The sequence below is a fragment of the Nocardioides glacieisoli genome, from assembly GCF_004137245.1.
Classification (GTDB): domain Bacteria; phylum Actinomycetota; class Actinomycetes; order Propionibacteriales; family Nocardioidaceae; genus Nocardioides; species Nocardioides glacieisoli.
In genome coordinates this window covers 56343-112500 of sequence record NZ_SDWS01000001.1, presented here as the reverse complement: position 1 = coordinate 112500, position 56158 = coordinate 56343, and the positions used below count along the sequence as shown (strand labels likewise).

The following is a 56158-nucleotide window of genomic DNA, read 5'->3' as shown; positions in this document are numbered from 1 at the left end:
GACACGGTCGTGACGGTCGAGAACCCGTCCTTCGTCACCCAGATGCTGGAGACGCAGTTCGACACGATCTACCACGAGCACTTCTGCTACCTCTCCGCGCACGCCGTGGCGGCCGCCACCGCCGGCGTCGGGCTGGAGCTGACCCGCGTCGAGAAGCTGACCACCCATGGAGGGTCGAACCGCTACTGGCTGACCCGCACCGGCACCCGTGAGGCGCACCCGAGCGTCGCAGAGACGATCGCCGAGGAGCTCGAGGCCGGCCTGCTGACGCAGGAGCTCTGGGACGACTTCGCCACGCGGAGCCGCGCGGTGATCCAGGGCCTGCGGACCTGGCTCGACGAGCAGCACGCCGCCGGGCGCACGGTCGCCGGCTACGGCGCCGCGGCCAAGGGCAACACCCTGATGAACGCCGCCGGCGTGCGGCACGACGACCTGGTGCTCGTCGTCGACGGCAGCGAGGCCAAGCAGGGCAAGTTCCTGCCCGGCAGCCACGTCCCCGTGGCCGCTCCCTCCGACCTCGCCGCCGCGGCACCCGACGACGTGCTCGTCCTCCCGTGGAACATCGCACCCGAGATCGGTCGACTCGTGGGCGAGCTCGTCCCGGGCGCGACGTCCTGGATCGCCGTGCCCGAGATGAGGAAGATCGGGTGATCGAGGACCTCGGGCTGCGCGGGGTGGCGCTGCTCCGCGGCGCACGTCACCACGACGAACGAGGCTTCCTCCGCAAGGTGCTCGTCACGGAGGAGGCGAGGACCCACGGCCTCGACACGACCGTCGCCGAGGTGGTCACCACCTCCAACGAGGCGGCCGGGACGATCCGCGGGATGCACTACCAGGTGGCTCCGGCAGCCGAGGTCAAGACGCTGTGGGTCACCGACGGCTCCCTGCTCGACGTCCTCGTCGACCTCCGACCCGACGAGCCCACCTTCGGCCGGTGGATCGCGGTCGAGCTGTCGGCGAAGGACGACGTGGCCCTGCACGTGCCCGCCGGCATCGCCCACGGCTACCAGACGCTCGAGGACGACACCCGGCTCACCTACCTGATCAGCGCCGGCCACTCCCCCGAGCACGCCCGCACCCTGCGCTGGGACGACCCCACCGTCGGGATCGAGTGGCCGTTGCCGCCGACGCGGATCTCGGCCAAGGATCGTGAGGGGCACCCGTGGCCGCCCACACCCTGATCACCGGGGCGTCGGGCCTGATCGGCGCGTGGGTGGAGCGCCACTGGCCCGACGACGCGCCGCCCCTGGTCCCGGTCCGGCGCGCCGACGTCGACCTGCTCGCCCCCGGTGCGGCAGCCGACCTCGTCGCCCGTACGACGCCTGACCAGGTCGTGCACCTGGCCTGGTCGGCCAGCGGGAGCGCTGACTACCGCACCTCCGACGACAACGAACGCTGGGTGGACGCCACCCTGGAGCTCGTCGAGGCGGCCCGGGCCGCCGGCACCGCCGTGTGGCTGACCGGCACGGCCGTCGACGACACGACGGATGCGGCGGACGCCTACACGGGCTCCAAGGCGCTCCTCAAGCAGCAGCTCGCACCCCTCATCGAGCAGTCGGCCATCGGATGGCTGCGGCCCTACTACGTCTTCGACGAGGCACGCCGCCGTCCCGCGCTCGTCGACCTCGCGACGGACGCGCGCGAGCGCGGCGAGACCCTGCACCTGCGCAGCCCCGACCAGCACCACGACTTCGTCCACGCCTCCGACGTCGGCCGCGCGATCGCGATGGCCGTGTCGCACGGCCTGGCCGGCGAGGTGCCGATCGGCTCCGGCCGCCTCCGCTCCGTCGCCGACCTCGTCACCCGCGTCGGCGCCCCGTGGTCGGCCGACCCGGTCGACCACGACCCCCCACCGACCCACTCCGGCGAGACCGCCGACACCACCCGCCTGGCCGCAGTCGGCTGGGCACCCACCCGAACCGAGGAGTTCTTCACCCATGGCTGACACCACCGACCGCTCGTCCCACGGCGACTACGTGCCCGACGGCGGCGAGTTCGCCGACCAGCGCCGGGAGTGGCGCGAGTCCCTCGGCGCCGACGCCGAGCTGCGCCAGCAGGCCGTCGACCTCCAGGTCGCCGCGGAGAAGCACAGCTACACCTACCAGTGGGAGTGGGCGGGCGTTCCCGTCATCCGCATCCCCGACGACGTCATGGTGCTCCAGGAGCTGTTCTGGAGCTACCGCCCGGAGCGCATCGTGGAGACGGGCGTCGCGCGCGGCGGCAGCATGCTCCTCAACACCAGCCTGATGCGCATGTGCGGCCTCGAGCCCGCGGTGCTGGGCATCGACCACAAGGTCTTCCCGCACACCACCAGCGCACTGGCCGAGCACCCGCTGGGCGAGGGCGTGACGCTGCTCGAGGCCGACTCGACGTCCGAGGACGCGGTCGCTGCGATGCGCGACTTCATCGACGGCGCCGAGCGGGTGATCCTCGTCCTCGACAGCAACCACACCCACGCCCACGTGCTGGGCGAGCTCGAGGCGCTGGCCCCGCTGCTGCCCTCGGGCGGCATGGTCCTGGTCGCGGACACCCTCGTCGAGGAGTTCCCCGAGGGCCACTACGAGGGGCGCCCCTGGGACCGCGGCGACAACCCGATGACGGCGGTCAACGCCTTCGTCGAGGCGCACGACGACTTCGACCGCGACGACACGTGGGGCCGGCGCGCCCTGGTCACGGAGTTCCGGGACGGGATCCTGCGGCGTCGCTGAAGTGCCGGCGACCGAAGACCCACATCGACAGCAGGGCGGTGAGCACGCCCACCAGTGGGGCTGAGGTCGCCAGCCACAGCGGCTCCCCGGGCAGCACCAGCACGACACCGAAGGTGAGCGTGGCCGCGACCCACGCCCAGGCGATGTGGTGCCAGCGTCCGGTCGCGCCGAGCGCTGCCTGCTGGACCACGGCGACGAACATGCCGCTGCTCGCTGCCGCGAGGACGGCCAGGTTGGCGACGTCGAGGGAGAAGTTCGGCCCCAGCATCAGGCGCAGCGCCAGCTGACCCAGCGCGGCGAACGCGACGACGTACGCCACTCCGAGCGCGGCGGTCAGCACCTCGGTGCGGGCGAGCACCCGGCGGAACGCCGCCTCGTCGCCGGCCTCCACGGCTTCGGACAGGTGCGCCAGGAGCGGGCTCATGACCGCCGAGACGAACTGGGTCGGGATGCGGCTGAGCGTGAGGGCGCCGGCGAAGGCGCCGAGGACGTGGGGGCTGACCGCCTCGGTCGCCTTCAGCCACGGCACCGAGCCGTTGTTGGCGAGCAGTGGACCGGCGGTCCCGATCAGCAGGAGGAGCAGCGGTCGGAGCGGCACGTCGCCGGCGTGCAGGAGAGGACGCGCGAGCCACGGCCCGATGCGCCAGGTGCCGGCGACCAGGCTCAGCACCACCGACGCGCAGCACCCGAGCGCCAGGGCCGTCACGGAGTCGTTCCCCGTCGCGGCCAGCACCCCGATGACCGCACCGCGTGCGACGCCGTCGACCGAGAGCTGCGTGGCGATCGCGACCATGTTGTGGCGACCGGTGGCGGCGCCGCGCTGCAGCGCCTGCATCGCGGTCAGCGACATGAACACCGCGAGCAGCCCGACGAGGGCGACCTCGCCGCTGAACAGCCGGTCCGAGAGGACCGGTGCGAGCGCGGCGAGGCACGCCGTGATCACGCCGGCCATGACCAGGGCCCTCCCGGTCATCACACCGGTGGACCGCGCCGGGGGCCGTCCGCGGGCGAAGTCGCCGATGAGGAGCCGGGCGAGGTAGACCTCGAAGACGCCGAAGCTCGTCCCCAGCAGGGTCGCGACCGTCCACCACACCACGAAGTCGGCGTACGCCTCGCCGGGCATGTTCCGGGAGGCCACGCCGAGCATCACCAGCGTGCCGACGCCGGTGACTGCCAGGCCGATCGCCACGACGATCGTGCCGGAGAGGAGCGTCGGGCGGGTGGCACCCTCCGGGACCGGTGCCGGAACGGGCGGCTGGTCCGACACTGGGGCGGTCTCCTTCATCGACGGGTCTGCACCTGCGAGGGGCGAGGAGCGCGCGCCAGCGTACCCTTGGCCGACCCTGCACGACGACCTCCAAGGGACCACATGCACCGCACCCACGAGCCGGCCTTCTGGGCCGGGCGCCGTGTCCTCGTCACCGGCCACACCGGCTTCAAGGGAGCCTGGCTGACCTGCTGGCTCCGGGAGCTGGGCGCGGAGGTGTACGCCGTGTCGCTGCCGGCGAGCGTGCACGAGACGCCGCTCTGGGACGCGCTGGCCGTCGAGGGCGTCCAGGACGTGCGCGACGACGTGGCCGGCACCGAGTGGCTCGCGGGGGCCGCGGCGTTCAAGCCCGACGTCGTCCTGCACCTCGCGGCCCAGTCGCTCGTCAGCGAGGGCTACCGCGATCCCGCGAGCACGTTCCGGACCAACGTCATGGGCACCGTCCGGGTGCTGGAGCTCGTCGAGCGGCTGCCCGAGCTGGCGGTGGCACTGGTGGTCACCACCGACAAGGTCTATGACGTGCGCCAGCCGACGCCGTTCCGCGAGGGCGACTTCCTCGGTGGCAAGGACCCCTACTCAGCGAGCAAGGCGTGCGCGGAGCTCGTCACGCAGTCGTGGCCGCACCTCTCCGGCCGCGTGGTCACCGCCCGCGCCGGCAACGTGATCGGTGGCGGCGACTTCGCGCTGAACCGCATCGTCCCCGACATCGTGCGCGCGTGGTCGGCCGGCGAGACCCTGGTGCTGCGTCGGCCGCTGGCAGTCCGTCCGTGGCAGCACGTCATCGAGCCCCTCCTCGGCTACCTGCTCTACGCCGAGGACGTGGCCAACGGGCGCGAGGTCCCGCCCAGCCTCAACTTCGGGCCCGACCCGACGCAGGCCGTCCCCGTCCAGGCCCTCGTCGAGCACGCCGCCGGCCAGTGGACCGCGCTGCGCAGCGGCGCAGCCCCGCGGTGGGAGGTCGAGCCCGACCCCGTCATGGAGGAGACGCACGACCTCACCCTCGACGCCAGCCGGGCCCAGCAGGGCCTCCGGTGGGGCAACGTGTGGGGGTGGCAGGAGGCCATCGACCGGTCCCTGCAGTGGTACGTCCGTGCCGCCGACGGTGAGCGGCCGGCCGACCTCGTGAGGGAGCAGATCGCCGACTACGTCGGGCAGGCGGAAGCCGGCCGGTGAGCACGACGGCGACGACGCACCGTTTCGGACCGGTCCGGCTGGGCGATCGCATCGGCGACCGCGACAACAACTTCGACATCCTGCGACTCCTCGCGGCGTGGGCGGTGCTCGTCTCGCACTCCTTCGCCCTCGTCGGGGAGGTGGAGCCGTTGCACCAGCTCGATGCGAGCCTGGGAGCCGTCGGTGTCCTGATCTTCTTCTCGGTGAGTGGGCTGCTGATCCGGCGCAGCTGGGAGTACGACCCCTCGCCGCGCGACTTCTGGATCAAGCGTGCTCTGCGACTGCTGCCCGCGCTGGCCGTGGTCGGGCTGGTCACCGCCTTCGTGCTCGGACCGCTCGTCACCTCGGACGGCCTGCGGACGTACTTCGGTTCCTGGGAGACCTGGATCTACCCGGTCCGGATCACGCTCCTGTTCCCGTTCGGCGCCGGGCTCCCGGGCGTCTTCGAGGACCTCGAGTACGCCGGTGCCGTCAACGGCCCGCTGTGGAGCCTCCCCGTGGAGGTCTTCGCCTACGCCGGCCTCGCCGTGCTGGGCGTGACCGGCCTGTTGCGCCGACGGGGCCTCATGGTCGCCCTGTCCGTGCTCGGTCTCGCGTGGGCGGCCGTGTGGATCTCGATCACCAACGACAGCCTGGGCGCCATCTACGTGCTCGCGGCGTTCGCGGTGAGCGCGACGGCGTACTCCTTCAAGGACCGCATCGTGCTGACCTGGCCGCTGGCGCTGGTCGCCCTGGTGCTGTGCGTGCTGAGCGGGCTCGGTCCCGACGCGCTCCGGGTGGTCGTGTGGACCGTCTGCGCGGTCTACCTGTGCTGCTGGTTCGCCTACGCCCTGCCGCCGATCGGTCGGCGGCTCACCCGGCTCGGCGACGCGTCCTACGGCGTCTACATCTGGGCCTGGCCCGTGCAGCAGGCCACCATCGAGCTCCTGGGCGGCGACCCCAGCCCGTGGGCCGTCATCGCCATCACCACGCCGATCGTGTGGCTGCTCGCTCAGGCGTCGTGGCACCTCGTCGAGGCGCCCGCGCTGAAGCACAAGCCGCGGCCGACGGCCGGCCTGGTGTCCTGAGGCGGATTATGCTCACCGCGGCACGAGACGAGAGGGTGGGGGCGTGAGCAAGCAGTCGGATGCAGACCTGTTGCGGGAGTCGGACCTCTTCGACGTCGACTTCTACCTCCAGAAGAACCCGGACGTGCGCAAGTCCGGCATCGATCCCGTCCTGCACTACCTGAGGCAGGGCGCGCGCGACGGCAGGAACCCGTCCAAGGCGTTCTCCACCAACGCCTACCTGCGCCGCAACGGCGACGTGGCTGCGTCGGGGATGAACCCCCTCGTCCACTACCTGCGCACCGGGAAGGCCGAGGGCCGGGTGCTCAACCCCGGCGAGGACGACGCGCGCCTGGTGCGCGAGTCCGGCTTCTTCGACGAGGACTACTACCGCCACTTCCGCCCCGACCTCCCCGCGGACCGCGACGTGGTGAAGCACTTCATCCGCTTCGGCGCCCGCGAGGGCCTCGACCCGAGCGAGAAGTTCTCGACCTCGGGCTACCTCCAACAGAACCCCGACGTCGCCAAGACGCACTGGAACCCGCTCGTCCACTACCTGCGCCACGGCCGGGTCGAGGGCCGCATCGCCCCGCGCGGTGCCCTGCGCGAGCCCTACGTGGACGCGTTGTACGCCGAACGCTGGCAGGCCATCGCGCCGATGCCCGTGACGCACCTGGGCGCCGGCGAGCACCGCATCAGCATCGTCACCGACAGCGTCGCGCCGCACAGCCTCTTCGGGGGCGTCGGCACCGCGATCATCCTCGGCGTGCAGCTGGCCAACCGGCTGGGCAACGGCACCCTGCGGCTGGTGACCCGCACCGACATGCCCGACGGCCAGGTGATCTCGCTCCTCGAGGAGGCCACCGGCATCCGCCTCGACGGGATCCTCGAGCTCGAGCAGGTCTCGACCGACGGGAGCCAGCGCCTGCAGTTCACCGACCGCGACCTCGTGATGACGACGTCGTGGTGGACCACCCGCGCGGTGCTCGACAGCGACATCCCCCGCGAGCAGGTGCTCTACCTGCTCCAGGAGGACGAGCGGATGTTCTACGCCTACGGCGACGAGCGGCTGCTCTGCTCCGAGACGCTCGCCGAGCCCGACCTCGCCGTCGTGGTCAACACCTCCCGGTTGCTCGCGCACCTGTCCGGCCCCGGTGGACTCCCCCACCTGGCAGACAGCGCCATCGCGCTCGAGCCGGCCTTCCCCACGCGCGACGCCTCCGCCGTCCCGGCCGGATCGGGCGGCACCAAGCGCAACCTGTTCTTCTACTCGCGCCCGCTCAACGCCCGTAACCTGTTCTGGCGCGGCGCCCAGGTCCTCGCGCGGGCCGTCGAGCAGCGCATCATCGACCCCGACGAGTGGGACATCCACTTCGTCGGCCGTGGCACGCCGGAGCTGACCCTCCCGCGCGACGTGAAGGTCAACGTCATCGAGGGCCTCGGCTGGACCGACTACCAGGACCTCGTGGCCTCGATGGACGCCGCGCTCGTGCTGATGGACACCCCGCACCCGTCGTACCCGCCCTACGACCTCGCCTCGGTCGGGGCGGCCGTGCTCACGAACTCGCACGGCATCAAGACCGACCTGTCCGACATCTCGGACAACATCATCGTGGCTCCCTCGACCGTCGACGGGCTGCTCGAGGGCCTGCGTGAGCTGGTCGAGCTCGCCCGCGACCCGCAGCAGCGCGCCGCCAACGTCGCCGCGGACCACATCAACCGCGACTGGGAGGCCACGCTGGTCCCTGTCGTCGACTGGGTGATGGACCGCTTCCGCGCCACGCTGGGCACCGACCGCGCCGGCGAGGGCACCACCGAGGAGAGCATCGTCCCCGATGTTCACTGACCTCCCCGAGCCTCCCAGCAGCGTCAAGGACCTGTGGGACAGCTCGATGGCCGAGCGCGTCGGCACGATGCTGGACGGCGAGCACCGCGTGGCGTTCGTCTACCGCACGCCCGACACGAGCACCTTCCGCTACCGCGTCGCCAACACCGTCGACGCCCTCAACCACGAGCCAGCGGGACGACTGCGAGCGGGGTGGTTCTGCGACGACGAGCTGCGCGCGCTGACCCGGATCGTGCCCGAGCTCGACGCCATCGTGGTGGCCCGCTACCCGTGGAACGCCGCCCTGCGCGAGCTCGCCCAGAAGGCCACCTCCCACGGCGTCCCGATGATCTTCGACTGCGACGACCTCGTCTTCGACGTGGACTTCGCCGAGCTGGTCATGAGCTCCCTGGGCAAGGACCCGGACGTCAACGCCGAGTGGGACGTCTGGTTCGCCTACATGGGCCGCCTCAACGCCTCCCTGGCCGCGTGCCGGGGCGCCACGACCACCAACTCGCTCCTCGCCAGCCGCCTCTCCGGCTATGTCGAGGACGGCGCGGCGATCGTGCCCAACGTGCTCAACCGCACCCAGCAGGAGTACTCCCGCGAGCTGCTCGACGCCAAGGTGGCCGGCAGGTGGCGCCGCTCCGGCCCCGTCACCGTCGGCTACTTCAGCGGTACGCCCTCCCACGTGCGCGACTTCGCCGTCGCCAGCACCGCACTCGCCCGCCTGCTCGACGAGGACGACGACGTGTCCGTGCGGATCGTCGGGTACCTCGACGACCTCGGAGCCCTCGAGCCGCACCGCGAGCGCGTGGAGTTCCAGAAGTTCATGCACTACGTCGAGCTGCAGCGCTCCATCGCGGAGGTCGAGGTCAACATCGCACCGCTGTCCCACACGGCGTTCAACATCTGCAAGTCCGACCTGAAGTTCTTCGAGGCGGCCGTGGTCGGCACGTGGACCGTCGCCTCGCACACGCCGTCGCTCGACGAGGCCATCGAGGACGGCGTCACCGGCCGGCTCGCCAAGGCCCACGAGTGGGACGCGGCGCTGCACGAGGCCGTGGCGCTCGCGCGCGACACCACGGCGTACGCCGACCGCGCACTCCCGGCCGCCGAGGATGCCCACGCGCGGTGGGCGTGGGACTCCGTGGCCGAGCCGCTCACCCGGGCGCTCGAGCCCTACCTCCGTCGCTAGACGATCGGCTCGAACAGCTCGTCGGGCAGCTCCTGCACGCGGCGCAGGTTGGGCATCGCGACCTCGCTCGGGGTGAAGCGGTCCTCTGCCGCCACGCCCCACCGGGCGACGACGGCCAGGCGCTCCCACTCCTGCACGCGGGCCTCCCGGGTGCGCGACTCGTAGTGGTAGAGCTCGCTGGTGGCGACGTAGAGGGTACGCAGGCCGGCGGCCTGCACCTTGTAGCAGAGGTCGACGTCGTTGAAGTTGCCCGGCAGCGCCTCGGAGAAGCCACCGATGGCGAAGAACGTCTCGCGCCTCATGGCCGCGCACGCCGCGGTCACGCCGGTGACCTCGCGGCTCACGACGAGCTCGCCGAACGGACCGACCTCGTCGCGGGTCCAGAACTTGAAGGGGTGGTGGTAGCCCGCGTTGTAGTAGGCGTGGCCGGCGTGCTGCACGGTCTGGTCGCTGAAGTAGAGCTTGGCGCCGGTGAGACCCACGTCGGGCTCGTCGAGCGGGGCGACGAGCTGCTCGAGCCAGCCCTGCGAGATCGCCTCGACGTCGTCGTTGAGGAAGACGACGCGGTCGCCGGAGGCGTGGCAGACGCCGACGTTGATCTTCTCGCTGAAGTTGAACGGCCGGTCGAAGGGCACCAGCACCAGCCGGTCACCCGCGACCTCCCGGAGCTCGTCGAGGACGGCGGACGGAGTGGGGGTGTCGTGGACGACCACGACCTCGACGGCCTCGTGGTCCGTGCGCTCCAGGAGCGAGCGCACGGCCTCGACGACCAGCACCCGGCGACGGCCGCGCACCAGTGACGACTGACCCATCGTCGGGATGACGACGGACACCGTCACCGCGGGGTCCAGGCGCCGCTGGACGACGTACCTCCCCGGCTCCGCGCCCGGACCTGCGGTGGCGTCGATGCCCAGCCGGTCGAGGTGCTCCTGCACCGCACGGATGCCGGCCGCCTCGGCATAGGGCTTCGCCTCGATGTCGACCGCGGTCGAGCCCTCGACGGCGCGCCAGTGGTAGAGCACCTCGGGGACGTGGACGACGCGCCGGGCGCGCTCGGTGACCCGCAGGACGAGGTCGTGGTCCTGGGAGCCGTCGAAGCCCTCACGGAACCCGCCCACCTCCCGGACCAGGCTGGTGCGGAGCACGGACAGGTGCGAGGTGTACATCTGGCCGCGCAGGCGCTCGGGGGACCAGTCGGGCTTGCGGAAGGCGCCGTAGGTCGCACCGTCCTCGCCGACCTTGTCCTCGTCGGTGTAGACGTAGTCGACGTCGTCGTGGCGGTCGATCGCCCCGGCCACCCGCGACAGCGCCTCGGGGACGAGCAGGTCGTCGTGGTCGAGCAGGGCGATGAACTCACCTGTCGCGGCGGCGACGCCGTCGTTGGAGGCGGCCACGATGTGCCCGTTGGTGTCGCGCTCGATCAGCTGGATCCGCGCGTCCTGCTGGGCGTACTGCGCGATGACCGTCGGGACGGCGGCGTTCGGGGAGAAGTCGTCGACCAGGATGAGCTCCCAGCTGTCGAAGTCCTGGGCGAGGACCGACTCGATGCACTCCTTGAGCACGTCGATCGGCGGGTCGTAGACCGGGGTGACGATCGAGAACCGCGGTGGTGCGATCGGCTGGGGACTCACCGCAGCGCCCCGCGCACCCGCCGGGCCACTCGGCGGGCGATGGACGCCCGCGGCTGCTCGAGCTCGGCGCCGCGGCCCCGGTGGCGCTCCAGCCGGGCGCGTACGTCGGCCAGGCGGGCACGCGCGTCGTCGCGCTGCTTGAGCAGGGTCTTGGTCCGCTTGCGCTGGCGGCGCAGCTCCATCGTCACGCGGGTGAGGTCGAGGTGGAGCCGGCCGTTCTCGGCCTCGAGCCCCACGACGTGGTCCTGGACGGTGAGCAGGTGGTGCCGGGCCTCGGCGACCTCCTCACGGAGCCGGTCCGCCTCGGACCGATCGGTCGCGTCCTGGGTCACGCTGTCTCCTCCACAAGCTCGTCGCAACTGCGCGCGTCAGGTTATCTCACTGCGCGCGGCCTCATCGCTCGCCGTCATCGGCCCCGTCGTCCGGTGCGCCGGTGGCTCGCTGGAGGCGCCGTCGGAGGCGTCTGACCTTCCTCTTCGCGTCGTTGAGGTCCCGGGCCGTGAGGTTGCGCTCGTGGCGCACCGTGTCGAGCTCGACCTGGTGGTCGTGGGCACGCTGGTTGGCCTCGGCGAGGGCCTCGTGGAGGCCGGTGATCGTCTCGTCGTGGCGGGCAATGATCTCGTCACGGTGGTCGACGGTCACGGCGAGCGTCCGGGTCGCCTCGTCCAGGGCCTGCTGGAGGACGCCGATGCGGGCGACCGGCGGCCGCAGCGCCTCACGCAGGCCGGAGCCGGTCCGGCTCCGGTCCCTCCCCTCGGCACGCGGCCACTCGTGCCACGGGGAGACGTGCGAGTCGACGGGGAGGGACGCGAGCCGCGCGCGGTGGCGGCGCATCGCCGGCACGAACGAGAGCTGGTCACGTCGTGAGTAGCGCAGCACGTCCTCCCACCATCCCGTCATGGCTGCGACCGACGAGTCCGTACGTCGTCGCGCGAGCATGCCGGTCCAGTGCGGGTTGGCCTCCAGCGCCTCGGCGTCGACGGACAGGTAGTGGGTGAGCTGCTCGTAGACCCGCGCGAAGTCGTCGAGCCCGGAGTCGAGGACGGCCTCGGCCTCGGCGAGCACCGACGCGCGGTAGGAGTGCAGAGGTGCCGCCACGTCAGCGTCGGCCAGCCACTCGTCGAAGAGCTCGTCGGGTGGCCGGGTCAGGGCCACGGTGTTGTCGACCCACAGGGTCTCGTCGAAGTCCTCGAGCGCGGGGTGGCCGAGGATCTTCAGCGCCCGGGCGCTGCGCGTGGGGTCCCGGGGCAGCCGGGCCTCGACGACCACCACCTGCCACGTCTCGCTGGTCAGGGTCGGGTCGTCGGTGAAGCAGATGAACGGCAGCCCCGAGTCGTGAGCGACCTCCTCCTCGCGCAGCTGCTCGTAGCCGCCGACCAGGGCGCGGTAGACCGCCCTGCGGGGCATCGTGCGATCGGCGCTCATGCGGCGTCCCGTGCGGTGAGGACGGCGTCCTGGGAGTGCAGCCATGCGCTGTCGAGCAGCTCGGCCACGCGTTGGGGACTGGCGGGAGGGACGACGACCAGGTCGCCGGTGCGGCGATCCATCACCCGCATCGTGTAGTCGGTCGCCAGCCGGGCCTTCTCGAACGGGTCCATGTGGAGCACCTCGATGATGATCGCCCACGCGCGCGATCCGGCCGTCAGCGAACGGGCTCCGGCAAGGACGTCGAACTCGGCTCCTTCCACGTCGATCTTGACGCACGCCGAGTAGTCGGGTCCGGGCGTCGGCCCCGCGTCAAGCGTGCGGCACGGTACGACGACGGTGTCCACCACGAACCGGGCCTCGCCCTCCTTCGCCCCCAGTGCGACCTCGCGCAGGTCGATCGACCCTTCCGACACCTTCATCGACCGCCGCAGGAAGAGCAGGACGCGCGAGTTGGACCCGAAAGAGATCGTCCTGGCGTCGGCACCGACGACCGTTTCGCCGTCGTCGGCCCCGATGTGCACGACCACGTCCCAAGGCGCGAGCGCGAGGACGGCGTCCCGCAGCCGCCTGGACGAGGCGGAGGTGCCCCCGGCCCGGACCAGCTCTTGGGCCCGCTCGCCGGCCGAGCCGACGCAGAGGCGGTGACCGCTCGCGCCCACGACGTAGGGGCCGTCGGTGTCTTCGGGCAAGGAGCACTCCTCAGGCGGTGGCGGGTGGACCCACCCTATCGAGCCCGCGTCGAGACGTTGCCGGGCCGCCCCTGCCACACGCTCGAGTTGCCGTGTCGCATGTGATGTTCAGTCAGCGGTGAGCGGCAACCGACCTGGCACTCGTCCGCAGCCGGGCGCAGCTGGGCGGAACCCTGCCGCTTCAGCCAGCCGCGGGCCCGCACCAGCCCGGCCGGCGACACCAGGTTCGGGTCATCGAAGACAGGCGCGAAACTGAGCTGGTCGTGGATCGGCCTGAGCGCTCGGGGTGTTGCCGAGCAACGGGGACACGGCAGGTAAAGTCAGACGGACTTCTTTCCCCATGAGGGGGGCTTACGCATCGAGACGGTGGAAACGACATGCCCGATTCCGTGAAGGCGCCCGGGAACAGTGAGAAGGAAACGACATCGGAGGGTGGTCCGGTCGACGTCGTGTATACCGCGCTCTTCGCCGGGCGCGAGTCACTCATCGAGGCAGAAGTTGCACTGAATTCGCGCACCGACTTCATCTGTTTCACCAACGATCCGAGCTTGACGAGCAGCACGTGGCGAGTGGAGTTGGTCGAGCCGCTGTTTCCGATGGACCCCATCCGCAGTGCGCGGTGGATCAAAACATATGGCGAGGAGTCGATCTGGCGGGATTATGACCGGTCCCTCTGGGTGGACAACACGGTGGTGCTCAAAACCGATCCGAGGACAGTTCTGGATTCGCTTCTCGAAGCACCGCAATCCGATCTTGCGCTGTTCGAGCACAGCCTCCGCGACCGCTTGATCGATGAGTTCAGCGCGGTCGTGGAAGCCGGGGCCGACGACCCCGCGCGGGTCAACGAGCAGCTCATTCACTACGCCGAGACGTTGCCCGAGGTTCTTGACGAACGTGCGCTGTGGACCGGGTTGATGGCTCGGCGCCACAGCAAGCGGATGATGGTCGCGATGTCGACGTGGGCGGCGCACGTGTGTCGCTATTCGCGACGGGACCAGCTGTCGGTCAACACCGCATTACACGGCACAGGGCTGAACGTCCGACGCTTGACGATTGACAACCGCGACTCCGAGTGGCACACAGTTCCGCTGGAGTCAGATGCGCTGAACCGACAGGACAGCACCCGTTTGAGGGCGTTCGAGCAGTCCGTTCGAGCACCACTCGCTCGTCTGCGTGCCATTGAGGGCGAACACAACGACCTACTCGAGGCGCACGCCATCTCGGCGGCGCGACGCGACAGCCTGATCGAAGCCGAGCGGACCCACGCCAGAGAGTTCGAGGCCCTCTACATTCACGAGGAGGGCCGCAAGAGGGAGCTCGAGGCCCTGTACGCGGACGAGGGGCGACGCCTAGCAGAGGCAAGCGCCGCGCTCGCCAGGTCCAAGGCACGTGTCGCAAAGCTCAACGAACGCGTAGAGAGGCTGCGACGTCGGGTCGTCACCCTCAACAAGCGCGTTGAGCAGCTTCGGCGCCGGGTCGTCGTTCTCGATCGGCGCGCGGCACCCCAGCCAGACGTCACGTCCCGTCCCTTGAGAGCTCACGCCCGTAGAGTGATGAGCGCAGGCAAACGCGTCGCAGCCACGGCTCGGGCACGCTCGCATGGCTGAGCAGTTTCCGTTCGTGCGCTACCGCGACGTTGATCCGCGGAACGTAGCCGTCCGCATGGCGTCAGCGAGGCCCCGGGTCTCGGTGGTGATCACCGTGCATGATGGCGGGGAGGCCGTTCGCTCCTGCATTCAGTCAGTGCTTGACAATTCCCCGACCGCGCACCGCATCATCATCATTGATGACGCCGGGCGGGACCCGGTCACTCGCCGCATCGTTGATGGATTCGACGGGGACGGCAAGGTGGAGCTCATCCGGCATGAGATCTGTCTGGGCTACACCCAAACGGCGAATCATGGACTCCGTCTGGCAGACGATGACGACGTTGTACTGCTGAACAGCGACACAGTTGTCCCACCGATGTGGCTCCAGCGATTGTCATGGACTGCGTACAGCCAGTCAGGCGTCGGGACGGTCTCCGCGGTATCGAACGATGCTGCCGCCAACAGCGTGCCTTTCCGTCATCAGCGGAACGACTGGTACCCACGCCGACAGTGGTGTGACAGCGCCAGGTTGATGAGTCGTGGGATGCGCGTATGGAGCCAAGAAGTTCCATCAGCCCACGGATTCTGCATGTACATCCGCCGGGCGCTCATTGAAGAGCTGGGATTCTTCGATACGGACGGGTTTCCCATTGGCTATGGCGAGGAGGTCGACTACTCCCAGAGAGCTATTCGCGCCGGCTGGTCGAATCTGGTCGCGCCACACGTACTGGTCAAGCATCTTCGCTCTCAGTCGTTCGGCCTCGATCGACGTAAACAACTCGTCGAGTCGTCGGAGGTCGTCCTGTGGCAGCGTTACCCTCGGCTCGGAGCAGACGTTGCCATGTGGGAGAGCTCGTTAGGGGCAGCGTTGATAAAGCAGAATGCATCCCGCATCAGAAGTGGGTGGTCCGGTGCGGAACTTGCTGTGCGCAAGATCGTCGTACGGGACCTCGACGACGAGTACACGCACGTCAACCTGACCGATGAAGACGAGTCGTTGGTTCGCGAGGACGAGTGGTGCTTCACGCCCAGCTCCCAAACGGTGGACTCGCGAGCGAGCCGGGATCGCGTGGTGTGCGAGATGGTTCTGCTCGGCTGTGCCGAGTCCGTGGTGCATCATTTCGTGTCAGCACAGAGTGAGCAGGGCCTGTCACAGCTGACTCGTGAGTTGGGCGTGACCTACTCATCCGCTCCGCACGCGGATCACACCAGAGAGTCGCTCGATCGCTGAACCGGTCGTGCATCGCCCTCGGTGTCGCGGGACACGGAAAGCACGTGGCGCACGTGTTGGTCAGACGACCGACAGCGGGAGCAGCTTCTGGCCGGTGGGTCCGATCTGGATCTCGGTCTGCATCTCCGGGCACACGCCGCAGTCGTAGCAGGGCGTCCAGCGACAGTCCTCGATCTCGATGTCGGCGCCGTCGGCGGCCGCGAGGGCGTCCTCCCAGTCACCCCACAGCCAGTCCTTGTCGAGGCCGGAGTCGAGGTGCTCCCAGGGCAGCACCTCGTCGTAGTCGCGCTCGCGGATCGTGTACCAGTCGACGTCGACGCCGGTGCCGTCCAGCCCGCGCTCGGCGGCCGCCATCCAGCGGTCGTAGGAGAAGTGCTCGCTCCACCCGTCGAAGCGGCCGCCGTCGCGCCACACCTCCTCGATCACGCGACCGACCCGGCGGTCGCCGCGGGACAGCAGTCCCTCGACGATCCCGGGCTTGCCGTCGTGGTAGCGGAAGCCGATCGCGCGGGCGAACTTCTTGTCGTCGCGCACGACGTCGCGCAGCTTCTTGAGCCGGTCGTCGGTGGTGTCGTGGTCGAGCTGCGCGGCCCACTGGAACGGCGTGTGCGGCTTCGGCACGAAGCCACCGATCGACACGGTGCAGCGGATGTCGTTGCGACCGGTGACCTCGCGTCCCTTCGCGATCACGCGCTTGGCGAGGTCAGCGACCTGCAGCACGTCCTCGTCGGTCTCGGTGGGCAGGCCGACCATGAAGTAGAGCTTCACCTGGCGCCAGCCGTGGGAGTACGCCGTCGCGACGGTGCGGATCAGGTCCTCCTCGCTCACCATCTTGTTGATCACCTTGCGCATCCGCTCCGATCCGCCCTCGGGGGCGAAGGTCAGGCCCGAGCGGCGGCCGTTGCGGGAGAACTCGTTGGCGAGGGTGATGTTGAAGGCGTCGACGCGCGTGCTGGGCAGCGAGAGGGAGACGTTGGAGCCCTCGTAGCGGTCGGCGAGGCCCTTCGCGACGTCGGCGATCTCGGTGTGGTCGGCGCTGGAGAGCGACAGCAGGCCGACCTCCTCGAAGCCGGTCTTCCGGATGCCGTTCTCGACCATCGCGCCGATCGTCTCGAGCGAGCGCTCGCGCACCGGGCGGGTGATCATGCCGGCCTGGCAGAACCGGCAGCCGCGCGTGCAGCCGCGGAAGATCTCGACGGAGAAGCGCTCGTGGACGGTCTCGGCGAGCGGCACCAGCGGGTTGGCCGGGTAGGGCCACTGGTCGAGGTCCATCAGCGTGTGCTTGCGGACCCGGAAGGGGATGCCCGGACGGTTGGGGACGACGGCCTCGATCGAGCCGTCGGCGGCGTAGGCCACGTCGTAGAACCGCGGGACGTAGATGTTGCCGGTCACCGCGAGGCGACGCAGCAGCTCGTCGCGCCCGCCCGGCTCGCCCTCGGTCTTCCACTCGCGGACGACCTCGGAGATCGCGAGCACGACCTCCTCGCCGTCACCGAGGACGGCGGCATCGACGAAGTCGGCGATGGGCTCGGGGTTGAAGGCGGCGTGGCCGCCGGCGATCACGATCGGGTCGTCGTCGCCGCGGTCGGCCGCGTGGAGCGGGATCCCGGCGAGGTCGAGGGCGTTGAGCATGTTGGTGTAGCCGAGCTCGGTGGAGAAGCTCAGGCCGAAGAGGTCGAAGGCGCCGACGGGGCGGTGGCTGTCGACGGTGAACTGCGGGATCGGGCCGTGCTCGTCGCCCGTGCGCATGACCTGCTCCATGTCGGGCCACACCGAGTAGGTGCGCTCGGCCAGGATCCAGTCGCGCTCGTTGAGCACCTCGTAGAGGATCTGGACGCCCTGGTTGGGCAGGCCGACCTCGTAGGCGTCGGGGTACATGAGTGCCCAGCGCACGGTCGGACCCTCGAGTGCGCAGTCCCAGTCCTTGACGACCGAGTTGAGCTCACCACCGACGTACTGGATGGGCTTCTGCACCGAGGGGAGCCTGGACTCCAGGCGCGGGAAGACCGACGCGACGGACATGGGCAGGACACCTCGTGTGGATAGGGGAAGGGCCGACCGCCAAGGGTACGTCGGGCGCGCGGGCGCCGCCTACTCAACGATCCTCGAGCCGAGGCTCAGCGGCGCGCGGCGGCCGTCGACCTCAGGTGGATGTTCTGGAGCAGGCCGAGCGCGAGCATGCCGGCGAAGAGCGAGCTGCCGCCGTAGGACACGAACGGCAGCGGGACGCCCGTGACGGGCATGATGCCCAGGCACATGCCGATGTTCTGGAATGCCTGGAAGCCGAACCAGCAGGCGATGCCGGCCGCCGCCACCCGCCCGAAGAGGTCGCCGGCGTCGGCGGAGATCGCGAGCGCCCGCCAGATCACCACGGCGAGCAGCAGGATCAGGATGCCCGCGCCGACCAGGCCGAGCTCCTCACCGGCGACGGTGAAGATGAAGTCGGTGTGCTGCTCGGGGACGAACCCCGACCGGGTCTGCGAGCCCTCGAACAGTCCCTGGCCGAGCAGGCCGCCGTTGCCGACCGCGATGCGCGCCTGCTCGACGTTGTAGCCGGCGCCGCGCGGGTCGAGCGTGGGGTCCATGAAGGCGAGGAACCGGTCGACCTGGTAGGGCTTGAGCACGCCCGCGGAGACCGCCGCGATCGCGCCGACGACCGCGCCGAGGGTCAGCCCTGCCAGCCAGGTCCGGCCCGCGCCGGCGACCGCGAGGACCCCGAAGACGGTCGCGGCCAGCACGAGCATCGTGCCGAGGTCGGGCTGCAGCAGGATCAGCACCGCGGGGACGGCGGCGATCAGGAGCATCCCGACCACCTCGAGGCTGCCCACTCCCCTGCCCCAGCGCCGCTCGGTGCGCTCGGCCACGACGAGGGCCATCCCGATCACCACGGCGAGCTTGGCGAACTCCGACGGCTGGATGGACATCCCGCCGACCTGGAGCCACGAGCGCGAGCCGTTGATGGTGCTCCCGGCGACCAGCACCATGACGAGGCCGCCCACGCTGGCGACGTAGGCCAGCGGGGCGAGGATGCGCACCCAGCGGTGGTCGGTGGCCATCACCGAGACCATCAGCACGAGGCCGATCGCGATGTTGACGAGCTGCTTGCGGAGATAGGTGTTGGGGTCGCCGCCGGTGAGGTCGGCGCGCGTGGACGTCGCCGACCAGACGAGCAGCGTCCCCATCGTGATGAGGGCGAGCGAGGCGAACATCAGCAGCCAGTCGAGGCCCGGGGCACGCAGCGCGAGCGGTGCCTGGGGTGCGCGTCCCGGGCGGGAGGAGGTGACGGTCATCGGTTCACTCACCCACCTTCGGCGGCATGATCGAGCCGTCGTCGAGGAACTGCGGCAGCCGCTCGGCCGGGATCGTGCCGGGGGTCGCTGCACGCGTGGGTCGCACGGTCTCGCCCTCGACGCCGTACAACGCCTCCCAGATCGCTCGGATCCCGTCGCCGGTGGAGCCGGAGCCCGTGCCGGCCTGGCTGATCATCATCACCACGACGTAGTCCTCCGTGTAGGACGCGACCCAGCCGGTCGTCTGCTTGCCGTAGACCTCGGCCGAGCCGGTCTTCGCGCGGATCGTGACGTCGTCGAGCGGGAACCCGACGAGCTTCCAGGCCATCGTGCCCACGGTTGCCACGTTCTGCAGCGCGCTGTCGATGTAGTCGAGGTACTTCTTCGGCACGTCGACCTGGGCGACCTTGCGCGGCGCCATCCGGCGCAGCACGGTGCCGTCGGGGCTGACCAGTGCCTTGGCCACGGTGGGCGCCCAGAGCGTGCCGCCGTTGCTGAGGGCGGCGTACGCCCGGGCGAGCTGGAGCGGCGTGACGATCGTGTCGCCCTGGCCGATGGAGAAGTTCACGGCGTCGCCGGCCCGGTAGAGGTTGCCCTCGAGGCAGAACTCGTAGGCGAACTTGTAGACGAAGTCGCTGGTCTCCTTCGTCTGCGGCTTGGCGCTGAGGTCGCAGTAGTAGTCCTTCTGCGACTCGTAGTAGTCGAGCTTCCACTGGCGGTCGGCGATGCGGCCGGGAGCCTCGCCGGGCAGGTCGATGCCGGTGCGCGAGCCGAAACCGAACTCCTTGGCCTCCTCGACCAGCGGGTCCCTGGCACCGACATCGGCGGGGTCGCTGCCGAACTTCTGCCAGAAGTTGAAGCCGATCCGGTAGAAGAACGTGTTGCACGAGACCTCGAGCGCCTTGGCGAAGCCGATGTCGCCGTAGGCGCCGGACTCGTAGTTCTTGAACACCCGGTTGCCGACCTGGAACCCCGACGAGCACGGCAGCGTCGTGTCCATCGAGTAGCCGTTGGTCAGTGCGCCCGCGGTCATGAACGGCTTCCACGTCGAGCCGGGGGCGAACTGGCCCTGGGTGGCGCGCGACAGGAGCGGGGTGCCGGCCTTCTCGGAGTAGAGGTGAGCGAGCTGGTCCTCGCTGATGCCGCCGGTCCAGACGTCGGGGTCGTACGTCGGCTGGCTGGCCATCGCGATGACGCGGCCGGTCTTCGCGTCGAGGACCACTGCGGCGCCCGAGTCGGCGGCGTACTTGCGTCCGGTCACGGGGTCGACCTGAGTGCGCTGGTAGGCGATCCGCGCGGCGAGCTGCTTCTCGACGACCGACTGCACCTTGGCGTCGATCGACGTCACGAGCGTGTCGCCGGGCGTGCTCTCGACCACCGAGTCGTCGCCGAGCACGCGACCCATGGAGTCGACGGCGACGCGGCGGTAACCGGGCAGCCCGCGCAGCCACTCGTCGTACTGCTTCTCGACGCCCGCGCGACCGACGACGGACGCGCCGTTGAGCGAGCGGTCGTCGCGCTCGGCGGCGAGGTCGTACTCGTCCTCGGTGACCGGGCTCAGGTAGCCCAGGACGTGGGCCAGGTTGATGCCGTAGGGGCGCGGGTAGGAGCGGACGCTCTGCTGCTCGGCGAGGACGCCCGGGTAGTCCTCGGGCTGCTCGAGCACCCGCAGGGCGACGTCCTTGGACACGTCGGACGCGACAGGGACCGGCTGGTAGGGCGAGCCGTTCCAGCAGGTGCCGCGCACGCTGCCCGGGTCACCGCAGGTGACCAGGCGCGCCTCGACGTCCTCGGGCGTCGACTCGACCGCCACGGCGACCCGGCGGACGAGCTCGGTGCGCTGGTCCTCCTCGAGCTTGCCGAGGAGGGTGCGGTCGACCGAGATCACCCACGAGGTGCGGTTGGCGACCAGCGGCCGGCCCTGGCTGTCGACGATGAGGCCGCGCTGGGGCTGGACGACGATGTCACGCACGGACTGGTTGGCGGCCTGCGCCTGGTAGCCCTCGCCGCCGATGACCTGGAGGTAGTAGAGCCGGACGAAGAGCGTCGAGAAGAGTGCGAACGCCAGGGCCTGCACGACGACGAGCCGCATGCGGCTCCTGTTGGTCGCGGCCCGGGAGCCCGTGCTCACGTCGTCGCCCACTGCGGGCTCAGTCGCGTGAAGAGCCTCATCAGCGGCGGCAGCACGAAGGGCGTCAGCAGCACGTCCCACACGACGGCGACCAGGACCACCTCGAGGAGGCCCGCGACCGACATGCCGGGGTCGTCGAGGAGGATCCCGGACAGCGCGAAGAACGAGGTCGCGACGAACGACGCCGCGGCGACGGTGCCTACCACGGCCATCGCGCTCGGCTTCTGGTCCTGCCGCACCCGCGCGGCCAGGAAGGCGGCGATCGTGAAGGCCAGTGCCCAGCGGCCGGCGACGTGGTCGGCCGGGGGTGCGAGGTCGAGGGTCAGGCCGGCGACGAACCCGAGCACCAGCGCGAAGGGTGCCTCGACCGTGAGGGCGGCGGCCACGACGACGAGCAGGCAGATGTTGGGCACGATGCCGTGCCACGCGAGGTGCGGGAAGAGCGAGACCTGCACGACGAGGGCGACCACGACGGCGGCGATCGCGGCGAGCCAGCGGAGGTACGTCATCGCAGCGTCCCGTCCGCCTCGACCAGGGCGCGGTCGCTCGTCGAGCCGCTCGGCACCATCACCCCGACCACGTCGAGGGATGAGAAGTCGACGAACGGCTCGACGACGGCACGCTGGGACGCCTCGCGCAGCGAGCTGTAGACCTCGGTGATCCTGCCGATCGGCACGCCCGGCTCGTAGGGGCCGCTGGTGCTCCCCCACGTCACGACGGTGTCGTCGCGCGCCGGGACGGTGGCGTCGTCGACCAGGCGCAGGTCGAGGCCCGCCTCCTGGCGCAGCGAGCCGCTGCCGTTGACGAAGCCGATCTCCATGCTCGAGCCGACGCGACCGCCGACCGTCGAGTCGGGATCGACGATCAGCAGGACGGTCGCGGTGCTGCGCGTGACGCGCAGGACGCGACCGACCAGGCCGTCGTTGTTGACGACGGTCATGTCCGGGCCGACGCCGGCCGCGGAGCCCGCGTCGATGGTGACCGTGAAGCTCTGCGACTGGCGTGAGCCGACGGCCACCACGCGGGCGGGCACGAGGGCCGAGCCCAGGTCGGCCGCGGCGGTGGTGAGGCCGTCGTACTGCTCGAGGCGGTTGCGGTCGAAGCCGGCGAGCTCGACCTGGCTCCTCAGGTCGGCGTTGCTGGCCTCCAGGTCGCGCACCTCGTCGGCGAGGTCGCCCTTGCTGCGGAACCAGGCGGGCACGGAGGTGAAGGGCCGCACGGCGGCAGCGGCGGCCGACTCGGCGGGCCCGAACGCTTCGCCGACGGCACGGCGGGCCGGCTCGAGCGGCGAGCTCGCGCCGCCGGAGACGTCCAGGGTCACGAGGGTGACGCTGGCGAGCACCAGCGCGACCAGCAGCGAGCGCGGCGCGCGGTTGCGCGACTCGAGCTTGTCGAGGCCGGTCCAGCGTCGCTCCCGGCCGTCGTGTCCCCCGAAGGCACCCATCAGAAGCGCCTCACGTCCGAGACCAGCACCTGCTGGAGGGCCTCGAACTCCTCCACGCACTTGCCCGCGCCGTAGGCCACCGAGGACAGCGGGTCCTCCGCGACGTGGACGGGCATGCCGGTCTCGTGGCGCAGCCGCTCGTCGAGGCCGCGCAGCATCGCGCCGCCGCCGGTGAGGACGATGCCGCGGTCCATGATGTCGCCGGCCAGCTCGGGCGGGGTCTGGTCGAGGGTGCTGCGGACGGCGTCGATGATGTTGTGGAGCGGCTCCTCGAGGGCCTGGCGCAGCTCGGAGCTCGACACGACGACCGTGCGCGGCAGGCCGGAGACCATGTCGCGGCCGCGGACCTCGGCGTCGGGCTCGCTCGGGAGGGGGAAGGCCGACCCGAGGGTCATCTTCATCTCCTCGGCGGTGCGCTCCCCCAGCATGAGGGAGTACTCCTTCTTCATCCACGCGATGATCGCCTGGTCGAGGTCGTCACCCGCGGTGCGGACCGACATGCTGGTGACGATGCCGCCGAGGCTGATCACGGCGACCTCGGTGGTGCCGCCGCCGACGTCGACGACCATGTTGCCGGTGGCCTCGTGGACGGGGAGCCCGGCGCCGATCGCGGCAGCCATCGGCTCCTCGACGATGTAGACCTTGCGGGCGCCGGCCTGGTAGCCGGCCTCCTTGACCGCGCGCTGCTCGACCGCGGTGATCCCGCTCGGCACGCAGATCACCATGCGGGGCTTGGCGAAGTAACGGCGGCGGTGCACCTGGTGGATGAAGTAGCGCAGCATCTGCTCCGTCGCCTCGAAGTCGGCGATCACGCCGTCCTTGAGCGGCCGGATGGCGGCGATGTTGTCGGGCGTGCGCCCGATCATCCGCTTCGCCTCGTGGCCCACGGCGAGCACCTCGCCGGTGGTCGTGTTCATCGCCACGACGGACGGCTCGTCGAGCACGATCCCCTTGCCGCGGACGTAGACCAGCGTGTTGGCAGTGCCGAGGTCGACGGCCATGTCTCGGCCGATCAGGTTGTGTGCCATTGCCGCTGCTGCCCCTGCAGGTCGGGTGGTGCTCCGGGAAGAGGGGTCAGCGCTGGCTCCGACCCACGCTCAGGTTAAGGAGCGCGGCTCGGTGTTCCCGGCAGGACACGCGCGAGGCGCGTGGGGCGGAGGTGAAAGATGCCTCGCTCAGCGCGTAGCGCGCGAGCGAGCTCGCGGCTACGCGCTGAGCTCGGGAAACCAGATCCCGATCTCGCGGGCGGCGGACTCCTCGGAGTCCGAGCCGTGCACGAGGTTCTGCTGGACGGCGAGGCCCCAGTCACGACCGAGGTCGCCGCGGATGGTGCCGGGGGCGGCGACGGTGGGGTCGGTGGCGCCCGCGAGGGAGCGGAAGCCCTCGATGCACCGCTCGCCCTCGATGACCACGGCGAGCACCGGACCGGAGAGCATGAACTCGACGAGCGGGCCGTAGAACGGCTTGCCCTCGTGCTCGGCGTAGTGGGCGGCGAGGATCTCGGGGGTCGCGCTGCGCAGCTCGACGGCGGCGAGCGTGTAGCCCTTGCCCTCGATCCGGCGCAGGATCTCGCCCGAGAGGCCGCGGCGTACACCGTCGGGCTTGACGAGGACGAGGGAGCGCTGGGGGTCGGTCATGCCGGAAGCCTAGCCAGCGTCGGACTGGTCGGCGCGCCAGGCCGCCCAGGCCTCGGCGCGCTCGCGCTCGATCTTGCGGCCGAGCAGGTCGGCGCCCGCCCAGAGCGCGGCGAAGATCGCGCCCAGGCCGAACATCACCGGGACGACGAAGCCGAGCGCGATGGCCGCGACCTGCACGACGTACCCGGCGAGGTAGGCCCACTCCGCGCGGAGCATGCCGGCGAGCAGCAGGCAGACCACGGCCAGGCCGAGCCCGACCGACAGCGCCGTGCTGGTGTCGACGTCGGCGATGGTGATCATCACCGGGGCCGTGAGTCCGAGCGCGATCGCCTCGAGGCTGAGCACGGCGGCGCACATGCCGCGGCGCGGAGAGCGCTCGGTGTTGGCAGGAGCGTCGGGCGCGGGCGTCTCGCTCACTGGCGGCCCTTGAGCATCGCGCGCGCCTCACCCACGGTGACGACGGAGCCGGTCACGAGGACGGCACCCGAGCCGATCGACACCTCGATCGCCTCCTGCGCCTCGGCGAGCGTGGCGGCGCGGTCGATGGCCTCCGCGAGGTCGGGCACGACGCTGACCCGGTCCTCACCGAAGACCTCCGCGGCGGCGCGGCCGAGGGCGGCGGCGGACATCGAGCGCGGGGTGGAGTTCTGGGTGCAGACGACGTAGGAGAGCACCGGCTCCAGGGCGTTGAGCAGGCCCTCGTGGTCCTTGTCCTCCATCACGCCGAGCACGCCGACGAGCGGGCTGAACGCGAAGGAGTCCTCCAGCGCCGCTGCGAGCGCCTCGGCGCCGTGCGGGTTGTGGGCCGCGTCGAGCACGATGGTGGGGCTGCGGCGGATGATCTCGAGCCGGCCCGGCGAGGTCACCTCGGCGAACGCGGCGCGGACCAGGTCCTCGTCGAGCAGGCCGGTGCCGAACGACTCGACCGCGGCGAGGGCGACGGCGGCGTTCTGCGCCTGGTGGGCGCCGTAGAGCGGCAGGAACACGTCGTCGTACGCCCCGCGCAGGCCTTGGAGGGACACCATCTGGCCGCCGACCGCGGGCGTGCGGCTGATGACGCCGAACTCCACGCCCTCGCGGGCGACCGTCGCGCCGACCTCGGCGGCCCGCTCGAGCAGGACGGCGGCGACCTCCGGGGTCTGCTCGGCGAGCACCGCGACCGAGCCGGGCTTGATGATCCCGGCCTTCTCGACCGCGATCGTGGCCGCGTCGCTGCCGAGGTACTTCTCGTGGTCGACGGCGATCGGCAGGACCACCGCGACGTCGGCGTCGACCACGTTGGTCGCGTCCCACGCGCCGCCCATCCCGACCTCGACCACGGCCACGTCGACCGGCGCGTCGGCGAAGGCGGCGTAGGCCATCCCGACGATCGTCTCGAAGAAGCTCAGCGGGTGCTCCTGCTCGGCATCGACGAGGTGCGTGTACGCCGCGACGTCGTTGAACGCGCGGACGAAGGCCTCGTCGTCGAGCGGCTCGCCGTCGACGCTGATCCGCTCGCTCATCTTCTCGAGGTGCGGGGAGGTGAAGCGGCCGGTGCGGAGGTCGAGGGCACGCAGGAGCGTCTCGATCATCCGACTGGTGCTGGTCTTGCCGTTGGTGCCGGTCAGGTGCACCGTGCGGAACGAGCGCTGCGGCTCCCCGAGCAGCTCGGTGAACGCCTGGATCCGGTCCAGGCTCGGCTCGAGCTTGGTCTCCGGCCAGCGTGACAGCAGGGCGTCCTCGACCTCGGCGAAGGTCTGGGCTGGGCGGGCTTCAGGCTGGGTATCAGTCATCTCGTACCGAGTCTAGGGGGCACCGTCAGCAGCGGACGATCCGCTTCCACGGCTTCACGACCTCGAGCGAACGACCGTCGAGCGGGTGCTCGCGGAACTGGTCGAGGGCGTCGGCCCAGCGCGGGTCCGCGGTGCCGGTGACGTACATCGCCGAGCCCTGGTCGGCGTAGACCAGCCCGTAGCGCTTCATCGCGACCACGACGGCCTTGGCCGCGCCCGAGTAGCGGGCCGTCGGGAACGACTTCTTCAACCGGAAGCGCATGCCGTACGCCGGCAGGTCCCGCGCCGTGTTGCCGCTCGGGCCGCAGTGGCGGGCCGGCCACGTGTACGCGTGGCGGGCAGTCGGGAGGGTGAAGCGCAGGGCATGGGTGATCCGGCCGGACGCCGCCTCATCGTAGGACAGCAGGCCGGGCAGGATCGGCAGGCCGGCGGCGTCGGCCGAGGTCCAGCGGGCCGGTCGCAGCTGGTTGGACGACAGGTCCCAGCGGGCGGCCGCGGCGGCCCGCCAGGCGACGACCCTGCCGGAGGAGTCACGCACCCGCTCGGCGGCGTACAGCTCGACGAGGTCGCAGGTGCCCCGCCGCACGGTGATCACGTGCCGGTCACCGGAGTCGGGGTCGGGGTCGGCGGTGCTGCCGCCCTCGATCGCGGCGTCGGCCGGGACGAACACCGGCCCGCGGTCGCTCTCGTCGCCGTAGTCCTCGCCGTCCACGCCGAACTGCAGCGGCAGCAGCGGCTGGTCCTCGTTGACGACGTTGACCGGGATGCCGTAGTACTCCTCGCTCGTGCCGAGGTCGAGGTGCAGGTCGTGCCCCGCCGCCTGCGCGGCCACGATCGCGCGGGACTGCTTCCACACCGGGCGACCGTCGATCCGCCGGTTCCACGGGTTGTCGGCCGGGAACAGCGCGCACCCGCCGACCGCGTGCACCGGCGCCGCGTGCCGCTCGACCTGCGGGGCGGCCCCGGCCGGCAGCGCCACGGCGGCGACCACGAGGGACAGGGTGAGGAGCAGGGTCGTGCGCATCCGACGAGGCTAGGGCTTCACGGGGACGGTGACGAGGTGCTCGGCCATCTCGACGACCGGCTCGTAGCCGAGGCCGGCGTAGATCTTGTTCGAGGTGGGGTTCGCCTGGTCGGTGAACAGGCACATCCGGTTCCCGGCCTCGAGCCCGCGTCGCGTCAGCTCGCCCACGACGTACGACGCGATGCCGCCGCCGCGGTGCTCCCGGGGCGTGTAGACGGGGCCGATGCGGGCGACCCCGTAGGACGGCAGCCCCGAGCCGGTGAGGTGCGCGACGGTGCCGTCCGGCAGCTCCCAGAGCCACTCGACACCCTCTCGGATCCGGATCAGGACGCTGTCGAGGGTGTTGTGCTCCCCGGACTCCGGGTCGGGCTCACGGCCGGCCTGCTCGTCGGCCTCGGCGTGGAAGGCGGTGAACCACGCGAGCACCAGCTCCGCGTCGTCCTCGGTCGCGAGGCGCAGGCGTCCCTCGGGCGCCGGCGGGACCTCGACCGAGGTGCACTCCCAGAGCCGGGTCGCCTTCTCCGACACCATCTCGCCGCCGGCGAGCTCGGCGGTCGCCCGGGCGAGCACCTCGGCCCCAGGCAGGGCGCCGTTGGCCCCGCCGAGGTGCTCGCCGCGCTCGTGCAACGCCGTCGCGAGGGCGTACGCCGCATCGTCCGACATCGGCAGCGCGAAGGTCGGGTAGGGCTTGAACGGAGCCGTCCGCATCGCCGCGCTCACCACCGTGCCGGCGTCGTCGCGGACGACCACCCACCACCGCTCGAAGGGTGCGCCGACCTCGGCCCACGAGTCGGTCCCGGACGCGATCTCGCGCGCCGTCCGCGAGGTGACGCTGGCGATCACGCTGCCCAGGACGGGCTCCGCGGCGAGCAGGTCGCCGGCGACGTCGAGGAACGGCTGCGGGGCGGTGAAGAACTCGAGCTCCATGGCAGGACGCTATCCACGGCCGCGACACGGTCGATACTCGTTTTCGCAGGCAGGAGGCCCGTCCATAGACTCAGCACATGACTGAGAACCCCAGCACCCAGGCCCCGGAGACGACGAGCACCGATCCGCGTGCCGTCGTCGTACCGGAGCGTCCGGCGCTGGAGGGGCTCGAGGACAAGTGGTCGCGCACGTGGGCTGACAACGACACCTATGCCTTCGACCGCACGCAGCCGCGGGAGAACGTCTACTCCATCGACACGCCGCCGCCGACCGTCAGCGGGTCGCTGCACGTCGGCCACGTCTACTCCTACAGCCACACCGACCTGATCGCGCGCTACCAGCGGATGCAGGGCAAGGCCGTCTTCTACCCGATCGGCTGGGACGACAACGGCCTGCCGACCGAGCGCCGCGTCCAGAACTACTTCGGCGTGCGCTGCGACCCCACGCTGCCGTACGACGCCGACTTCACGCCCCCGGAGAACCCGGACCCCAAGAAGCAGGTCCCGATCAGCCGGCCCAACTTCATCGAGCTGTGCGAGCAGCTCGTCGTCGAGGACGAGAAGGCCTTCGAGGCGCTCTGGCGCCAGCTCGGCCTCTCGGTCCAGTGGAACCCGACCTACACGACGATCGGCGACCACTCCCGCACCGTCAGCCAGCGCGCGTTCCTGCGCAACTACGCGCGCGGCGAGGCCTACCTCTCCGAGGCGCCGACGCTCTGGGACGTCACGTTCCAGACCGCCGTCGCCCAGGCCGAGCTCGAGGCGCGCGACTACCCGGGTGCCTACCACCGGGTCGCGTTCCACAAGCCTGACGGCTCGCCGCTCCACATCGAGACGACGCGACCGGAGCTGATCCCGAGCGTCGTCGCGCTGATCGCGCACCCCGACGACGAGCGCTACCAGGGCCTGTTCGGGACCACGGTCACCTCTCCGGTCTTCGGCGTCGAGATCCCCGTCCTCGCGCACCCCGCCGCCGAGCCCGACAAGGGCGCGGGCATCGCGATGTGCTGCACGTTCGGTGACCTCACCGACGTCATGTGGTGGCGCGAGCTCAGCCTCCCGGTCCGCACGGTCGTCGGCCGCGACGGGCGACTGCTCCGCGAGACGCCCGAATGGCTCGGCAGCGACGCCGCGTCGACGGCGTACGCCGAGATGGCGGGCAAGACGACCTTCAGCGCCCGCGAGGCGATGGTCGCCCTGCTCCGCGAGTCCGGCGACCTCGACGGCGAGCCCAAGCCCACCCAGCGGATGGCAAACTTCTTCGAGAAGGGCGACAAGCCGCTCGAGATCGTCGCCACGCGTCAGTGGTACATCAAGAACGGCGGCCGCGACGCGCAGCTGCGCAAGGAGATGCTCGTCCGCGGCGAGGAGATCACCTGGATCCCCGCCCACATGAAGCACCGCTACGACAACTGGGTCGGCGGCCTCAACGGCGACTGGCTGATCTCGCGGCAGCGGTTCTTCGGCATCCCGTTCCCCGTCTGGTACCCCCTCGACGCCGACGGCGAGCCCGACCACGACCACCCGCTCATGCCGTCGGAGGACCAGCTCCCGGTCGATCCGTCGACCGAGGCGCCGCACGGGTACACCGAGGACCAGCGTGGCAAGCCCGGCGGCTTCGTCGGTGACCCCGACGTGATGGACACGTGGGCGACGTCGTCGCTGACGCCCCACATCGCGGGCATGTGGGAGGTCGACGACGACCTGTTCTCGCGGGTCTTCCCCTACGACCTCGCGACCCACGCACACGACATCATCCGCACCTGGCTCTTCTCCCGTGTCGTCCGCGCCGACTTCGAGAACGGCGTCGCGCCCTGGTCGCACGCGATGATCTCGGGCTTCATCGTCGACCCCGACCGCAAGAAGATGTCGAAGTCCAAGGGCAACGTCGTCGTCCCGACCGACATCCTCGAGAAGTACGGCGCCGACGCCGTCCGCTGGCGCGCCGCCATCGGCCGCCCCGGCATGGACTCGCCCTTCGACGAGACGCAGATGAAGGTCGGGCGCCGGCTCGCGATGAAGGTGCTCAACGCCTCGAAGTTCGTCCTCGGCAACGTCGGCGCGACCTCGCTCAGCCCGGCCGCCGTCAGCAACCCGGTCGACTGCGCCCTGCTGGGCCGGCTCGAGATCGTGGTCCGACGGGCGACCGAGGCGTTCGACGCGTACGACTACACGACCGCGCTCGAGGTCACCGAGAAGTTCTTCTGGGAGTTCTGCGACGACTACCTCGAGCTGGTCAAGGAGCGTGCGTACGACACCGACGGCGGGGTCGGCACCGACTCGGCCCGCGCCACGCTGGCCATCGCCCTGCACGTCCAGCTGCGCCTGCTCGCGCCGATCCTGCCCTACGCGACCGAGGAGGTCTGGTCGTGGTGGCAGGAGGGCTCGATCCACCGCGCCGCCTGGCCGACCGCCGCCGACCTGGGCTCCGCGGCAGCCTCGCAGCCGCTGGTCCTGGACGCCGTCGCGGCCGCCCTCACCGGGATCCGCGGAGCGAAGTCGCAGGCGAAGGCCAAGATGCGCGCCCCGCTCTCCCGCGTGGAGATCACCGGCCCGACCGCGCTGGTCGAGGCTGCCCGGGAGGCGGAGGACGACCTCCGCGCCGTGGGGAACGTCGTCGGCTCGCTCGACTTCGTCGCCGACGACTCGTTGAACGAGCTCCGCGTCACCGCCGAGCTCGCGCCCGTCGAGGACGCTCCCGCGACCTGACCCGCACCCGACCTTCGCGTCGAGCGGTGATCCAGCCACATGTCCGACGCTCGGAACGTGGCTGGGGCACCGCCGGCCCGGCGTGTCCGCGTGCGACCCGCGTCGAGCGGTGCTCCAGCCACATGCCTTGCGCTCGGCACGTGGCTGGGCCACCGCCGGCCGGCGGGTCGGCGCCCGAGCGGTGCGTGGGGAGGATTTCGGACGCGCTGGATCCGCCTCAGCCACCGCTGGCGCGCGTGTCCCCGTACGACCCGCGCCCGAGCGGTGCGTGAGGAGTGCTCAGGGGGCGCAGAATCCTCCTCACGCACTGCTGGGCGAGGAGATGAAGGGCTCAGCCCTTGCGGCCGGCCTTCCGTGCGTCCTTGGCAGCCTGAGCGGCAGCCTTCTCTGCATCGCGGGCAGCCCTGTCGGCAGCCTTCTCCGTGTCGCGGGCGGCCTTGTCAGCGGCCTTCTGCGCGTCGCGGGCGGCCTTAGCCGCGGCCTTCTCGGCGGCCCGGGCGGACCTGGCGGCCGTCTTCTCCGCGCGACGCTCGGTCCTCGCGGCCTCACGGTCGGCCTTGCGCTGCGCCCTGGCCTCGTGGCGGGCAGCCTTGCGCTCGGCGCGGGCAGCGGCCCGGTCGGCCTGGCGGTCGGCCCTGCCAGCGGCGCGGTCGGTCGTACGGCCGGAGGTGTCGTCGGCGGTGTCGTCGGCGACCAAGGTCTGGTCAGAGGTGGTGGTGGCCGTCTCGAGGGAGGTCGTGGCGGTCTTCGCCTTCTTCGCCACCGTCGTCGCGGGCGACGGAGTCGGCACCGGGAGCGGCTGCGTGCTCAGCACGACCGGGAACCCCGTCTCGACCGGCTCGGCAGCGTCAGGGGCGGGCGCAGGAATGCGCTCGACGTGACCCCCCACGGACGACGCGATCGGCTTGCCCGGCTGGACGAAGTCGAAGCTCCAGCCACGGCCGACCGAGAGGAGCATCAGGACGGCACAGAGCATGGCGACGAGAGCGAAACCGACGAGCGGCCGCTTCGGATCAACCCCCACGGGGTCCCCTTCCCACACATGGACGAGACGCCAGTCTGGGCGGGTCATGACGCGTGATCACGGTCGATGGTCAGGAATAGTCCGAAATGACTAGACCAGTCTGGTCACATCGGACTACCCAGCCCCCGGGAACGCCCGGGGGCTGGACCGGGAAAGGACCGGGAAAGGACCGGGAAAGGACCGGGCGAGCGTCAGGCGGACTTCTTCTTGCGGCCCTCGGACTCGCGCAGGACGAGCGTCGGCGCGACGTCGTCCTCGACGGTCTCGCGGGTCACGATCACCTTCGCCACGTCGCCGCGCGAGGGCACGTCGTACATCACGTAGAGGAGGACCTCCTCGATGATGGCGCGCAGCCCGCGGGCACCGGTGCCCCGCTCAAGCGCCGCGTCGGCGATCGAGTCGATGGCGTCGGGGGTGAACTCGAGCTCCACACCGTCGAGGTCGAAGAGCTTCTGGTACTGCTTGACAAGCGCGTTGCGCGGCTCGGTGAGGATCTGCACGAGCGCCGCGCGGTCGAGCTTGGAGACGCTCGCGATGAGCGGGAGGCGGCCGATGAACTCGGGGATCAGGCCGAACTTGGTGAGGTCCTCGGGCCGGACCTGGACGAGGTAGTCGTCGGCCTCGCGCTCGGCGGCGCCGCGTACGTCGGCCATGAACCCCAGCGACTTCTTGCCGACGCGCTGCTCGATGATCTGCTCGAGCCCGGCGAAGGCACCACCCACGATGAAGAGGATGTTGGTGGTGTCGATCTGGATGAACTCCTGGTGCGGGTGCTTGCGTCCGCCCTGCGGGGGCACCGACGCGGTCGTGCCCTCCAGCATCTTGAGCAGCGCCTGCTGCACGCCCTCGCCCGAGACGTCGCGCGTGATCGAGGGGTTCTCCGACTTGCGGGCCACCTTGTCGATCTCGTCGATGTAGATGATGCCGGTCTCGGCCTTCTTGACGTCGTAGTCGGCGGCCTGGATGAGCTTGAGGAGGATGTTCTCGACGTCCTCGCCGACGTAGCCGGCCTCGGTCAGGGCGGTCGCGTCGGCGATCGCGAAGGGCACGTTGAGCATCCGGGCGAGGGTTTGGGCGAGATAGGTCTTGCCGCAGCCGGTGGGCCCGATGACGAGGATGTTGGACTTGGCGACCTCGACCACGTCCTCCTTGGCCTTGCCGCTGACCGGCTGGAGACCCGACTGGACGCGCTTGTAGTGGTTGTAGACCGCAACGGCGAGGGACTTCTTCGCGTGCTCCTGGCCGATGACGTAGGAGTTGAGGAACTCGAAGATCTCCTTGGGCTTGGGCAGCTCCTCGAGGCTGACCTCCGAACCCTCGGCGAGCTCCTCCTCGATGATCTCGTTGCAGAGCTCGATGCACTCGTCGCAGATGTAGACGTTGGGACCCGCGATGAGCTTCTTGACCTGCTTCTGGCTCTTGCCACAGAAGTTGCACTTCAGCAGGTCGCCGCCGTCACCGATACGTGCCACGAGTCGTGTCCTCCAGTCTCGCCGGGCGGGGGCCGCGGCGTTCAACACCTTGCACTGTCCGGTCTTGCAAGGGGCCCGACGACGGTACCCCGTGCCGGCCCCGGGCGGGGGCCGGACACGAGATGTCGCGGGTCATGATTTCTGCGCCTCAGACGAGCGCGGGAACGCCCTTGCGGGACTCGATCACCGCGTCGATGAGGCCGTACTCCACGGCCTGCTCGGCGGTGAGGATCTTGTCGCGCTCGATGTCGGCGCTCACCTGGTCGAGGTCCTTGCCGCTGGAGTCGGAGATCATCCGCTCGAGCAGCTCGCGCATGCGGAGGATCTCGTTGGCCTGGATCTCGATGTCGGAGGTCTGGCCGAACGTCCCCTCGGTGTAGGGCTGGTGGATCAGGATGCGGCTGTTGGGCAGCGCCATCCGCTTGCCCTTCGCCCCGCTCGCCAGGAGGATCGCCGCGGCGGAGGCAGCCTGCCCCAGGCACACGGTCTGCACGGCGGGCTTGATGAAGCGCATCGTGTCGTAGATCGCGGTCAGCGCGGTGAACGAGCCGCCGGGGCTGTTGATGTAGATGCTGATGTCGCTGTCGGGGTTCATCGTCTCCAGGCACAGCAGCTGGGCGATGACCGCGTTGGCCACGTCGTCGCTGATGGGCGTGCCGAGGTAGATGATGCGGTCCTCGAAGAGCTTGGCGTAGGGGTCGATGCGCCGGAACCCGTAGGAGGTGCGCTCTTCCCACTGGGGGATGTAGTAGTTCATGTTCAGTCCTTCTGCGTGGAACTGGATTGGCGGGCCGGGCGACCCTCGTCGGCGGCCTCGCGGGCGCTGGTGATGACCTTGTCGACGAGGCCGTACTCGACGGCCTGCGGGGCGGTGAACCACCGGTCACGGTCGGCATCGGCGACGACCTGGTCGACGCTCTGGCCGGTGTGCTCGGCGATCAGGTCGAGCAGCACCTTCTTGATGTGGAGCGACTGCTGGGCCTGGATCTTGATGTCCGAGGCCGAGCCGCCCATCCCCGAGGACGGCTGGTGCATCATGATCCGCGCGTGCGGGAGGGCGTAGCGCTTGCCCTTCGTGCCGGCGCAGAGCAGGAACTGGCCCATCGAGGCCGCGAGGCCCATGCCGACCGTTGCGACGTCGTTGGGGATGTAGTTCATCGTGTCGTAGATCGCCATGCCGGCGTCGACCGAGCCGCCGGGGCTGTTGATGTGGAGGAAGATGTCCGCCTCCGGGTCCTCGGCGGAGAGCAGCAGGAGCTGGGCGCAGATCGCGTTGGCGTTCTGGTCGCGCACCTCCGAGCCGAGGAAGACGATGCGCTCACGGAGGAGGCGCTGGTAGATGTGGTCGTCGAGGCCATACATCCCACCGGCGCCGTTCATCTCGGGCGAGAGGGCTGGGCTGGAGTTCTGGTTCACGCTGGCGACATTAGCCGGAAGGTCGGACACTTCCACGCGACAACCCGCCCTGTTCGCCCAGAGCGGATTCGGGTGCGCAGCGGCCGGACCGGGTGCAACGTCAGCCGAGGGCGACCTCGGCCAGGACCTCGCGGAAGACGCGGTAGCGCTCGGCCCCGACGCGCTCGGCCCACTCCTCATCGCACGCGTGCAGCACCAGGGTGGCGCGGCGCACTGCGTCACGACCGCGCGCGGTGATGCGTACGCGGCGGGCGCGCGCGTCGTGCTCGGCGACCGCCACCTCGACCATGCCGAGGCCCTCGAGCTGCCGCACGAACTGTCCGCACCCCTGGGTCGTCATCTCGACGCTGTCGGCCAGCTCGCTGATCGTCAGCCCGTCCGGCGGCAGCCACTCCAGCACCCGCAGCTGGGAGGGACGCAGCTCCGGGGCGTCCTCAGCGAGCCGCTCGCGAAGACGGGCGAAGACCATGCCCATCAGCATCGGGAGGTGCGGCTCGACGGCCGGCAGCCGGCCCTTGACGTCAGTCATGAAAGCAACTTACCTTTTCTTGTCATGAAAGTAACTTTCACGCCTGGTGCCTCCCGAGGCACGCACGACCGGAGGGCGCTGGGCGCCGACGACGTCCCGGACACCGAGCTGGCCGCCCTGGTCGCCGCGCTGTGGCAGGTGCCGGGCGTCGAGCTGCTGGACTCCGAGGCCGAGGTCGTCGACTACCACGTGCCCTCGATCCTCACCGGCGCCCGCACCTGGGTCCGCGGTCACGCCGACGCCGGGGACGGCCCGCGGGCGTACGCACTGTTCGTGAAGCGCGTGCACAGCTGGCGCCACTCCCCCGCGTTCGCCTTCGTGCCGCCGGAGATCGGTGAGTGGGCGGCGACCTCCGTGCCGTGGCGGTCCGAGCCGCTGCTCTATGCCAGCGACCTGGCCGATCGCCTGCCCGAGGGGCTCTCGATGCCTCGCGCGGTTCGCGTCGACGAGCGGGCCGACGACACCGCCACCATCTGGATGGACGTGGTGGAGGCGAGCCCCGAGCCCTGGGACACGGGGACGTACGTCGAGGCCGCCGGCCTGCTGGGGCGGATGAGCGGCAGCGCGAGGGTCGCCGAGCTGGCCGCGATCGACCCGCAGCCATGGCACATCCAGTACTTCGTCGTGGGCCGCATCGGGCACACGGTGCTGCCCGGCCTCTTCGACGACGCCACCTGGGAGCACGAGCTCGTCGCGCCCTGCTTCGGTGACCTGCGCGCCCCGCTGACGGGCGTGGCCAACCACCTCGACGCACTCGCGGAGGAGTTCGCGGCGATGCCGCACCGCGCGTCCCACGGCGACGCGTGCCCCAACAACCTGCTGCGCCACCCGTCGGGCACCGGCTTCACGCTCATCGACTTCGGCTTCTGGCGTCCGCAGCCCGTCGGCTTCGACCTGTCCCAGCTCCTCGTGGGCGACATCCAGATCGGGCGGCGCGACGCCGCTGACCTGCCCGAGCTGGCCGAGGCCTGCCTGACGGCGTACGCCGACGGGTTGGCCGCGGAGGGTGCCGAGGTGCCGGACGCGGTCCTGCGCCGCGGCCACGCCGTCAGCCTCATGCTGTTCAACGGCCTGCCGAGCCTGCCGCTCGAGCAGGTGGCCGAGGCCCAGCAGCTGGACGACGCCGGCGAGCTCACGGACGAGCGGCTCGCCGCGATGCACGACTGGTCGCTCCAGCGCTCCCGGATCGCGCGCTATGCCCTGGACGTCCTGGCACGCACCGACCCCGCGTAGCTCCCCGCACGCAGCGACCGGCGCCCACCAGAGGTGGACGCCGGTCGTGGTGCGAGTGGGCGGAGGCTCAGGCCTCGTCGTCCGCCTTGGCCTCGTCAGTGGCCTCGTCGGCGGCCTCGTCGGTCACCTCGACGGGCTCGCCGATCGTGCCGTCGGGACGGAGGTTCTTCAGCTCGACCACGTTGCCCGAGGCGTCCTTGACGGTCGCGGACTCCACGATCTGCGCCAGCGCCTTGCCGCGCATGATCTCCTGCACGAGCTCGGGGATGTGGTTGTGCTCGAACATGTGGTTCGCGAACTCCTGCGGGTCCTGCCCGGACTGCTGGGCACGACGCACGAGGTGCTCGGAGAGCTCGGCCTGGTCGATGCCGAACTCCTCCTTCTTCGCGATCTTGTCGAGGATGAACTGCGCGGCGACGGCGTCGCGGACCCGGCGCTCGACGTCGGCCTCGAACTCCTCCTGGGTCTGGCCCTCGTCCTCGAGGTACTTCTCCATGGTGATGCCGGCGAAGCCGAGCTGCTGCTCGACGTTCTGGCGACGGGCGTTGAGCTCGTCGGTGACCATCACCTCGGGGAGCGGGATCTCGACCTTCTCGAGGAGGGCCTCGAGGACGGCGTCGCGGGCCGCTGCGGCCTGCTCGAGGCGCTTGCCCCGGCCGAGGCGCTCGCGCACGTCGGCAGTGAGCTCCTCGGAGGTGTCGAACTCAGAGGCGAGCTGCGCGAACTCGTCGTCGTACTCCGGCAGCTGCTGCTCCTGCACGGCCGTCACCTTGACGGTGACCTGCACGGCCTCGCCGACCAGGTCACCACCGACGAGCTCGGAGTCGAAGGTCTTGTCGTCGCCGGCCGACAGGCCGACCAGGGCCTCGTCGAGACCGTCGATCATGCCGCCGCGGCCGACCTTGTAGGACATGCCGGTGACCTCGCCGCCCTCGACGGCCTCGCCGTTCGCGGCCGCGAGGAGGTCGATCGTGACGAAGTCGCCCTCGGCGGCCGCACGCTCGACCGGGACGAGGGTGCCGAAGCGCTCACGCAGCGCCTCGACCTGCTCGTCGACGTCGGAGTCGGAGATCTCGATGTCCTCGACCGTGGCCTCGAGGCCCTCGTAGGACGGCAGCTCGAAGTCGGGCTTGATGTCGACCTCGGCGGTGAACTCGAGCGACTCGTTGTCCTCGAACTTCGTCACCTCGATCTCCGGCTGGGCCAGCGGCTCGAGGTCGTGCTCCTGCAGGGCGGCCATGTACTGCTGCGGGACGACGGCGTTGATCGCCTCGTCGAGCACGGGGCCGCGGCCGACCTGGCGGTCGATGACCGCCGGCGGGACCTTGCCCCGACGGAAGCCGGGGACGTTGATCTGCTTCGCGATCTTCTGGTACGCCGCGTCGAGGCTCGGCTTGAGCTCCTCGAAGGGCACCTCGACGGTCAGCTTGGCCCGGGTCGGGCTCAAGGTCTCGACGGCGCTCTTCACAAATGTCTCCTGGTGCTGGTCATGGGGATGGGCGCGCGCGCATGGGGGAAGGCGCGACCGCGAACCACGAGAGTCTATCGAGCGTGCACGCAGGGGCCGAATCAGTCGGGGCGACAGGACTCGAACCTGCGGTCTCCTGCTCCCAAAGCAGGCGCGCTAGCCACTACGCTACGCCCCGCCAAACCGGCCTCCGGGCCGCCAGGACGGCGGCCCGACGGCCTGCTTGGAGCGGATGACGGGAATCGAACCCGCGTAGCCAGTTTGGAAGACTGGGGCTCTACCATTGAGCTACATCCGCGCGGGAGTCATGGTGCCACAGGTGCGCCTGTGGTCCCCCATCGGTCAGGGTGCCTCAGCGGCGGTGGACCAGCAGCAGCGCACGGTCGTCGCTGCGCGAGCCGAGCGACTCGATCAGGCGCTCCGCCCCACCCTCGAACTGCCCGCGCAACAGCCGCTCGGCCTGTCCGAGCATCTTGTCGATGCCCGAGGCGATGTCACGCGTGCGGGTCTCGACCATGCCGTCGGTGTAGAGCAGCAGCGCGTCACCGTGGCGCATCTCCCCCGAGGTGGCGGCGAAGTCGACCCCGTCCATCAGGCCGAGGATCGGCCCCTCCGTCTCGATCACCTCCCACCGACCCGAGCCCGCGTGGCGCAGGGCGGCCGGTGGGTGACCGGCGCTGCGCAGGTCGTAGCGCCCGGTGTCGAGGTCGAGGGACAGGTGGATCGCCGTCGCGAACCCCTCGTCCCAGTCCTGCTGGAGCAGGAACGTGTTGGCGCCGGCGAGGAAGTCGCGCGGCGGCAGGGCGCTGAGCAGGCCGCCGATGGCACCCGACAGCAGCAGCGCACGGGTGCCGGCCGCCTGACCCTTGCCGGACACGTCGACGACGGCGACGTCGAGGCGGTTGCCGACGCGTGAGGTCACCACGAAGTCACCGGCGAAGGGCGTGCCACCGGCGGAGCGGAGCTCGGCAGCGGCGTACCACTCGTCGGGAAGCGCGGGGATGCCGCCCTGGCGCAGGATCCGGTCGCGGAGGTCGACGAACATCTGCTCGCCCTGGATGCCTGCGACGCCGAGGCGCGAGCGGCGCAGGGACGACAACAGGACGAGCAGCCCGAGGCCGAAGATGATGATCACCGTGAGCACGACCCGGACATTGATGTCCTGGACCACCACCACGATGGCGAGCACGAGCAGCACGAACAGGACGAACCAGGGCAGCTGGCGCGGCCCGAGCATCAGGCTCGACACGACCAGCGGCACCAACAGGGTCGTGAGCGGTGTGTAGCTCGGGAGCAGCCAGATCGTCACTCCGATGGCGACCGTTGCCACGACGAGCGCCACCACCAGCCGTGAGCCGCGCGGAAGGACCTGGTTGAGCGCTCCCTCGAGCCGCTGGCCCGCGCTGCGGGGGGCGCGGTCGCGGGCAGGGCTCATGTCTGCGCTCCTCCCGATGCGCCGGCGTGCTTGGACGCAGACTGTACGGCTCGGGAGCGGAAGGTGGGCTGACATCTCGGACACCAGAAGATGTTGCGTCCGACGAGCTGACCGGTCCGGACCGTCGAGCCGCAGACGTGGCACGGCATCGAGGTGCGCCGGTAGACGTAGACCTCGCCCCCGTGGTCGTCCTGACGGGGTGCCCGGCCCATGGCTTCCGGCAGGTGCTCGGGTCGCACCGTGTCGATGCGGTTGGTGCGCACGCCCTCGGCCATGAGCTCGACCAGGTCGGCCCAGATCGCGCGCCACTGCCCGATCCGGAGCGTGTCGCCGGGGCGCAGCGGGTGGATGCGGTGCCGGAAGAGCACCTCGGCGCGGTAGACGTTGCCGACGCCGGCCAGCACCTTCTGGTCCATCAGGAGGTCGCCGATCGCGCGCGGGCTGCGAGAGATGCGTCGCCACGCCTGGCCCGGGTCGGCGTCGTTACGCAGCGGGTCGGGACCGAGCCGTCCGAGGATCTCAGCGCGCCGGGCGGGACCCACCAGGTCGCACAGGATGGCGCCCCGGAGGTCGGCGTACGCCGTCCCGCGCGGGTCGGCGTCCGCGCCGGTCACCAGCCGGAGGCGCACGGCGCCCACCGGTGCGGGCACGTCGTCGACGTCGGTGTGCACGTCGAAGGTGCCGATCAGGCCGAGGTGCACGTGGACGAAGCGCTCGTGGTCGAGGTCGACGAAGAGGTGCTTGCCCGCCGAGTCGGCGCCGACGACGGTCGCGCCGTCGAGCTGGGTGGCCTCGGCCTCGAACCGACCCTGCGGCGACGAGACGCGGACGACCCGCCCGGCGAAGGCGGCCGTGAGGTCGTCGGCGAGCCGGCGGAGGGTGTGGCCCTCAGGCATCCGGGTCGTCGGGTGTGGCCGGGGTGTCGGGACCGCGCAGGGCGGACTCCGGCAGCGGGGGCAGCTCGCGGGTCTCGTCGTAGACGGACAGCTGGCCGATCCGTCGGACGTGCCGCTCGTCGCCGGAGAACGGCGTGGTGAGGAAGACCTCGATGAAGCGGGTCATGTCCTCGACCGAGTGCATCCGGCCGCCGACCGACACGACGTTGGCGTCGTTGTGCTCGCGGCCGAGGGCAGCCGTCTCCTCCGACCACGCGAGGGCGCAGCGGATACCGGTCACCTTGTTGGCCGCGATCTGCTCACCGTTGCCCGAGCCGCCGATGACGACACCGAGCGAGTCGAGGCCCTCGGCCCGCTCAGCGGCGACCGCCTCGCCCGCGCGCAGGCAGAAGACGGGGTAGTCGTCGGCGGCGTCGTAGACGAACGGGCCATGGTCGACGGGTTCGTAGCCGTGGTCGACCAGCCAGTGGAGGAGGTGGTCCTTCAGCTCGAGTCCGGCGTGGTCGGAGCCCAGGTGAACGCGCATGGCGGAAGTGTTCCAGAATCGTGCGACACCGGTTCAGCCGGTCGCCTCCCAGGTGCGTCCGAACCGGGCCATGCAGTGCCAGAGCCACTTCACGGCCTGTGGGTCGTGGTGTCCGGAGCGCTGGGCGGCGCCGAGCAGTGCGGGCGTGACCTCCCGGCCGAGCTCGCGGGCGAGGGCGATCGGGACGATGCCGCGGTAGGCCTCGTCGATGTCGTCGGCGTTGATCCGGTAGCCGGGGTGGGTCTCGACCGCCACCCCCAGCCCGTCGAGCAGGCCACCGGACGCGGCGAGGTCACTGGGGTCGACGACAACCGCCTCGACGTCATCGGCCAGCGCGACTCCCCCGTGGACGTGGGCCTCGACGTAGTCATTCAACGGGTCGTCGAGCGGCAGGTCGGCTGCGGCCGCGGGCAGCAGTGCCGCGTCGAGCAGCCCGGCGTCTGCGAGCCGGCACAGCTCTGCAAGCCGCTCCGGGCCACCGACGGCCTGAGGGGCGTAGACGCTGTCGGGCCAGCAGAACGTCGCCCGCTCGAGCACCTCGGGGCGCAGCCGGAAGTACGCCGATCCGAATCGCGGTGCCGCGCCGTAGGGGTCGTCGCGGCGGTTCCACGCGCCGTACACCGGCCTCGCGGCGGGGTCACCGTCGTCGTACCTGCCCTCGAAGAGCCTGCTCTCCCACAGCCATCGTTGTCCGCCGGGGTGCGCGGTCAGACCACCGTTGGACGTCCCGGTCAGCCACTGGCTGCGGTAGCGACCGTCGGCGGCGATCGCGTCGAGCACCGTCCCCCCGCTGTGTGCCCAGCCGGGATGGAAGTGCAGCACGACCGTGCGAGCCACGCGGGTCAGCCGCCGAGGTGCTGGTCGATCCACCCCGCCACCGTGCGGACCAGCGGCTCGGACGCGGCGAAGTGGGCATGCCGCCAGAAGCCGTGGGTCTGCCCGAGGCAGCGGATGCCGACGGTCTCCACGCCGGCCTCGGCGAGCAGCCGGGCGAGCTCCTCCCCCTCGTCGCGCAGCGGGTCGGCCTCCGCGCTCGCCACGAAGGTCGGCGGGAGGGTGTCCAGCCGGTCGGAGAGGAGCGGCGCGAGGTCGGGGTCGTCGAAGTCGGCCTCGGTGCGGGCGTACTGCGCCCAGTACCAGTGGGCCTCGGCCGGGTCGAAGCCCGTGTCCCGCGCCTCGTCCCACGAGGGAAAGGCGCAGCGGGGATCGAGGAACGGGTAGATGAGCGCGACCACGGAGAAGAACCCGGGGTTGCGCAGTGCCGCGACGAGGGCGAGGTTCGCGCCGGCGGAGTCGCCGTGGGCGGCGTACGGCCCGGCGAGGTCGGATCCCGCCCCCTCGCGGCGGAGCCAGCCGACGACCGTGTCGAGGTCGTCGGGCGCGGCCGGGAACGTGGCCTCCGGGGGGCGGCGGTACTCGACGCTCAGCACCGCGCGTCGACCGCGGTTGGCCATCCGGCGGCAGATGCCGTCGTGGACGTCGACGTCGTTGAGGACGAAGCCGCCGCCGTGTGCATGCACGACCACGCCCGGGAGCGCGTCCGCCGGCGTGAACAGGCGGCACGCCACACCGTCGGCGTCGACGTCGGCCACCGAGGCGACGTCCTCGCGGGGCAGCTGCAGGTTGGCCACACGTACGACCTCGCGGTGCGCCGCCACGTCGAAACCGGGCGCCGTCAGGTCCGGGCTGGTGTCGGCCTCCACGGCCGCGCGGACCTCGGGGTACATCGCGGCGCGTCTCAGCGCGACATCAGCGCGTCGAGGCCGACCGCGACGGCCGCCGCGACCCGGAAGTCGACCCGCTCGTCGGGCACGGAGACCCGGTAGCGGTCGCCGAACGACATCTTCCGTTCGACCGAGAAGAGCGCGTTGCCCTCTGCGTCGACGAAGTCGAAGTGGATCGGGATGAAGTCGAGCTCGGTCAAGCGACGCAGCAGGCCCACGACCTGGTTGCGCTCCCGGCCGGTGCCCGAGTAGCCCGGCCCCTCGATGTGGAAGGTCGAGCGCAGCAGCGAGGCGCCGAAGTCCTTGCGGAAGAAGCCGATCTGGGCGCCGCCCTCGTCGGTGATGTCGTAGCCGGCGTTGAGGTCGATCTTCTTGCGGGCCTTGAAGCCGAAGACCGGTCGCGACTTCCCCGCGTCGGCGTAGAAGGTCACCTGCTCCTTGAACGCCATCCGCTTCTGCTCGGCCAGTGCCATCAGGCGGGTCGGGTTGCCCGACGCGTCGGACTCCGACACCTCGTAGCGGTTGACCATCATGGTGAGCTTCTGCTTCACCACGAAGTGCGGCAGGTGCATCTCGGCAGCATTCTCGGCAGGCATGCGAAGAGCCTAGTCAGCCGAGACGCGCGCCAGCTCCTCGTCGACCACCGACGGGTCGAGCTTGGTGAAGACGGGCGTCGGCTTCTCGACCGTCGCGCCCACCGTGACCGGCGTCCACTCCCAGCGCGGGGTGCCGGAGTAGTCGCCGGTGATGACGGGGTACGACGTCAGCCCGGCGCCGTTGTCGGGGTCGAGCTCGTCGACCTGCTCGATGCGCGGCATCGGGACGAAGTCACCCTCGCCGCCAAGCACCCGGTGCACCTTGTTGGCGGCATGCGGCAGGAAGGGCGAGAGCAGCGAGTTGCAGTCGCTCACGCACTGGACCGCGACGTGGAGCACGGTCGCGAGGCGGTCGCGCTGCGACTCGTCCTTCATCTTGTAGGGCTCGGTGACGGTGAGGTACTTGTTCACCTCTCCGACGATGCGCATCGCCTCGGCGGTCGCGGCGCGCAGGCGGTGGTGGCCGAGCAGGTTGCCGACGCTCTCGAACCCACCGCGTACGGCGGCGAGGACGGCCTCGTCGACCGGCTCGAGCTCGCCGAGCGGAGGGATCTCGCCGAAGCTCTTCGCGACCATCGTGGCGGTCCGGTTGACCAGGTTGCCCCAGCCCGCGACGAGCTCGGAGTTGTTGCGGGTGACGAAGTCGGCCCACGTGAAGGCGGCGTCGGAGGTCTCCGGGCCGGCGGCGCAGATGAAGTAGCGCAGCGGGTCGGGGCCGTAGCGGGCGAGGAAGTCGCCGACGTAGAGCACGTGGCCGCGCGAGGTGGAGAACTGCTGGTCGCCCATCGTGAGGTACTCGGAGGAGACGACCTCGGTCGGCAGGTTGAGCAGGCCGTACGACCCCGGCTGCCCGCCGCGCGATCCCTGGCCGTTGTAGGCCAGCAGCTCGGCCGGCCAGATCTGGGAGTGGAAGACGATGTTGTCCTTGCCCATGAAGTAGTAGGACAGGGCGTCGGGGTCGTTCCACCAGGCGCGCCACGCATCCGCGTCGCCTGACCGGCGGGCCCACTCGATGGAGGCGGACAGGTAGCCGATGACCGCGTCGAACCAGACGTAGAGCCGCTTGGTCGGCTGGTCCTCCCAGCCCGGCACCGGGATGCCCCAGTCGATGTCGCGCGTCATCGCGCGGGGCCGGATCTCCTTGAGGATGTTCTGGCTGAACTTGATGACGTTGGGTCGCCACGTGCCGCTCGACTCCCGCTCGTCGAGCCACTCCCCCAGCGCGTCGGCGAGGGCGGGCAGGTCGAGGAGGAAGTGCTGGGTGTCGACGAACTGCGGCGTCTCGCCGTTGATCTTCGACCGCGGGTCGATCAGGTCGGTGGCGTCGAGCTGGTTGCCGCAGTTGTCGCACTGGTCGCCGCGGGCGTCCTTGAAGCCGCAGATCGGGCACGTGCCCTCGATGTAGCGGTCGGGCAGCGTGCGGCCCGTCGACGGGCTGATGGCCGCCTGCATGGTCTGCTCGACCATGTAGCCGTTGGCCAGCACGGTGCGGAACATCTCCTGCACGACGCCGTAGTGGTTGCCGGTCGTGGTGCGGGTGAAGAGGTCGTAGGACAGGCCGAGGTCGGCGAGATCGTTGACGATGACCGCGTTGTTCTTGTCGGCGAGGTCCTTCGCGCTCACGCCCTGCTGGTCGGCGGTGACGAGGATCGGCGTGCCGTGCTCGTCGGTGCCCGAGACCATCAGCACGTCGTGGCCGGCCATCCGCATGTAGCGACTGAACACGTCGGAGGGCACGCCGAAACCGGCCACGTGGCCGATGTGGCGCGGGCCGTTGGCGTACGGCCAGGCGACGGCTGACAGGACACGAGTCATGGGGATGAGCCTAGTGACCGGGCGCGACCCGATTTCCGCGGGTCGCGCCGGTCGGGGCGCAGGCGATCAGGAGAAGTCGAGGTCACCCGTGCGCGAGCGCTTGAGCTCGTAGAAGTACGGGAACTTCGCGAGCGCGACCGCGCCGTCCCAGACCTCGCCGGCCTCCTCGCCGCGCGGGATCTTCGACATCACGGGGCCGAAGAAGGCCGAGCCGTTGATGTGGATGGTCGGCGTCCCGACGTCGTCGCCGACGGCGTCCATTCCCTCGTGGTGGCTCTTCGCGACTGCGTCGTCGAGCGACGCGTCGTCCCAGGCCTCGATGAGGTCCGCCGGGAGGCCGACGTCGGCCAGCGAGGCGGCGACCGTCTCGCGGGTCAGCTCCTCCTCGTTGTTGTGCCGACGGGTGCCGATCGCGGTGTACCACAAGCCGAGCGTGGCGTTGTCGTGGTCCTGGGCGATCTTGATCGCCACCCGGACGGGCTTCTCCGTGCCGGCGAGCATCTCGCGGTAACCGTCGGGGATGTCCTTGTCCTTGTTGAGGTACGCCAGCGACATCACGTGCCACTGCACGTCGATCTCACGGACCTGCTCGACCTCCTTGATCCACCGCGAGGTGATCCAGGCGAACGGGCAGAGCGGGTCGAACCAGAAGTCAGCAGTAGCCATACCGTTCCCAAGGCTGTGCGGCCGTGGAGTATTCCGAGGTCGGTGGCAGGATGCGCCCATGCCTGGAACCAACCTCACGCGGGACGAGGCCGCCACCCGCGCCTCCCTCCTGGACGTCACGTCGTACACCGTCGACCTGGACCTGATGAGCGCCACCCAGCCCGACCAGGGCACCTTCGGCTCCGTCACCACGCTCGAGTTCACCTGCCGCGAGCCCGGGTCGAGCACCTTCGCCGACCTGGTCGCGCCGACGGTCCGTGAGATCACCCTCAACGGGCGCGCCCTCGACCCCGCGACGGCGTACGTCGACCACCGCATCGCGCTGGACGACCTCGAGGCGACCAATACGCTCGTCGTCACCGCCGACTGCGCCTACTCCAACACGGGCGAGGGCCTCCACCGCTTCGTCGACCCGGCCGACGACCGGGTCTACCTCTACAGCCAGTTCGAGGTGCCCGACGCCCGACGCGTCTTCACCACCTTCGAGCAGCCGGACCTCAAGGCGGTCTTCACCTTCAACGTCACCGCCCCGTCGCACTGGGTCGTCGTGTCCAACGCGGCGACGCCGGAGCCGGTCGAGGGGTCGGACGGTGCGTCGGTGTGGCACTTCCCGACGACGAAGCGGATGTCGACCTACATCACCGCGATCGTCGCTGGTGAGTACCACGGCGAGTTCGACACCTACGAGGGCAAGTTCGGCACGATCCCGCTCGGGCACTACTGCCGGCAGTCGCTCAAGGAGCACCTGGACACGTCGGTGCTGGTCGAGCTCACCAAGCAGAGCTTCGCGTGGTTCGAGGAGCAGTTCGACTACCCCTACCCCTTCGGGAAGTACGACCAGCTCTACGTCCCGGAGTACAACGCGGGCGCCATGGAGAACGCCGGCTGCGTCACGCTGCGCGACGAGTACCTCCCCCGCAGCCGCCAGCCGCGCTCGTTCTTCGAGTTCCGCGCCTCGGTGATCACCCACGAGATGGCGCACATGTGGTTCGGCGACCTCGTGACGATGAAGTGGTGGGACGACCTCTGGCTCAACGAGTCGTTCGCCGAGTGGGCCTGCTACTGGTGCGAGGCCAACGCGACCGAGTTCACCGACGCGTGGACCGGCTTCGCCAATGCCCGCAAGCAGACCGGCTACCGCGCCGACCAGCTGCCGTCCACGCACCCGATCGCGGCCGACAACGTCGACCTCCACGCGGTCGAGGTCAACTTCGACATGATCACCTACGCCAAGGGCGCCTCGGTGCTCAAGCAGCTCGTCGCCTGGGTGGGCATCGAGCCGTTCCTCGAGGGCCTGCGCGCCTACTTCAAGGAGTGGGAGTTCGGCAACCCGGAGTTCAAGGACCTGCTCGCCACCCTCGAGAAGGCCTCGGGCCGCGAGCTCGACGGCTGGGCGCAGGAGTGGCTCCAGACCGCCGGCGTCAACACGCTCGCCCCCTCGTTCGAGCTGGACGACGACGGCGCCTACCGCTCGTTCTCCGTCACCCAGACCGCCCACGAGGACTGGCCCACGCTCCGCCGGCACCGCCTCGGCATCGGCCTCTACGACGACGTTGACGGGGCCCTCGTCCGCCGCGACTACCTCGAGGTCGACGTCGAGGGTGCCAGCACCGACGTCAGCGAGCTCGTCGGCGTGAAGCAGCCGGCACTGCTGCTCCTCAACGACGAGGACCACGCCTACGCCAAGATCCGCCTCGACGAGCGTTCGATGGCCACGGCGATCTCCTCGCTCTCCACGTTCGAGGACTCGCTCCCGCGCGCGCTCGTGTGGGGTGCCGCGTGGGACATGACCCGCGACGCCGAGATGCGCACCCGCGACTGGACCGACCTGGTGCTCGCCAACATCGGCCGGGAGACCGACGCGTGGGCAGTGACCCGGATCCCGTCGTCGACCGCGCTCGCCGTGAACTTCTACTCCGACCCGGCCCACCGCGCCGACCTCCGCACGAAGTGGGAGTCGGGACTGCGCGAGCTGCTGCTCGCTGCGGAGCCGGGCAGCGACCACCAGCTGACCTTCGCCCGGTCCTACGCCGGTGCCGCCCACCACGACGCCGCGCTCGACGACCTGCTCCACCTGCTCGACGGGTCGTTCACGGTGGAGGGCCTCGCCATCGACGAGGACATGCGCTGGACGCTGATCACCGCGCTCGCGAAGTCGGGTCGCTTCGGCGACGCCGAGATCGACGCCGAGCTCGAGGTCGACAAGACCATCTCCGGCCAGGAGCTGGCCGCCGCAGCCCGCGCGGCGCAGCCGACGCCGGAGGCCAAGGAGGCCGCCTGGGCGGCGATCGTCGACCCGTCGACGCCCAACGAGACCGCCCGTGAGGTCGCGTTCTCGATCTTCCGGTTCGGCCAGGAGGACGTGCTCGAGCCCTACCTCGAGAAGTTCCTCACCGCTGCCGAGACCCTGGTCGACGTGCTTGGCTTCCACAAGGCCTCGACGATCCTCGAGTACGCCTTCCCCAAGCCGCTCGGCTCCGCTGCCACGCTCGCTCGCCTCGACGAGTGGCTCGCCGCGAACAGCGCGCCGAAGCAGGCCCAGCGCTACCTCGGCGAGGCACGTGCCGACATCGCGCGTGCGCTGGAGGCCCAGGCGTACGACGCCCGCTGACGCGAGCGCGCTGCACGCCTCAGGTCAGGCGTGCAGCGTGTTCTGCGGGCGTGCGTGCTCGGCGAGCATCGAGATCCCCCGCTGCAGTCCGCTGAGCAGGCCGCCGGAGGAGAGCTCGGACGACATCGCGATCACGGCCAGCTCGACCTCGGCGTCGCTCAGGTGACGGCGTACGTCGCCACCCGTGACGACCTCGATCGCGCGGCGGGCGGTGTCGACGAAGATCAGCACGCTCCGCGACGGCACCACGAGCCGGTTGTGCAGCCGGGTCGCCCACGCGCGGGTGTCGTCGGCCTCGGCGGGTCCGACGTAGACCGAGAACTCGAAGCGGCACGACTGCTCGGCGAGTCGGATGGTGCGGTCGAGCGCGAGGCGGTCGGCCCCGGTCAGCTCACCAGCTGCCACTTGCGCCACCTGCTCGCGAGTCGTCGCCGTCGGCTGCCGGCAGCTCGGCGACGCCCTGGCGGGGTCCGCCGATCCACTGGCCCTCGGGGACGCCGCGGTCGCCGCGACCGGCGTGGTCGGGGAGCAGCTTCTCACCGCGCGTCATCGCCGGGAGGTAGGTCGCGAGCGCGATGAGCACGAACAGCAGCAGCGGGGCGCCGAGGTAGAGCCCGAGCGCGTGCAACGCGTCGAGGCTGTTGTGCTCGGTCTGGTCACCCCATCCCTCGGGCACGTCGGCGTGGGCCGGAGCCGTGAGCAGGGCCAGCACCGGAGCACTGGTCAGGACGAGGGAGCGGACACCTCGACGGGCCGAGCGTGGAGGGCTGAGGCGCGTGGTCACGACAAACAGGCTATCGCCATACTGGCGGGCATGCCTCACCCCCTCATCACCCCGATCATGAACGTGACCGAGGTCTCCGGGAGCGAGACCGTTCCACTCAGCGCGCCCCTCACCACCTGCACCGACGGCAACCTCTGCAACCTCGTCTACGACTGGACCGGCAACGACACCGCCGCCAACGTGACGGACTGGGTCGTCGGCAAGCCGAGCGCCCTCATCGGGCTGATCATCATCGGCCTCGTCGCCCGGTGGCTGCTGCACCGCGTCATCGACCGGGTCGTCAAGCGGGCCGAGGTCGGCGTGCTGCCCAACCGACTCAGCCGCGCCATCTCGGGCAGCAGGGCCGGGGCCGCGCTCAACCTCCGCGACGACGCGACCTACACCCGCCGCGTGCAGCGAGCGGCCACGATGGGGACGCTGCTCAAGAGCATCGTCAGCGGCGTCGTGTTCACCGTCGTCACCTTGATGTTCATCGCCGAGCTCGGCTACGACATCGCGCCCCTGATCGCCAGCGCCGGCATCATCGGCGTCGCGCTCGGCTTCGGCTCGCAGGCGCTCGTGAAGGACTTCCTGTCCGGCATCTTCATGATCTTCGAGGACCAGTACGGCGTGGGCGACGTGGTCGACCTCGGCGAGGCGTCCGGCACGGTCGAGGCCGTCAGCCTGCGCGTCACCCGGCTGCGCGACGTCAACGGCACCGTCTGGTACGTCCGCAACGGCGAGATCCTCCGCGTCGGCAACATGAGCCAGAACTGGGCGCGCACCGTGCTCGACGTGACCGTCGGCTACACCGAGGACCTGGCCCAGGTGCGCCGGGTGCTGGACGACGTCGCGCACGACCTCTGGGAGGACGAGGACTTCAAGGGCCTGATCATCGAGCCCCCGGAGGTCTGGGGCGTGGAGTCGCTCGGGGTCGACGGCATCGTCGTCCGGGTCACCCTCAAGACCGCACCCATGGAGCAGTGGGGCATCGCCCGCGCGATGCGCGAGCGGGTCAAGGCACGCTTCGAGCACGAGGGCATCGACCTCGCCGTGGCCCAGCGCGTGATGTGGCAGGAGAGCGCGCCGTCGGCCGCCTCCGCCGAGCCCACCGAGGAGGCGTAGCCCCCCGACCGGGACAATGGTGGCGTGACCACGACGTTCTACGACGAGATCGGCGGTGAGGCGACGATCCGCACGATCGTCCACCGCTTCTACGAGGGCGTGGCTACGGACGAGGTGCTGCGTCCGATGTACCCCGAGGCGGACCTCGGGCCGGCCGAGGAGCGCTTCGCGCTGTTCCTCATCCAGTACTGGGGCGGCCCGACGACGTACGGCGACACGCGCGGGCACCCGCGGCTCCGGATGCGCCACGCGCCGTTCGAGGTCACGCCGGCGGCCGCCCAGCACTGGCTGACGCACTTCCGGGCCGGCCTGGACGCGGCGGAGCTGACGCCCGAGCAGGACGCCCGGTTCTGGGACTACGTCACCCACGCCGCCCAGTTCATGGTCAACACGCTGCAGTAGCGGCTCAGCGGGCGGCGAGCTCGCGGAACGCGTCGGGCACCGGCGCCGGTCGCCCGGTCTCGTTGTCGATGCAGACTCCGACGACCGTGGCGCGGGCTAGCACTTCGCCGCCGGCGAGGTCGTCGAGGACGACGGACTCGAAGACCACCGACGTGCTGCCGATCCGCGACACCCAGGTCCGGCAGTCGTAGGGCTCGGGGCGGAACAGGATCGGCCGCTTGTAGTCGACGTCGGTCTGCGCGACGACGAGGTGGTAGCCGTCTGCCATCTCCTGGCCGAGCTCGCGGCCCTGGGCGACCATCAGCTGGATCCTCGCCTCCTGGAAGTACTCGAAGTACTTCACGTTGTTGACGTGGCCGTAGACGTCGACGTCGCTGAAGCGGACGTGGACGGGGTAGCGGCCGCCGGGCGCTTCGACCACGTCGGGTGCCTTCGGCGGGCGAACCGGCTCGTCGGGCTCCAGCAGCCGGGAGAGGGACTCCTTCTCCTCCGGGTGCAGGCGCCGCGGCCGCTCGGTCGCGAAGACGTACGGCGTCAGCACCGTGCGGGCGCGCAGGTGGACCGTGCGCTCGCCGGACTCGTCCTCCGCGAAGATCTCGTAGCCCATGGTGAAGCTGGCCGCGCGGATCTCGGTGACCCAGCACTCGATCGCCACCGGCTCGAAGCCGAAGGTCAGCGACGAGACGTAGGTGACCTCGTGGCGGACCACCACGACGCCCTCGGCGAGGTCTTCCGCCCGGCTGTCGGGGGCGTGCGTGCGGAACATGTCGACCCGCGCCTCCTGGAGGTAGTCGACGTAGGTGACGTTGTTGACGTGGCCGAGGAGGTCGAGGTCGGCCCACCTCAGCGGACAGCGGTAGAGATGGCGCACGCCGTCGATCGTCGCAGATGCAGGACGGGACGGAGCGTCCCGGACGATCAGTGGGCGAAGTGCAGGCGTCCGTAGTAGGCGGGGATGGACTCGTGGCGAGCCATGCGGTCGCTGCGGGTCTCCCGGAGGACGGCGGGCAGGGCGACTGCGGCCAGGACGACGGCGGCGAGGGCGGCCACGCCCACGACGACCATGAGGGTGATGATGACGGCGGGGTCGAGGATCTGCATGTCGGTTCCTTTCCAGGCTCCGTAGGACTTCTACGTATGTAGAAGACTACTCTTCTACATCTGTAGCACAAGTCGGCGCGGTAGTGTCCTGCGTCACCGCCGACCCGACCGTGAGGACAGCCGTGAGCACCGTCCGCGAGGAGCTGTCGCCGCGCCGACGCGAGATCCTGTCGGCCGCCACGACCGTCCTGGCCCAGCTGGGCAACCGCGGCCTGACCCACCGGGCCGTCGACCGTCAGGCGGGGCTGCCCGAGGGAAGCTCGTCGGCGTACTTCCGCACGCGCGAGTCGTTGATCGGAGCGCTCGGCGACTTCGTGGCCGACCGGCTCGCTGCCGACGTCGAGGCGCTCGGCGCCCGACTGGCGACGTGCCCGGGCGACCACGGGAGGGCGGTGGCCGAGGTCTCCCTGCTGTTCTCCCGTTGGCTCGACGAGCCCGATCTGCTCACTGCTCGGCTCGAGCTGAGCGTCGCCGCCACGCGCGACCCCGCTCTCGCCGAACGCTTCCGGCGGTGGCGCGACGACCTGGTCGAGATGGTGCGCGGGGTCGTCGCCGCAGCCGACGCGGCGGCCGAGAAGCCGACCGGCGCGTCCGCCGAGACCCTGATCGCAGCCCTCGACGGTGTCCTGCTCGCCTCGCTCTTGCTCTCTCCCGGCCAGCGACGTGACTTCGTCGACCAGAGCGTCGAGCAGCTGCTGACGGGACTCGGGCCCGGCCCCGCACCCGCCTGATCCGACCGGGGCCGACTAGTCTGCTCGTGACCGAGTGACCCACGAGTAACCGGAGTTCGCCATGCCCGAGGCAGTGATCGTTTCTGCAGCCCGCTCCCCCATCGGCCGTGCCAACAAGGGCTCGCTCAAGGACTTCCGGCCCGACGACCTGACGGCCCTCGTCGTGCAGGCCGCGCTCGACAAGATCCCCGGCCTCGACCCCGCCGCGATCGAGGACCTCCTCCTCGGCTGCGGCCTGCCCGGCGGTGAGTCCGGCAACAACATGGCACGCGTCGTCACCACGCTGCTCGGGCTCGAGGTCCCCGGCGCGACCGTCACCCGCTACTGCTCCTCGTCGGTGCAGACCACACGGATGGCCTTCCACGCCATCAAGGCGGGCGAGGGCGACATCTTCGTCTCGGCCGGCGTCGAGACGGTGTCGCGCTTCGCCAAGGGCACCTCCGACCACATCCCCGGCACCCGCAACCCGCTCTTCGAGGACGCCGGCGCGCGCACGGACGACTACGCCAAGGGCGGCCAGGACTGGCACGACCCCCGCGAGGACGGCCTCCTTCCCGACATCTACATCGCGATGGGCCAGACCGCCGAGAACGTCGCCCGCCTGCGCGGCCTCGACCGCAAGGAGCTCGACGAGTTCGCCGTCCGCTCGCAGAACCTCGCCGAGAAGGCCATCGCCGACGGCTTCTGGGAGCGCGAGATCACCCCCGTCACGACGCCTGACGGCACGGTCGTCAGCAAGGACGACGGCCCGCGCGCCGGGGTGACGTACGACGCGATCGCCGGTCTCGACCCGGTCTTCCGCCCCGACGGCGTGGTCACCGCCGGCAACTGCTGCGCCCTCAACGACGGCGCCGCGGCTGTGGTGATCATGTCCGACACGAAGGCCGCCGAGCTCGGCCTCACCCCGCTCGCCCGGATCGTCTCCACCGGCGTGTCCGGACTCTCCCCCGAGATCATGGGCCTCGGTCCGGTCGAGGCGACGAAGAACGCGCTGCGCTACGCCGGGATGTCGATCGGCGACATCGACCTCGTCGAGATCAACGAGGCGTTCGCGGCCCAGGTCGTGCCGTCCTACCAGGACCTCGGCATCGACCTCGATCGCCTCAACGTCAACGGCGGCGCGATCGCCGTCGGCCACCCGTTCGGCATGACCGGCGCCCGGCTGCAGAACACGATGCTCAACAGCCTCGACTGGCACGACAAGTCGACCGGCCTGATCACCATGTGCGTGGGTGGCGGTCAGGGCATGGCGATGATCCTCGAGCGCGTCTGACGTGCTCTAGGCTGCCCGCCATGACGGACGCCGGGGAAGCCCGTTGGCTCGATGACGACCAGCAGCACTCGTGGCGCGCCCTGATGATGGGGATGACGCTGCTCGAGGAGCGGCTCGACGACGACCTGCGCCGGGAGTTCGGCATGTCGCTCACCGAGTACGAGGTGCTGGTGCGGCTCTCCGAGCGGCCCGGGAGGGCGATGCGGATGGCGCAGCTCGCCGACGCGATGGCGCACTCCCGTAGCCGGGTCACCCACACGGTCGCCCGGATGGAGGCCGCGGGGTTCATCACCCGCGGTACCACCCCGGAGGACGGCCGCGGCGTCGTGGCGACGATGACTCAGCAGGGCCACGAGCTGCTCGTGAAGGCCGCGCCGTGCCACGTCGAGAGCGTGCGCCGCAACATCGTCGACCTCGTCTCCGACGACGACTTCGCCGCCGTCGGCCGGGTCTTCGACAGCGTCGCCGACCACCTCGTCACGCGGCACCCGGAGTCCGAGATCCGCTGACGTCCTGGCTGGAGTCACCGGATATCCGGTGACCGCCACGCTTGTCAGCCCAGATCTCGGCTGACAAGCGTGGAACTCGGGTGCGGAGTCCGCCTAGTCGCGCGTCAGGCGGCGGTGCGTGACCCGGTGCGGGCGAGCCGCCTCGATGCCGAGGCGCTCGATCTTGTTCTCCTCGTAGGCCGCGTAGTTGCCCTCGAACCAGAACCAGTTCGCCGGGTCCTCCGCGTCGCCCTCCCACGCCAGGATGTGGGTCGCGACACGGTCGAGGAACCACCGGTCGTGCGAGGTGACCACGGCGCAGCCGGGGAAGTCGAGCAGGGCGTCCTCGAGGGACGACAGGGTCTCGACGTCGAGGTCGTTGGTGGGCTCGTCGAGGAGCAGCATGTTGCCGCCCATCTTCAGCGTGAGTGCGAGGTTGAGGCGGTTGCGCTCACCACCGGACAGCACGCCGGCCTTCTTCTGCTGGTCGGGACCCTTGAAGCCGAAGGAGGCGACGTAGGCGCGCGAGTTCATCTCGAAGTTGGCGACCTTGATGAAGTCCAGCCCGTCGGAGACGACCTCCCACACGTTCTTGTTGGGGTCGATGCCGCCGCGGCTCTGGTCGACGTAGGAGATCTTCACCGTCTGGCCGACCTTGAGGTCGCCGGTGTCGGGCTTCTCCTCGCCCGTGATCATCCGGAACAGCGTGGTCTTGCCGACGCCGTTGGGACCGATGACGCCGACGATGCCGGCTCGCGGCAGCTTGAAGGACACGTCGTGCATGAGGGTGCGGCCCTCGAAGCCCTTCCCGAGGTTGTCGGCCTCGAGCACGATGTCGCCGAGGCGCGGACCGGCCGGGATGTTGATCTCGGAGGTGTCGATCTTGCGCATCCGGTCGGCCTCGGCCGCCATCTCCTCATAGCGAGCGAGACGCGACTTGCTCTTGGTCTGGCGGGCCTTGGCGTTGGAGCGGACCCACTCGAGCTCGCGCTCGAGGACCTTGGCGCGCTTGGCGTCCTTCTGGCCCTCGATCTTGAGGCGGCTCTGCTTGGTCTCGAGGTAGGTCGTGTAGTTGCCCTCGTAGGGGTGCGCCTTGCCGCGGTCGAGCTCGAGGATCCACTGCGCGACGTTGTCGAGGAAGTAACGGTCGTGGGTCACGGCGAGGACGGCGCCGGGGTAGCTGGCGAGGTGGCCCTCGAGCCACTGGACCGACTCGGCGTCGAGGTGGTTGGTGGGCTCGTCGAGGAGCAGCAGGTCGGGCTGCTGGAGCAGCAGCTTGCACAGCGCGACGCGGCGGCGCTCACCACCGGACAGGTTGTCGACCAGCACGTCGGGCGGCGGGCAGCGCAGGGCGTCCATGGCCTGGTCGAGGCGGCTGTCGAGGTCCCACGCGTTGGCGTTGTCGAGCTCGGTCTGGAGGTTGCCGGTCTCCTCCATGAGCGCGTCCTGGTCGGCGTCGGGCTCGCCCATCTCCATGTAGGCCTCTTCGAGGCGCTTCATCTTGCCCTTGATCTCGCCGACGGCCTCCTCGACGTTCTCCAGGACGGTCTTGCCCTCGCTCAGCGGCGGCTCCTGCTGGAGCATCCCGACCGTCGCGTCCGGGTCGAGGATCGCGTCGCCGTTGTTGGCGTGGTCGAGCTGCGCCATGATCTTGAGGAGCGAGGACTTGCCCGTGCCGTTGGGTCCGACGACGCCGATCTTGGCGCCGTGGAGGAACGAGAGGGTGACGTTGTCGAGGACGACCTTGTCACCGTGGGCCTTGCGCACATTGCGCAGCGTGAAGACGTACTCAGCCATGCGGTCGAGCCTACGGTGAAGCGCGCCCGCCCCGACAATCGCGCCGTGCGTGCGCCGACCGGCCTACGCGGCCTGCGGCTCGGCTGCCTCCTCCGCTGCTGCGACCTGCGCGACCTCCGGCTTGCTGAAGGTCGTCGTGCCGTGGGCGAGGTCGTGGCCCACCGACGTGGCCACCACCTCCCACGAGGTCTGCGGCTTGCCGTCGCGGTCCCACACGTCGGCCACGAGCCGGCCGTGGACGACCACCGGGTCGCCGCTGTGCAGGGAGGCCGCGACATGGCGCGCCAGCCGGTTCCACACCTTGACGGTGTGCCAGGACGTGGTGCCCTTGACCCACTCGCCGTCGCGG

General features: G+C 70.5%; 54 protein-coding genes and 2 tRNA genes (2 of these 56 only partly in view). 18 read left to right on the top strand and 38 right to left on the bottom strand.

Going from position 1 to position 56158, the window contains the following annotated elements:
* The 4 genes in view from EUA06_RS00560 to EUA06_RS00545 are tightly spaced (each overlapping or abutting the next) and all read left to right on the top strand, a layout consistent with a single transcriptional unit that may run on beyond the window.
* A protein-coding gene (locus EUA06_RS00560) for a class I SAM-dependent methyltransferase (protein WP_129473068.1) crosses the window boundary here: on the top strand, nucleotides 1-651 show its 3' portion. Its footprint begins 594 nt before the window's first position; 651 of the gene's 1245 nt are visible here — the last part of the coding sequence; the start codon falls outside the window, past its left edge; the stop codon is at nucleotides 649-651.
* A complete protein-coding gene (locus EUA06_RS00555) occupies nucleotides 648-1181 on the top strand; it encodes a dTDP-4-dehydrorhamnose 3,5-epimerase family protein (protein ID WP_165354205.1) in 534 nt (177 codons plus the stop codon). The genes EUA06_RS00560 and EUA06_RS00555 overlap by 4 nt, the downstream gene beginning before the upstream one ends.
* Nucleotides 1163-1945: an NAD-dependent epimerase/dehydratase family protein gene (locus EUA06_RS00550; protein WP_129473066.1), complete on the top strand. Its 783-nt coding sequence runs from the start codon at nucleotides 1163-1165 to the stop codon at nucleotides 1943-1945. The genes EUA06_RS00555 and EUA06_RS00550 overlap by 19 nt, the downstream gene beginning before the upstream one ends.
* On the top strand, nucleotides 1938-2708 hold the full coding sequence (locus EUA06_RS00545; protein WP_129473065.1) for a CmcI family methyltransferase: 771 nt from the start codon (nucleotides 1938-1940) through the stop codon (nucleotides 2706-2708). The genes EUA06_RS00550 and EUA06_RS00545 overlap by 8 nt, the downstream gene beginning before the upstream one ends.
* Here EUA06_RS00545 and EUA06_RS00540 read toward each other — a convergent pair.
* Nucleotides 2671-3993 carry a lipopolysaccharide biosynthesis protein gene (locus tag EUA06_RS00540; RefSeq protein WP_129473064.1) on the bottom strand — a complete coding sequence of 441 codons (1323 nt, stop codon included), beginning with the start codon at nucleotides 3991-3993 and terminating at the stop codon, nucleotides 2671-2673. The genes EUA06_RS00545 and EUA06_RS00540 overlap by 38 nt on opposite strands.
* An 84-nt stretch (nucleotides 3994-4077) precedes the next feature.
* Between EUA06_RS00540 and rfbG the strand changes: the two genes are divergently transcribed.
* From rfbG to EUA06_RS00520, 4 genes are read left to right on the top strand one after another with little or no spacing between them, the layout of a single operon-like run.
* Nucleotides 4078-5148, top strand: a complete 1071-nt coding sequence (gene rfbG, locus EUA06_RS00535; protein WP_129473063.1) for a CDP-glucose 4,6-dehydratase — start codon at nucleotides 4078-4080, stop codon at nucleotides 5146-5148.
* Nucleotides 5145-6215, top strand: a complete 1071-nt coding sequence (locus EUA06_RS00530) for an acyltransferase family protein (protein WP_129473062.1) — start codon at nucleotides 5145-5147, stop codon at nucleotides 6213-6215. The genes rfbG and EUA06_RS00530 overlap by 4 nt, the downstream gene beginning before the upstream one ends.
* Before the next feature lie 43 nt (nucleotides 6216-6258).
* Entirely contained in the window at nucleotides 6259-8040 is a 1782-nt protein-coding gene (locus tag EUA06_RS00525) for a rhamnosyltransferase WsaF family glycosyltransferase (protein ID WP_129473061.1), read from the top strand.
* Complete coding sequence (locus tag EUA06_RS00520; RefSeq protein ID WP_129473060.1) at nucleotides 8030-9217, top strand: glycosyltransferase; 1188 nt, start codon at nucleotides 8030-8032, stop codon at nucleotides 9215-9217. The genes EUA06_RS00525 and EUA06_RS00520 overlap by 11 nt, the downstream gene beginning before the upstream one ends.
* On the opposite strand, the gene EUA06_RS00515 is transcribed toward EUA06_RS00520, so the two are convergent.
* The 4 genes from EUA06_RS00515 to EUA06_RS00500 form a co-directional block, all read right to left on the bottom strand.
* Nucleotides 9214-10848: a glycosyltransferase family 2 protein gene (locus EUA06_RS00515; RefSeq protein ID WP_207208148.1), complete on the bottom strand. Its 1635-nt coding sequence runs from the start codon at nucleotides 10846-10848 to the stop codon at nucleotides 9214-9216. The two genes, EUA06_RS00520 and EUA06_RS00515, sit on opposite strands and share 4 nt — an antisense overlap.
* A complete protein-coding gene (locus EUA06_RS00510) occupies nucleotides 10845-11180 on the bottom strand; it encodes a hypothetical protein (RefSeq protein ID WP_129473059.1) in 336 nt (111 codons plus the stop codon). The genes EUA06_RS00515 and EUA06_RS00510 overlap by 4 nt, the downstream gene beginning before the upstream one ends.
* A gap of 61 nt (nucleotides 11181-11241) precedes the next feature.
* On the bottom strand, nucleotides 11242-12273 hold the full coding sequence (locus tag EUA06_RS00505; RefSeq protein WP_165354204.1) for a glycosyltransferase domain-containing protein: 1032 nt from the start codon (nucleotides 12271-12273) through the stop codon (nucleotides 11242-11244).
* Nucleotides 12270-12965: an FkbM family methyltransferase gene (locus tag EUA06_RS00500; RefSeq protein WP_129473057.1), complete on the bottom strand. Its 696-nt coding sequence runs from the start codon at nucleotides 12963-12965 to the stop codon at nucleotides 12270-12272. Before EUA06_RS00500 ends, EUA06_RS00505 begins: the two co-directional genes overlap by 4 nt.
* 377 nt (nucleotides 12966-13342) lie before the next feature.
* On the opposite strand from EUA06_RS00500, the gene EUA06_RS00495 reads away from it, so the two are divergent.
* Entirely contained in the window at nucleotides 13343-14572 is a 1230-nt protein-coding gene (locus EUA06_RS00495) for a glycosyltransferase domain-containing protein (protein WP_129473056.1), read from the top strand.
* Complete coding sequence (locus EUA06_RS00490; protein ID WP_129473055.1) at nucleotides 14565-15785, top strand: glycosyltransferase family 2 protein; 1221 nt, start codon at nucleotides 14565-14567, stop codon at nucleotides 15783-15785. Before EUA06_RS00495 ends, EUA06_RS00490 begins: the two co-directional genes overlap by 8 nt.
* A 60-nt stretch (nucleotides 15786-15845) precedes the next feature.
* On the opposite strand, the gene EUA06_RS00485 is transcribed toward EUA06_RS00490, so the two are convergent.
* The 11 genes from EUA06_RS00485 to EUA06_RS00435 all read right to left on the bottom strand — a co-directional run bounded on the left by EUA06_RS00485 (nucleotide 15846) and on the right by EUA06_RS00435 (nucleotide 28010).
* A complete protein-coding gene (locus EUA06_RS00485) occupies nucleotides 15846-17807 on the bottom strand; it encodes a TIGR03960 family B12-binding radical SAM protein (protein WP_129473054.1) in 1962 nt (653 codons plus the stop codon).
* Nucleotides 17808-17902: 95 nt separating this feature from the next.
* Nucleotides 17903-19075 (bottom strand): rod shape-determining protein RodA, encoded by a 1173-nt coding sequence (gene rodA, locus EUA06_RS00480; RefSeq protein ID WP_129473053.1) that lies wholly within the window; start codon nucleotides 19073-19075, stop codon nucleotides 17903-17905.
* Between the two features lie 4 nt (nucleotides 19076-19079).
* Nucleotides 19080-21206 carry a penicillin-binding protein 2 gene (gene mrdA, locus EUA06_RS00475; RefSeq protein WP_242497891.1) on the bottom strand — a complete coding sequence of 709 codons (2127 nt, stop codon included), beginning with the start codon at nucleotides 21204-21206 and terminating at the stop codon, nucleotides 19080-19082.
* The gene (gene mreD, locus EUA06_RS00470; protein ID WP_129473052.1) at nucleotides 21203-21715 is read right to left on the bottom strand and encodes a rod shape-determining protein MreD; all 513 of its coding nucleotides are present in this window, start codon (nucleotides 21713-21715) and stop codon (nucleotides 21203-21205) included. Before mreD ends, mrdA begins: the two co-directional genes overlap by 4 nt.
* Nucleotides 21712-22650: a rod shape-determining protein MreC gene (gene mreC, locus EUA06_RS00465; protein WP_129473051.1), complete on the bottom strand. Its 939-nt coding sequence runs from the start codon at nucleotides 22648-22650 to the stop codon at nucleotides 21712-21714. Before mreC ends, mreD begins: the two co-directional genes overlap by 4 nt.
* Nucleotides 22650-23678 (bottom strand): rod shape-determining protein, encoded by a 1029-nt coding sequence (locus tag EUA06_RS00460; RefSeq protein ID WP_129473050.1) that lies wholly within the window; start codon nucleotides 23676-23678, stop codon nucleotides 22650-22652. Before EUA06_RS00460 ends, mreC begins: the two co-directional genes overlap by 1 nt.
* A 177-nt stretch (nucleotides 23679-23855) precedes the next feature.
* Nucleotides 23856-24287 carry a nucleoside-diphosphate kinase gene (ndk, locus tag EUA06_RS00455; protein WP_129473049.1) on the bottom strand — a complete coding sequence of 144 codons (432 nt, stop codon included), beginning with the start codon at nucleotides 24285-24287 and terminating at the stop codon, nucleotides 23856-23858.
* A 9-nt stretch (nucleotides 24288-24296) separates the two neighbouring features.
* Entirely contained in the window at nucleotides 24297-24704 is a 408-nt protein-coding gene (locus EUA06_RS00450; protein ID WP_242497890.1) for a DUF4233 domain-containing protein, read from the bottom strand.
* Nucleotides 24701-26059 (bottom strand): bifunctional folylpolyglutamate synthase/dihydrofolate synthase, encoded by a 1359-nt coding sequence (locus EUA06_RS00445; RefSeq protein ID WP_129473048.1) that lies wholly within the window; start codon nucleotides 26057-26059, stop codon nucleotides 24701-24703. The genes EUA06_RS00450 and EUA06_RS00445 overlap by 4 nt, the downstream gene beginning before the upstream one ends.
* Nucleotides 26060-26084: 25 nt before the next feature.
* A complete protein-coding gene (locus EUA06_RS00440) occupies nucleotides 26085-27083 on the bottom strand; it encodes a hypothetical protein (protein ID WP_129473047.1) in 999 nt (332 codons plus the stop codon).
* A gap of 9 nt (nucleotides 27084-27092) precedes the next feature.
* Nucleotides 27093-28010: a GNAT family N-acetyltransferase gene (locus EUA06_RS00435; protein ID WP_129473046.1), complete on the bottom strand. Its 918-nt coding sequence runs from the start codon at nucleotides 28008-28010 to the stop codon at nucleotides 27093-27095.
* Nucleotides 28011-28087: 77 nt separating this feature from the next.
* Between EUA06_RS00435 and valS the strand changes: the two genes are divergently transcribed.
* A complete protein-coding gene (valS, locus tag EUA06_RS00430) occupies nucleotides 28088-30718 on the top strand; it encodes a valine--tRNA ligase (protein ID WP_129473045.1) in 2631 nt (876 codons plus the stop codon).
* 331 nt (nucleotides 30719-31049) lie between these two features.
* Here valS and EUA06_RS00425 read toward each other — a convergent pair whose 3' ends face one another.
* From EUA06_RS00425 to EUA06_RS00405, 5 genes are all read right to left on the bottom strand, one after another.
* Nucleotides 31050-31742 carry a hypothetical protein gene (locus EUA06_RS00425; RefSeq protein WP_129473044.1) on the bottom strand — a complete coding sequence of 231 codons (693 nt, stop codon included), beginning with the start codon at nucleotides 31740-31742 and terminating at the stop codon, nucleotides 31050-31052.
* A gap of 191 nt (nucleotides 31743-31933) precedes the next feature.
* Nucleotides 31934-33214 (bottom strand): ATP-dependent Clp protease ATP-binding subunit ClpX, encoded by a 1281-nt coding sequence (gene clpX, locus EUA06_RS00420; protein WP_129473043.1) that lies wholly within the window; start codon nucleotides 33212-33214, stop codon nucleotides 31934-31936.
* A 148-nt stretch (nucleotides 33215-33362) separates the two neighbouring features.
* The gene (locus EUA06_RS00415; RefSeq protein WP_129473042.1) at nucleotides 33363-33971 is read right to left on the bottom strand and encodes an ATP-dependent Clp protease proteolytic subunit; all 609 of its coding nucleotides are present in this window, start codon (nucleotides 33969-33971) and stop codon (nucleotides 33363-33365) included.
* A 2-nt stretch (nucleotides 33972-33973) separates the two neighbouring features.
* Nucleotides 33974-34594, bottom strand: coding sequence for an ATP-dependent Clp protease proteolytic subunit (locus EUA06_RS00410; protein WP_129473707.1), 621 nt, complete (start codon nucleotides 34592-34594; stop codon nucleotides 33974-33976).
* Between the two features lie 136 nt (nucleotides 34595-34730).
* The gene (locus EUA06_RS00405; RefSeq protein ID WP_129473041.1) at nucleotides 34731-35159 is read right to left on the bottom strand and encodes a MarR family winged helix-turn-helix transcriptional regulator; all 429 of its coding nucleotides are present in this window, start codon (nucleotides 35157-35159) and stop codon (nucleotides 34731-34733) included.
* A 24-nt stretch (nucleotides 35160-35183) separates the two neighbouring features.
* Here EUA06_RS00405 and EUA06_RS00400 point away from each other — a divergent pair, with 24 nt between their 5' ends.
* Nucleotides 35184-36392: a phosphotransferase gene (locus EUA06_RS00400; RefSeq protein ID WP_129473040.1), complete on the top strand. Its 1209-nt coding sequence runs from the start codon at nucleotides 35184-35186 to the stop codon at nucleotides 36390-36392.
* A 67-nt stretch (nucleotides 36393-36459) separates the two neighbouring features.
* On the opposite strand, the gene tig is transcribed toward EUA06_RS00400, so the two are convergent.
* The 11 genes from tig to EUA06_RS00345 form a co-directional block, all read right to left on the bottom strand.
* Nucleotides 36460-37860 carry a trigger factor gene (gene tig, locus EUA06_RS00395; RefSeq protein ID WP_129473039.1) on the bottom strand — a complete coding sequence of 467 codons (1401 nt, stop codon included), beginning with the start codon at nucleotides 37858-37860 and terminating at the stop codon, nucleotides 36460-36462.
* A 105-nt stretch (nucleotides 37861-37965) separates the two neighbouring features.
* A tRNA-Pro gene (locus EUA06_RS00390) sits at nucleotides 37966-38038 on the bottom strand.
* 46 nt (nucleotides 38039-38084) lie between these two features.
* Nucleotides 38085-38158 (bottom strand) — tRNA-Gly (locus tag EUA06_RS00385).
* Nucleotides 38159-38212: 54 nt separating this feature from the next.
* Nucleotides 38213-39295 (bottom strand): PP2C family protein-serine/threonine phosphatase, encoded by a 1083-nt coding sequence (locus EUA06_RS00380; RefSeq protein WP_129473038.1) that lies wholly within the window; start codon nucleotides 39293-39295, stop codon nucleotides 38213-38215.
* Entirely contained in the window at nucleotides 39292-40191 is a 900-nt protein-coding gene (locus EUA06_RS00375; RefSeq protein WP_129473037.1) for an Fpg/Nei family DNA glycosylase, read from the bottom strand. Before EUA06_RS00375 ends, EUA06_RS00380 begins: the two co-directional genes overlap by 4 nt.
* Complete coding sequence (locus EUA06_RS00370; protein ID WP_129473036.1) at nucleotides 40184-40717, bottom strand: ribose-5-phosphate isomerase; 534 nt, start codon at nucleotides 40715-40717, stop codon at nucleotides 40184-40186. Before EUA06_RS00370 ends, EUA06_RS00375 begins: the two co-directional genes overlap by 8 nt.
* A 33-nt stretch (nucleotides 40718-40750) precedes the next feature.
* Entirely contained in the window at nucleotides 40751-41554 is an 804-nt protein-coding gene (locus EUA06_RS00365; RefSeq protein WP_207208147.1) for a DUF3626 domain-containing protein, read from the bottom strand.
* Between the two features lie 5 nt (nucleotides 41555-41559).
* Nucleotides 41560-42444: an alpha/beta hydrolase gene (locus tag EUA06_RS00360; RefSeq protein ID WP_129473035.1), complete on the bottom strand. Its 885-nt coding sequence runs from the start codon at nucleotides 42442-42444 to the stop codon at nucleotides 41560-41562.
* A gap of 11 nt (nucleotides 42445-42455) precedes the next feature.
* Nucleotides 42456-43037 (bottom strand): LURP-one-related family protein, encoded by a 582-nt coding sequence (locus EUA06_RS00355; RefSeq protein ID WP_242497889.1) that lies wholly within the window; start codon nucleotides 43035-43037, stop codon nucleotides 42456-42458.
* 9 nt (nucleotides 43038-43046) lie between these two features.
* The gene (gene metG / locus EUA06_RS00350; protein WP_129473034.1) at nucleotides 43047-44852 is read right to left on the bottom strand and encodes a methionine--tRNA ligase; all 1806 of its coding nucleotides are present in this window, start codon (nucleotides 44850-44852) and stop codon (nucleotides 43047-43049) included.
* Between the two features lie 66 nt (nucleotides 44853-44918).
* The gene (locus tag EUA06_RS00345) at nucleotides 44919-45518 is read right to left on the bottom strand and encodes a mycothiol-dependent nitroreductase Rv2466c family protein (RefSeq protein WP_129473033.1); all 600 of its coding nucleotides are present in this window, start codon (nucleotides 45516-45518) and stop codon (nucleotides 44919-44921) included.
* Nucleotides 45519-45576: 58 nt separating this feature from the next.
* Between EUA06_RS00345 and pepN the strand changes: the two genes are divergently transcribed.
* On the top strand, nucleotides 45577-48129 hold the full coding sequence (pepN, locus tag EUA06_RS00340) for an aminopeptidase N (protein ID WP_129473032.1): 2553 nt from the start codon (nucleotides 45577-45579) through the stop codon (nucleotides 48127-48129).
* Nucleotides 48130-48153: 24 nt separating this feature from the next.
* On the opposite strand, the gene EUA06_RS00335 is transcribed toward pepN, so the two are convergent.
* Together EUA06_RS00335 and EUA06_RS22255 are read right to left on the bottom strand one after the other, a co-directional pair.
* Nucleotides 48154-48534 carry a DUF5130 family protein gene (locus EUA06_RS00335; protein ID WP_165354203.1) on the bottom strand — a complete coding sequence of 127 codons (381 nt, stop codon included), beginning with the start codon at nucleotides 48532-48534 and terminating at the stop codon, nucleotides 48154-48156.
* On the bottom strand, nucleotides 48521-48913 hold the full coding sequence (locus EUA06_RS22255) for a hypothetical protein (RefSeq protein ID WP_165354202.1): 393 nt from the start codon (nucleotides 48911-48913) through the stop codon (nucleotides 48521-48523). Before EUA06_RS22255 ends, EUA06_RS00335 begins: the two co-directional genes overlap by 14 nt.
* 30 nt (nucleotides 48914-48943) lie before the next feature.
* Between EUA06_RS22255 and EUA06_RS00330 the strand changes: the two genes are divergently transcribed.
* The gene (locus tag EUA06_RS00330) at nucleotides 48944-50017 is read left to right on the top strand and encodes a mechanosensitive ion channel family protein (protein ID WP_242497888.1); all 1074 of its coding nucleotides are present in this window, start codon (nucleotides 48944-48946) and stop codon (nucleotides 50015-50017) included.
* Nucleotides 50018-50041: 24 nt separating this feature from the next.
* On the top strand, nucleotides 50042-50419 hold the full coding sequence (locus EUA06_RS00325) for a globin (RefSeq protein WP_129473030.1): 378 nt from the start codon (nucleotides 50042-50044) through the stop codon (nucleotides 50417-50419).
* A gap of 4 nt (nucleotides 50420-50423) precedes the next feature.
* Here EUA06_RS00325 and EUA06_RS00320 read toward each other — a convergent pair whose 3' ends face one another.
* On the bottom strand, nucleotides 50424-51290 hold the full coding sequence (locus EUA06_RS00320) for an acyl-CoA thioesterase (protein WP_129473029.1): 867 nt from the start codon (nucleotides 51288-51290) through the stop codon (nucleotides 50424-50426).
* A gap of 47 nt (nucleotides 51291-51337) precedes the next feature.
* On the bottom strand, nucleotides 51338-51520 hold the full coding sequence (locus EUA06_RS00315; protein ID WP_129473028.1) for a hypothetical protein: 183 nt from the start codon (nucleotides 51518-51520) through the stop codon (nucleotides 51338-51340).
* Between the two features lie 122 nt (nucleotides 51521-51642).
* On the opposite strand from EUA06_RS00315, the gene EUA06_RS00310 reads away from it, so the two are divergent.
* From EUA06_RS00310 to EUA06_RS00300, 3 genes are all read left to right on the top strand, one after another.
* The gene (locus EUA06_RS00310; RefSeq protein ID WP_165354201.1) at nucleotides 51643-52251 is read left to right on the top strand and encodes a TetR/AcrR family transcriptional regulator; all 609 of its coding nucleotides are present in this window, start codon (nucleotides 51643-51645) and stop codon (nucleotides 52249-52251) included.
* Between the two features lie 61 nt (nucleotides 52252-52312).
* Nucleotides 52313-53524, top strand: a complete 1212-nt coding sequence (locus EUA06_RS00305) for an acetyl-CoA C-acetyltransferase (protein ID WP_129473026.1) — start codon at nucleotides 52313-52315, stop codon at nucleotides 53522-53524.
* A 20-nt stretch (nucleotides 53525-53544) separates the two neighbouring features.
* The gene (locus tag EUA06_RS00300; RefSeq protein ID WP_129473025.1) at nucleotides 53545-54033 is read left to right on the top strand and encodes a MarR family winged helix-turn-helix transcriptional regulator; all 489 of its coding nucleotides are present in this window, start codon (nucleotides 53545-53547) and stop codon (nucleotides 54031-54033) included.
* A 93-nt stretch (nucleotides 54034-54126) separates the two neighbouring features.
* On the opposite strand, the gene ettA is transcribed toward EUA06_RS00300, so the two are convergent.
* The gene (gene ettA, locus EUA06_RS00295) at nucleotides 54127-55809 is read right to left on the bottom strand and encodes an energy-dependent translational throttle protein EttA (RefSeq protein WP_129473024.1); all 1683 of its coding nucleotides are present in this window, start codon (nucleotides 55807-55809) and stop codon (nucleotides 54127-54129) included.
* Nucleotides 55810-55872: 63 nt separating this feature from the next.
* Nucleotides 55873-56158, bottom strand: partial view of a single-stranded DNA-binding protein gene (locus EUA06_RS00290; RefSeq protein WP_165354200.1) — the 3' portion only. 116 nt of this gene lie beyond the right edge of the window; 286 of the gene's 402 nt are visible here — the last part of the coding sequence; its start codon lies beyond the right edge, outside the window — the gene reads right to left on this strand; the stop codon is at nucleotides 55873-55875.

Excerpts from the sequence above, each read along its gene's own strand:
- ettA (WP_129473024.1), bottom strand. The coding sequence starts at position 55,809 with ATGGCTGAGTACGTCTTCACGCTGCGCAATGTGCGCAAGGCCCACGGT.
- mreC (WP_129473051.1), bottom strand. The coding sequence starts at position 22,650 with ATGGGTGCCTTCGGGGGACACGACGGCCGGGAGCGACGCTGGACCGGC.
- EUA06_RS00445 (WP_129473048.1), bottom strand. The coding sequence starts at position 26,059 with ATGACTGATACCCAGCCTGAAGCCCGCCCAGCCCAGACCTTCGCCGAG.
- EUA06_RS00440 (WP_129473047.1), bottom strand. The coding sequence starts at position 27,083 with ATGCGCACGACCCTGCTCCTCACCCTGTCCCTCGTGGTCGCCGCCGTG.
- EUA06_RS00410 (WP_129473707.1), bottom strand. The coding sequence starts at position 34,594 with ATGAACGGCGCCGGTGGGATGTATGGCCTCGACGACCACATCTACCAG.
- EUA06_RS00305 (WP_129473026.1), top strand. The coding sequence starts at position 52,313 with ATGCCCGAGGCAGTGATCGTTTCTGCAGCCCGCTCCCCCATCGGCCGT.
- EUA06_RS00370 (WP_129473036.1), bottom strand. The coding sequence starts at position 40,717 with ATGCGCGTTCACCTGGGCTCCGACCACGCCGGACTCGAGCTGAAGGAC.
- EUA06_RS00435 (WP_129473046.1), bottom strand. The coding sequence starts at position 28,010 with ATGGAGCTCGAGTTCTTCACCGCCCCGCAGCCGTTCCTCGACGTCGCC.
- EUA06_RS00485 (WP_129473054.1), bottom strand. The coding sequence starts at position 17,807 with ATGTCCGTCGCGTCGGTCTTCCCGCGCCTGGAGTCCAGGCTCCCCTCG.
- EUA06_RS00405 (WP_129473041.1), bottom strand. The coding sequence starts at position 35,159 with ATGACTGACGTCAAGGGCCGGCTGCCGGCCGTCGAGCCGCACCTCCCG.
- EUA06_RS00380 (WP_129473038.1), bottom strand. The coding sequence starts at position 39,295 with ATGAGCCCTGCCCGCGACCGCGCCCCCCGCAGCGCGGGCCAGCGGCTC.
- EUA06_RS00330 (WP_242497888.1), top strand. The coding sequence starts at position 48,944 with ATGCCTCACCCCCTCATCACCCCGATCATGAACGTGACCGAGGTCTCC.
- EUA06_RS00490 (WP_129473055.1), top strand. The coding sequence starts at position 14,565 with ATGGCTGAGCAGTTTCCGTTCGTGCGCTACCGCGACGTTGATCCGCGG.
- EUA06_RS00415 (WP_129473042.1), bottom strand. The coding sequence starts at position 33,971 with ATGAACTACTACATCCCCCAGTGGGAAGAGCGCACCTCCTACGGGTTC.
- ndk (WP_129473049.1), bottom strand. The coding sequence starts at position 24,287 with ATGACCGACCCCCAGCGCTCCCTCGTCCTCGTCAAGCCCGACGGTGTA.
- EUA06_RS00345 (WP_129473033.1), bottom strand. The coding sequence starts at position 45,518 with ATGGCTACTGCTGACTTCTGGTTCGACCCGCTCTGCCCGTTCGCCTGG.
- EUA06_RS00520 (WP_129473060.1), top strand. The coding sequence starts at position 8,030 with ATGTTCACTGACCTCCCCGAGCCTCCCAGCAGCGTCAAGGACCTGTGG.
- rfbG (WP_129473063.1), top strand. The coding sequence starts at position 4,078 with ATGCACCGCACCCACGAGCCGGCCTTCTGGGCCGGGCGCCGTGTCCTC.
- EUA06_RS00540 (WP_129473064.1), bottom strand. The coding sequence starts at position 3,993 with ATGAAGGAGACCGCCCCAGTGTCGGACCAGCCGCCCGTTCCGGCACCG.
- EUA06_RS00355 (WP_242497889.1), bottom strand. The coding sequence starts at position 43,037 with ATGCCTGCCGAGAATGCTGCCGAGATGCACCTGCCGCACTTCGTGGTG.
- EUA06_RS00315 (WP_129473028.1), bottom strand. The coding sequence starts at position 51,520 with ATGCAGATCCTCGACCCCGCCGTCATCATCACCCTCATGGTCGTCGTG.
- valS (WP_129473045.1), top strand. The coding sequence starts at position 28,088 with ATGACTGAGAACCCCAGCACCCAGGCCCCGGAGACGACGAGCACCGAT.
- EUA06_RS00460 (WP_129473050.1), bottom strand. The coding sequence starts at position 23,678 with ATGGCACACAACCTGATCGGCCGAGACATGGCCGTCGACCTCGGCACT.
- EUA06_RS00545 (WP_129473065.1), top strand. The coding sequence starts at position 1,938 with ATGGCTGACACCACCGACCGCTCGTCCCACGGCGACTACGTGCCCGAC.
- EUA06_RS00300 (WP_129473025.1), top strand. The coding sequence starts at position 53,545 with ATGACGGACGCCGGGGAAGCCCGTTGGCTCGATGACGACCAGCAGCAC.
- pepN (WP_129473032.1), top strand. The coding sequence starts at position 45,577 with ATGCCTGGAACCAACCTCACGCGGGACGAGGCCGCCACCCGCGCCTCC.
- EUA06_RS00360 (WP_129473035.1), bottom strand. The coding sequence starts at position 42,444 with ATGTACCCCGAGGTCCGCGCGGCCGTGGAGGCCGACACCAGCCCGGAC.
- EUA06_RS00375 (WP_129473037.1), bottom strand. The coding sequence starts at position 40,191 with ATGCCTGAGGGCCACACCCTCCGCCGGCTCGCCGACGACCTCACGGCC.
- EUA06_RS00495 (WP_129473056.1), top strand. The coding sequence starts at position 13,343 with ATGCCCGATTCCGTGAAGGCGCCCGGGAACAGTGAGAAGGAAACGACA.
- metG (WP_129473034.1), bottom strand. The coding sequence starts at position 44,852 with ATGACTCGTGTCCTGTCAGCCGTCGCCTGGCCGTACGCCAACGGCCCG.
- mreD (WP_129473052.1), bottom strand. The coding sequence starts at position 21,715 with ATGACGTACCTCCGCTGGCTCGCCGCGATCGCCGCCGTCGTGGTCGCC.
- EUA06_RS00400 (WP_129473040.1), top strand. The coding sequence starts at position 35,184 with ATGAAAGTAACTTTCACGCCTGGTGCCTCCCGAGGCACGCACGACCGG.
- rodA (WP_129473053.1), bottom strand. The coding sequence starts at position 19,075 with ATGACCGTCACCTCCTCCCGCCCGGGACGCGCACCCCAGGCACCGCTC.
- EUA06_RS00505 (WP_165354204.1), bottom strand. The coding sequence starts at position 12,273 with ATGAGCGCCGATCGCACGATGCCCCGCAGGGCGGTCTACCGCGCCCTG.